56 protein-coding genes, 1 tRNA gene and 1 pseudogene (2 of these 58 cut by a window edge) are annotated in these 56,917 nt (G+C 74.6%); 21 read left to right on the forward strand and 37 right to left on the reverse strand.

Annotated features, from left to right (window positions below):
• The 5 genes from HL189_RS15030 to HL189_RS15050 form a co-directional block, all read right to left on the reverse strand.
• Positions 1-1,678, reverse strand: partial view of a methylmalonyl-CoA mutase gene (locus HL189_RS15030; RefSeq protein WP_369134512.1) — the 5' portion only. The gene continues 14 nt to the left of window position 1, outside the view; the window shows 1,678 of its 1,692 coding nt (coding positions 1-1,678); it begins with the start codon at positions 1,676-1,678; its stop codon lies off the left edge, out of view.
• A gap of 23 nt (positions 1,679-1,701) precedes the next feature.
• A complete protein-coding gene (locus tag HL189_RS15035) occupies positions 1,702-2,238 on the reverse strand; it encodes a MarR family winged helix-turn-helix transcriptional regulator (RefSeq protein ID WP_369134513.1) in 537 nt (178 codons plus the stop codon).
• A 78-nt stretch (positions 2,239-2,316) separates the two neighbouring features.
• Positions 2,317-3,783, reverse strand: a complete 1,467-nt coding sequence (locus HL189_RS15040) for a phytoene desaturase family protein (protein ID WP_369134514.1) — start codon at positions 3,781-3,783, stop codon at positions 2,317-2,319.
• Positions 3,780-4,820: a methylmalonyl Co-A mutase-associated GTPase MeaB gene (gene meaB / locus HL189_RS15045; RefSeq protein ID WP_369134515.1), complete on the reverse strand. Its 1,041-nt coding sequence runs from the start codon at positions 4,818-4,820 to the stop codon at positions 3,780-3,782. The genes HL189_RS15040 and meaB overlap by 4 nt, the downstream gene beginning before the upstream one ends.
• Positions 4,817-6,022: an acetyl-CoA C-acetyltransferase gene (locus HL189_RS15050; RefSeq protein ID WP_369134516.1), complete on the reverse strand. Its 1,206-nt coding sequence runs from the start codon at positions 6,020-6,022 to the stop codon at positions 4,817-4,819. Before HL189_RS15050 ends, meaB begins: the two co-directional genes overlap by 4 nt.
• 113 nt (positions 6,023-6,135) lie before the next feature.
• On the opposite strand from HL189_RS15050, the gene mce reads away from it, so the two are divergent.
• The 5 genes from mce to HL189_RS15075 all read left to right on the forward strand — a co-directional run bounded on the left by mce (position 6,136) and on the right by HL189_RS15075 (position 11,417).
• Positions 6,136-6,588, forward strand: a complete 453-nt coding sequence (gene mce / locus HL189_RS15055) for a methylmalonyl-CoA epimerase (RefSeq protein WP_369134517.1) — start codon at positions 6,136-6,138, stop codon at positions 6,586-6,588.
• Between the two features lie 75 nt (positions 6,589-6,663).
• Positions 6,664-7,962 (forward strand): hypothetical protein, encoded by a 1,299-nt coding sequence (locus HL189_RS15060; protein ID WP_369134518.1) that lies wholly within the window; start codon positions 6,664-6,666, stop codon positions 7,960-7,962.
• 103 nt (positions 7,963-8,065) lie between these two features.
• Positions 8,066-9,850 carry a hypothetical protein gene (locus tag HL189_RS15065; protein WP_369134519.1) on the forward strand — a complete coding sequence of 595 codons (1,785 nt, stop codon included), beginning with the start codon at positions 8,066-8,068 and terminating at the stop codon, positions 9,848-9,850.
• 65 nt (positions 9,851-9,915) lie between these two features.
• Complete coding sequence (locus tag HL189_RS15070) at positions 9,916-10,776, forward strand: DUF4397 domain-containing protein (RefSeq protein ID WP_369134520.1); 861 nt, start codon at positions 9,916-9,918, stop codon at positions 10,774-10,776.
• A gap of 35 nt (positions 10,777-10,811) precedes the next feature.
• Positions 10,812-11,417, forward strand: coding sequence for a class F sortase (locus tag HL189_RS15075; protein ID WP_369134521.1), 606 nt, complete (start codon positions 10,812-10,814; stop codon positions 11,415-11,417).
• 19 nt (positions 11,418-11,436) lie between these two features.
• On the opposite strand, the gene HL189_RS15080 is transcribed toward HL189_RS15075, so the two are convergent.
• Both HL189_RS15080 and nucS read right to left on the reverse strand, forming a co-directional pair.
• A complete protein-coding gene (locus tag HL189_RS15080; RefSeq protein WP_369134522.1) occupies positions 11,437-11,775 on the reverse strand; it encodes a hypothetical protein in 339 nt (112 codons plus the stop codon).
• A gap of 16 nt (positions 11,776-11,791) precedes the next feature.
• Positions 11,792-12,463, reverse strand: coding sequence for an endonuclease NucS (gene nucS, locus HL189_RS15085; RefSeq protein WP_369134523.1), 672 nt, complete (start codon positions 12,461-12,463; stop codon positions 11,792-11,794).
• A gap of 60 nt (positions 12,464-12,523) precedes the next feature.
• On the opposite strand from nucS, the gene HL189_RS15090 reads away from it, so the two are divergent.
• Positions 12,524-13,384: a hypothetical protein gene (locus HL189_RS15090; RefSeq protein ID WP_369134524.1), complete on the forward strand. Its 861-nt coding sequence runs from the start codon at positions 12,524-12,526 to the stop codon at positions 13,382-13,384.
• 3 nt (positions 13,385-13,387) lie between these two features.
• Here HL189_RS15090 and HL189_RS15095 read toward each other — a convergent pair whose 3' ends face one another.
• Positions 13,388-14,161: an enoyl-CoA hydratase-related protein gene (locus HL189_RS15095; protein ID WP_369134525.1), complete on the reverse strand. Its 774-nt coding sequence runs from the start codon at positions 14,159-14,161 to the stop codon at positions 13,388-13,390.
• 53 nt (positions 14,162-14,214) lie between these two features.
• Between HL189_RS15095 and HL189_RS15100 the strand changes: the two genes are divergently transcribed.
• From HL189_RS15100 to HL189_RS15110, 3 genes are all read left to right on the forward strand, one after another.
• Entirely contained in the window at positions 14,215-14,946 is a 732-nt protein-coding gene (locus HL189_RS15100; RefSeq protein WP_369134526.1) for a YqjF family protein, read from the forward strand.
• A gap of 47 nt (positions 14,947-14,993) precedes the next feature.
• Positions 14,994-16,019, forward strand: a complete 1,026-nt coding sequence (locus HL189_RS15105; protein WP_369134527.1) for a Gfo/Idh/MocA family oxidoreductase — start codon at positions 14,994-14,996, stop codon at positions 16,017-16,019.
• Positions 16,020-16,104: 85 nt separating this feature from the next.
• Positions 16,105-16,419, forward strand: coding sequence for a hypothetical protein (locus HL189_RS15110; RefSeq protein WP_369134528.1), 315 nt, complete (start codon positions 16,105-16,107; stop codon positions 16,417-16,419).
• 3 nt (positions 16,420-16,422) lie between these two features.
• On the opposite strand, the gene murA is transcribed toward HL189_RS15110, so the two are convergent.
• Positions 16,423-17,721 carry a UDP-N-acetylglucosamine 1-carboxyvinyltransferase gene (gene murA / locus HL189_RS15115; protein ID WP_369134529.1) on the reverse strand — a complete coding sequence of 433 codons (1,299 nt, stop codon included), beginning with the start codon at positions 17,719-17,721 and terminating at the stop codon, positions 16,423-16,425.
• A 120-nt stretch (positions 17,722-17,841) separates the two neighbouring features.
• On the opposite strand from murA, the gene HL189_RS15120 reads away from it, so the two are divergent.
• Positions 17,842-18,450: a cob(I)yrinic acid a,c-diamide adenosyltransferase gene (locus tag HL189_RS15120; RefSeq protein ID WP_369134530.1), complete on the forward strand. Its 609-nt coding sequence runs from the start codon at positions 17,842-17,844 to the stop codon at positions 18,448-18,450.
• 73 nt (positions 18,451-18,523) lie between these two features.
• On the opposite strand, the gene HL189_RS15125 is transcribed toward HL189_RS15120, so the two are convergent.
• From HL189_RS15125 to argS, 24 genes are all read right to left on the reverse strand, one after another.
• Positions 18,524-18,928, reverse strand: coding sequence for a DUF2550 domain-containing protein (locus HL189_RS15125; protein ID WP_369134531.1), 405 nt, complete (start codon positions 18,926-18,928; stop codon positions 18,524-18,526).
• Between the two features lie 65 nt (positions 18,929-18,993).
• Positions 18,994-19,383: a F0F1 ATP synthase subunit epsilon gene (locus HL189_RS15130; RefSeq protein ID WP_369134532.1), complete on the reverse strand. Its 390-nt coding sequence runs from the start codon at positions 19,381-19,383 to the stop codon at positions 18,994-18,996.
• A 209-nt stretch (positions 19,384-19,592) separates the two neighbouring features.
• The gene (locus tag HL189_RS15135; protein ID WP_369134533.1) at positions 19,593-19,829 is read right to left on the reverse strand and encodes a hypothetical protein; all 237 of its coding nucleotides are present in this window, start codon (positions 19,827-19,829) and stop codon (positions 19,593-19,595) included.
• A 268-nt stretch (positions 19,830-20,097) separates the two neighbouring features.
• Entirely contained in the window at positions 20,098-21,543 is a 1,446-nt protein-coding gene (gene atpD / locus HL189_RS15140) for a F0F1 ATP synthase subunit beta (protein WP_369134534.1), read from the reverse strand.
• A gap of 92 nt (positions 21,544-21,635) precedes the next feature.
• The gene (locus HL189_RS15145; RefSeq protein ID WP_369134535.1) at positions 21,636-22,589 is read right to left on the reverse strand and encodes a F0F1 ATP synthase subunit gamma; all 954 of its coding nucleotides are present in this window, start codon (positions 22,587-22,589) and stop codon (positions 21,636-21,638) included.
• Between the two features lie 2 nt (positions 22,590-22,591).
• A complete protein-coding gene (gene atpA / locus HL189_RS15150) occupies positions 22,592-24,229 on the reverse strand; it encodes a F0F1 ATP synthase subunit alpha (protein ID WP_369134536.1) in 1,638 nt (545 codons plus the stop codon).
• Positions 24,230-24,300: 71 nt separating this feature from the next.
• On the reverse strand, positions 24,301-25,131 hold the full coding sequence (locus HL189_RS15155; protein WP_369134537.1) for a F0F1 ATP synthase subunit delta: 831 nt from the start codon (positions 25,129-25,131) through the stop codon (positions 24,301-24,303).
• On the reverse strand, positions 25,131-25,727 hold the full coding sequence (locus tag HL189_RS15160; RefSeq protein WP_369134538.1) for a F0F1 ATP synthase subunit B: 597 nt from the start codon (positions 25,725-25,727) through the stop codon (positions 25,131-25,133). Before HL189_RS15160 ends, HL189_RS15155 begins: the two co-directional genes overlap by 1 nt.
• A gap of 43 nt (positions 25,728-25,770) precedes the next feature.
• Entirely contained in the window at positions 25,771-25,998 is a 228-nt protein-coding gene (atpE, locus tag HL189_RS15165; protein WP_014742489.1) for an ATP synthase F0 subunit C, read from the reverse strand.
• A gap of 91 nt (positions 25,999-26,089) precedes the next feature.
• Complete coding sequence (gene atpB, locus HL189_RS15170) at positions 26,090-26,917, reverse strand: F0F1 ATP synthase subunit A (RefSeq protein WP_369134539.1); 828 nt, start codon at positions 26,915-26,917, stop codon at positions 26,090-26,092.
• Positions 26,914-27,123 (reverse strand): hypothetical protein, encoded by a 210-nt coding sequence (locus HL189_RS15175; protein WP_369134540.1) that lies wholly within the window; start codon positions 27,121-27,123, stop codon positions 26,914-26,916. The genes atpB and HL189_RS15175 overlap by 4 nt, the downstream gene beginning before the upstream one ends.
• A gap of 134 nt (positions 27,124-27,257) precedes the next feature.
• Entirely contained in the window at positions 27,258-27,812 is a 555-nt protein-coding gene (locus HL189_RS15180; RefSeq protein ID WP_369134541.1) for a hypothetical protein, read from the reverse strand.
• Positions 27,809-29,131: a glycosyltransferase family 4 protein gene (locus HL189_RS15185; protein ID WP_369134542.1), complete on the reverse strand. Its 1,323-nt coding sequence runs from the start codon at positions 29,129-29,131 to the stop codon at positions 27,809-27,811. Before HL189_RS15185 ends, HL189_RS15180 begins: the two co-directional genes overlap by 4 nt.
• 3 nt (positions 29,132-29,134) lie before the next feature.
• Positions 29,135-30,424 carry a serine hydroxymethyltransferase gene (gene glyA, locus HL189_RS15190; protein ID WP_369134543.1) on the reverse strand — a complete coding sequence of 430 codons (1,290 nt, stop codon included), beginning with the start codon at positions 30,422-30,424 and terminating at the stop codon, positions 29,135-29,137.
• Positions 30,425-30,535: 111 nt separating this feature from the next.
• Complete coding sequence (locus HL189_RS15195; RefSeq protein ID WP_369134544.1) at positions 30,536-31,177, reverse strand: L-threonylcarbamoyladenylate synthase; 642 nt, start codon at positions 31,175-31,177, stop codon at positions 30,536-30,538.
• A 14-nt stretch (positions 31,178-31,191) separates the two neighbouring features.
• A complete protein-coding gene (gene prmC, locus HL189_RS15200) occupies positions 31,192-32,052 on the reverse strand; it encodes a peptide chain release factor N(5)-glutamine methyltransferase (RefSeq protein WP_369134605.1) in 861 nt (286 codons plus the stop codon).
• Complete coding sequence (prfA, locus tag HL189_RS15205; protein ID WP_369134545.1) at positions 32,049-33,125, reverse strand: peptide chain release factor 1; 1,077 nt, start codon at positions 33,123-33,125, stop codon at positions 32,049-32,051. The genes prmC and prfA overlap by 4 nt, the downstream gene beginning before the upstream one ends.
• A gap of 105 nt (positions 33,126-33,230) precedes the next feature.
• The gene (gene rpmE, locus HL189_RS15210; RefSeq protein ID WP_369134546.1) at positions 33,231-33,455 is read right to left on the reverse strand and encodes a 50S ribosomal protein L31; all 225 of its coding nucleotides are present in this window, start codon (positions 33,453-33,455) and stop codon (positions 33,231-33,233) included.
• 180 nt (positions 33,456-33,635) lie between these two features.
• On the reverse strand, positions 33,636-35,834 hold the full coding sequence (gene rho, locus HL189_RS15215) for a transcription termination factor Rho (RefSeq protein WP_369134547.1): 2,199 nt from the start codon (positions 35,832-35,834) through the stop codon (positions 33,636-33,638).
• A 283-nt stretch (positions 35,835-36,117) separates the two neighbouring features.
• Positions 36,118-37,011 (reverse strand): homoserine kinase, encoded by an 894-nt coding sequence (gene thrB, locus HL189_RS15220; RefSeq protein ID WP_369134548.1) that lies wholly within the window; start codon positions 37,009-37,011, stop codon positions 36,118-36,120.
• Between the two features lie 2 nt (positions 37,012-37,013).
• The gene (gene thrC / locus HL189_RS15225; RefSeq protein WP_369134549.1) at positions 37,014-38,105 is read right to left on the reverse strand and encodes a threonine synthase; all 1,092 of its coding nucleotides are present in this window, start codon (positions 38,103-38,105) and stop codon (positions 37,014-37,016) included.
• Entirely contained in the window at positions 38,102-39,397 is a 1,296-nt protein-coding gene (locus HL189_RS15230; RefSeq protein WP_369134550.1) for a homoserine dehydrogenase, read from the reverse strand. The genes thrC and HL189_RS15230 overlap by 4 nt, the downstream gene beginning before the upstream one ends.
• Entirely contained in the window at positions 39,394-40,887 is a 1,494-nt protein-coding gene (gene lysA / locus HL189_RS15235; protein WP_369134551.1) for a diaminopimelate decarboxylase, read from the reverse strand. The genes HL189_RS15230 and lysA overlap by 4 nt, the downstream gene beginning before the upstream one ends.
• A complete protein-coding gene (argS, locus tag HL189_RS15240) occupies positions 40,884-42,545 on the reverse strand; it encodes an arginine--tRNA ligase (protein ID WP_369134552.1) in 1,662 nt (553 codons plus the stop codon). The genes lysA and argS overlap by 4 nt, the downstream gene beginning before the upstream one ends.
• 197 nt (positions 42,546-42,742) lie before the next feature.
• Between argS and HL189_RS15245 the strand changes: the two genes are divergently transcribed.
• The 3 genes from HL189_RS15245 to HL189_RS15255 all read left to right on the forward strand — a co-directional run bounded on the left by HL189_RS15245 (position 42,743) and on the right by HL189_RS15255 (position 44,409).
• Positions 42,743-43,558: a DUF3105 domain-containing protein gene (locus HL189_RS15245; protein ID WP_369134553.1), complete on the forward strand. Its 816-nt coding sequence runs from the start codon at positions 42,743-42,745 to the stop codon at positions 43,556-43,558.
• Positions 43,559-43,575: 17 nt separating this feature from the next.
• A complete protein-coding gene (locus HL189_RS15250; protein ID WP_369134554.1) occupies positions 43,576-44,262 on the forward strand; it encodes a DUF305 domain-containing protein in 687 nt (228 codons plus the stop codon).
• 75 nt (positions 44,263-44,337) lie between these two features.
• A tRNA-Arg gene (locus tag HL189_RS15255) sits at positions 44,338-44,409 on the forward strand.
• A 159-nt stretch (positions 44,410-44,568) separates the two neighbouring features.
• Here HL189_RS15255 and HL189_RS15260 read toward each other — a convergent pair.
• The gene (locus HL189_RS15260; RefSeq protein ID WP_369134555.1) at positions 44,569-44,898 is read right to left on the reverse strand and encodes a hypothetical protein; all 330 of its coding nucleotides are present in this window, start codon (positions 44,896-44,898) and stop codon (positions 44,569-44,571) included.
• Between the two features lie 149 nt (positions 44,899-45,047).
• Here HL189_RS15260 and ygiD point away from each other — a divergent pair, with 149 nt between their 5' ends.
• Complete coding sequence (ygiD, locus tag HL189_RS15265; RefSeq protein WP_369134556.1) at positions 45,048-45,920, forward strand: 4,5-DOPA dioxygenase extradiol; 873 nt, start codon at positions 45,048-45,050, stop codon at positions 45,918-45,920.
• Between the two features lie 26 nt (positions 45,921-45,946).
• Here ygiD and HL189_RS15270 read toward each other — a convergent pair whose 3' ends face one another.
• Complete coding sequence (locus tag HL189_RS15270; RefSeq protein ID WP_369134557.1) at positions 45,947-46,441, reverse strand: MarR family winged helix-turn-helix transcriptional regulator; 495 nt, start codon at positions 46,439-46,441, stop codon at positions 45,947-45,949.
• Between the two features lie 83 nt (positions 46,442-46,524).
• On the opposite strand from HL189_RS15270, the gene HL189_RS15275 reads away from it, so the two are divergent.
• Together HL189_RS15275 and HL189_RS15280 are read left to right on the forward strand one after the other, a co-directional pair.
• Positions 46,525-47,100 carry an NADPH-dependent F420 reductase gene (locus HL189_RS15275; RefSeq protein ID WP_369134558.1) on the forward strand — a complete coding sequence of 192 codons (576 nt, stop codon included), beginning with the start codon at positions 46,525-46,527 and terminating at the stop codon, positions 47,098-47,100.
• Positions 47,101-47,203: 103 nt separating this feature from the next.
• Positions 47,204-48,118, forward strand: a complete 915-nt coding sequence (locus HL189_RS15280) for a dioxygenase (RefSeq protein WP_369134559.1) — start codon at positions 47,204-47,206, stop codon at positions 48,116-48,118.
• Between the two features lie 6 nt (positions 48,119-48,124).
• Here the strand turns inward: HL189_RS15280 and HL189_RS15285 are convergent, their stop codons facing one another.
• Both HL189_RS15285 and HL189_RS15290 read right to left on the reverse strand, forming a co-directional pair.
• The gene (locus HL189_RS15285; RefSeq protein WP_369134560.1) at positions 48,125-49,765 is read right to left on the reverse strand and encodes an ABC-F family ATP-binding cassette domain-containing protein; all 1,641 of its coding nucleotides are present in this window, start codon (positions 49,763-49,765) and stop codon (positions 48,125-48,127) included.
• A gap of 80 nt (positions 49,766-49,845) precedes the next feature.
• Positions 49,846-50,916, reverse strand: coding sequence for an adenylate/guanylate cyclase domain-containing protein (locus HL189_RS15290; RefSeq protein WP_369134606.1), 1,071 nt, complete (start codon positions 50,914-50,916; stop codon positions 49,846-49,848).
• A gap of 283 nt (positions 50,917-51,199) precedes the next feature.
• On the opposite strand from HL189_RS15290, the pseudogene HL189_RS15295 reads away from it, so the two are divergent.
• From HL189_RS15295 to HL189_RS15315, 5 genes and pseudogenes are all read left to right on the forward strand, one after another.
• Positions 51,200-51,619, forward strand: a pseudogene (locus tag HL189_RS15295) (ATP-binding cassette domain-containing protein); the annotation flags it as partial.
• Between the two features lie 161 nt (positions 51,620-51,780).
• Positions 51,781-52,050 (forward strand): hypothetical protein, encoded by a 270-nt coding sequence (locus HL189_RS15300; RefSeq protein ID WP_369134561.1) that lies wholly within the window; start codon positions 51,781-51,783, stop codon positions 52,048-52,050.
• Entirely contained in the window at positions 52,047-52,802 is a 756-nt protein-coding gene (locus HL189_RS15305) for an ABC transporter permease (protein ID WP_369134562.1), read from the forward strand. Before HL189_RS15300 ends, HL189_RS15305 begins: the two co-directional genes overlap by 4 nt.
• A gap of 42 nt (positions 52,803-52,844) precedes the next feature.
• Positions 52,845-53,666: an ankyrin repeat domain-containing protein gene (locus HL189_RS15310; RefSeq protein WP_369134563.1), complete on the forward strand. Its 822-nt coding sequence runs from the start codon at positions 52,845-52,847 to the stop codon at positions 53,664-53,666.
• Positions 53,667-53,850: 184 nt separating this feature from the next.
• Positions 53,851-56,917, forward strand: partial view of a multifunctional oxoglutarate decarboxylase/oxoglutarate dehydrogenase thiamine pyrophosphate-binding subunit/dihydrolipoyllysine-residue succinyltransferase subunit gene (locus HL189_RS15315; protein WP_369134564.1) — the 5' portion only. Its footprint extends 791 nt past the window's final position; only the first 3,067 of its 3,858 coding nucleotides appear in the window; the start codon lies at positions 53,851-53,853; its stop codon lies beyond the right edge, outside the window.

Raw genomic sequence — 56,917 nt, forward strand, 5'->3', positions numbered from 1 at the left:
GCTCCGTGTAGGTGCCCCACTCGGCGCGGAGTGCGTCGCAGATCTCGCCGAGCGTGGCCTCGGCGCGGGCGGCGTCGAGCATCGCGGGCACCAGGTTGTCCTCGGTCCGGGACACCTCGACCATCCGGGCGACCGCGGCCCGTGCGGCGGCGTCGTCCCGCTGCTCCCGCCGCCGGCCGAGCTCGGCCCGCTGGTCCAGCTCGACCTGGTGGCCGACCCGCAGGATCTCGAGGTGGTCGTCGGTGTCCACCGAGCCGGTCAGGGTGTTCACCCCGACGACCCGCTTCTCCCCCTTCTCCAGCGCCCGCTGGTAGGCGAACGCCGCCTCGGCGATCTCGCCGGTGAACCACCCGTCCTCGATGCCCCGCAGGATCCCGCTGGTCATCGAGCCGTCCGAGCCCATGTCCCGGATCCGGGCGAACACCTCCTCCGCCTGGCGCTCCAGCTCGTCGGTCAGCGCCTCGACGTACCAGGAGCCGCCCAGCGGGTCGGCCACGTTCATCACCCCGGTCTCCTCGGCGATCACCTGCTGCGTGCGCAACGCGATCTGCGCGGCCTTCGCGCTGGGGAGCGCGAGCACCTCGTCCAGGGCGTTGGTGTGCAGGGAGTTGGTGCCGCCCAGCACCGCGGCCAGCGCCTCGACCGCCGTCCGGACGACGTTGTTGTCCGGCTGCTGCGCGGTGAGGGAGACCCCGGCGGTCTGGGTGTGGAACCGCAGCTGCTGGGCCTTCTCCGTCCGCGCGCCGTACACGTCGCGCAGCCAGCGCGCCCAGATCCGCCGGGCGGCGCGGAACTTGGCGATCTCCTCGAAGAAGTCGATGTGCGCGTCGAAGAAGAACGACAGGCCGGGCGCGAAGACGTCGACGTCCAGGCCCCGGGACAGCCCGAGCTCCACGTAGGCGAACCCGTCGGCCAGCGTGTAGGCGAGCTCCTGCGCGGCGGTCGAGCCGGCCTCCCGGATGTGGTACCCGGACACCGAGATCGGCTTGTACGCCGGGATCCGCTCAGCGCAGTACTGCATGAGGTCGCCGATGAGGCGCAGGTGGGGCTCGGGGGCGAACAGCCACTCCTTCTGCGCGATGTACTCCTTGAAGATGTCGGTCTGCAGGGTGCCGTTGAGCTTCCCGACGTCAGCGCCCTGGCGCTCGGCCGCGACCAGGTACATGCAGAAGACCGGGACGGCCGGCCCGCTGATCGTCATCGACGTCGTCGTCCGCTCCAGCGGGATGCCCTCGAAGAGCACGTCCATGTCCGCCGCGGAGTCCACCGCCACCCCGCAGTGGCCCACCTCACCCAGCGCGCGGGGGTCGTCGGAGTCCCGGCCCATCAGGGTCGGCATGTCGAAGGCGACCGACAGCCCGCCGCCGCCGGCGTCGAGCAGCGACCGGAAGCGCTCGTTGGTCTGCCGGGCGTTGCCGAAGCCTGCGAACTGGCGGATCGTCCAGGCCCGGCCGCGGTAGCCGGTGGCGTACAGCCCGCGGGTGAAGGGGAACTCCCCCGGCCAGCCGATCCGCTCGAAGCCGGGGACGGCGCGCTCGTCGGCGGGGCCGTAGGCAGGTTCGACCGGGAGCCCGGACAGGGTGGTGAAGTCGGCGTCCCGCACCTTCCCGGCGGCCAGGGCCGCGTCGTAGCGCTGCTGCCAGCGGCGGCGGGCGTCGTTGCCCGGGACCTCGGTCATGCCCGAGATGCTAGGACGTCCTACTAGTTCTCACCAGCGCTCGCCGGCGAGTCGGCGTCGGCCACGTCGCCGGCCCCCAGCCGCACGCGGCGGAGCAGCTCGAACAGGGTGTCGAGATCGTCCTCGGGCAGGGTGCCCAGCCCGAAGTCCTGGCTGGTCAGCGCCTCGGTCGCCAGCTCGACGACGGCGCGGCCCCGGTCGGTGATCGCGGCCAGCACACCGCGGCCGTCCAGCGGGTTCGGCAGGCGCTCGACGTACCCGGCGGCCACCAGCCGCTCGATCGCGTTGGTGACGCTGGTGGGGTGCACCATCAGCCGGCTGCCGATGACCTTGAGCGGCAGCCGGCCGGTGCGCGAGAAGGTGAGCAGCACCAGCACCTCGTAGCGGGCGAAGGTGAGCTGGTGCGGTCGCAACGACTCGTCGAAGCGGGCCAGCAGGATCTGCTGCACCCGGAACACCGAGGTGGCCGCCCGCATCGACGCGGCGGGGCCGAACCGCTCCTCCCACGTCTGCGCGGCGCGCTCGATCGGGTCGAAGGGCAGCCCCAGCGGTCGCACCATGGCGCAGAGGCTAGTGGCCGGTCGGCGCGGCCCTGACCGCGCCGAGATGCGCCGCACCGAGGCGGCCGCGGCCCGGCCTCAGGGCGCGGGCGTGAGGCGCGGAGCCCGGCGGATGCCGAACACCTCCCGCAGCGCGACCTGCGCGGCGTTGTCCCCGCAGGCGCCGTGCACCGCCGGCCCCGGCGGGGTCGCGGCCCCGGCCAGGTAGGTGCCGCGGATCGGCGTCGAGTAGGTGTTCCACCGCGGCACCGGGCGGGCCAGCATCTGCCTCAGCGACGCCTCGCCGTTGGAGATGTCCCCGCCGACGTCGTTGGGGTTCCAGTGCTGCATCTCCCCGGCGTGCATGGTGTACCGGGCCAGCACGGTGTCCCGGAAGCCGGGGGCGAAGCGCTCGACCTGGTCCTCGATCGCCTCGGTCATGTCCACGGTCGATCCGTGCGGCACGTGCACGTACGCCCAGAACACGTGGCCGCCGGCGGGGGCGCGCGACGGGTCCACCACCGTCGGCTGGACGGCGAGCACGTACGGCGCCTCGGAGATCCGCCCGTGCGCCGGGGCCGACTCCCCCGCGATGGTCTCCTCCATCGTCCCGGCCAGGTGCACCGTGCCGGCCCGCCGGACGTCGGGGTTGGCCCACGGCACCGGCTCGGACAGCGCCCAGTCGATCTTGAAGACGCCGGGGCCGTGCTTGTACCGCCGCACCCAGCGCCGGTAGCCGTCGGGCAGCCGGTTGCCGGCCATGGCCACGAAGGCACCCGGCGAGGTGTTGAGCAGCACCGCGGGGACGCCGTCGAACTCGCGCAGGTCGGTCACCTCGTGGCCGGTGACGAGCTCGCCGCCCTGCTGCTCCAGCGCCGTCACCATCGCGTCGGCCACCGCCTGGGAGCCGCCCTCGACCAGCGGCCAGCCCTGGTGGTGGGACAGCATGCCGAGGAACATGCCCAGCGCCGCGGTGAGCGGGCGGGTCAGGTCGAGCATCCCGTGCGCCGCCGCCCCGGTGACCAGGGCCTTGGCCGCGTCATCGGTGAAGTACCGCTCGGCCAGGAACCTGATGTTAGGGAGCCCCTGCAGGCCGAAGCGGGTGATGGCCGGCGCACCGCGCAGGGGCACGCGGCGGAACGCGGAGGTCAGGAAGAAGTCGACGATCTCGTCCGCGGAGCGCAGCAGCGGACCGAACAGCCGGCGGTAGCTGTCCGCGTCCCGCCCCAGGCCGTCGGCGGTCCGGTCCAGGTCGGAGAAGGAGAGCGCGGCGCGGCCGCCGTCCAGCGGGTGGGCGAAGTTGATCTCCGGCTGCAGCAACCGGACGCCCCGGGAGGACAGGTCGAACTCCCGGAAGAACGGCGCGGTGGCAGCCATCGGGTGCACCGTGGAGCAGATGTCGTGCCGGTAGCCGGGCAGCGTCACCTCCTCGGTGCGCAGCCCACCCCCGGCCTGCTCGCCGCGCTCGACCACGCGCACCCTCAGGCCGGCGGCGGCCAGCCGCAGCGCTGCGGCCAGCCCGTTCGGGCCGGCTCCGACGACGACGGCGTCCGGGGTCCCGTTCACCCCGCCATCCTGCCCGTCGGGGACTGGAGCTGCGCGACCAGCTCGTCCGCCGCGCGGTACGGGTCGGTCTCCCCGGCGACCACCCGGCCCGCCAGCGCCTCCAGCGCCGCGGACCCGCCCAGCTCGCCCATCCGCTCGCGCAGGCCGGCGACCGCGATCGCCTCCACCTCCCGGGCGGCCCGCTCCAGCCGGCGCCGGTCCCCCTCGCCGGAGGACGCCAGCCAGTCGGCGTGCTCGTCGATCCGGGTGAGCACCTCGTCCACCCCGCTGTCGACGTCGCGCGAGGCGACGGTCCTGACGACGGGCGGGCGCCAGGCGCCGGGCCGGGTGTGCCGCCCGCCGAGGGAGAGCATCGACCGCAGGTCGCGCACGGTCTGGTCCGCGCCGTCCCGGTCGGCCTTGTTCACCACGAAGACGTCGGCGACCTCGAGGATCCCGGCCTTCGCCGCCTGGATCCCGTCGCCCATCCCCGGCGCGAGCAGCACCAGCGTGGTGTCGGCGAGCGAGGCCACCTCCAGCTCGGACTGCCCGACCCCCACCGTCTCGACCAGCACCACGTCGCAGCCGGCGGCGTCGAGGACCCGCAGCGCCTGCGGGGTCGCCCAGGCGAGCCCGCCGAGGTGCCCGCGGGAGGCCATCGAGCGGATGAAGACGCCCGGGTCGCCGGCGTGGTCCTGCATCCGCACCCGGTCGCCGAGCAGCGCACCGCCGGAGAAGGGGGACGACGGGTCGACGGCGAGCACTCCGACCCGCTGCCCGCGGGCCCGGACGGCGCGGACGAGGGCGGTCGTCGTCGTCGACTTCCCGACCCCCGGCGGCCCGGTGAGGCCGATGACCCGGGCCGAGCCGGTGTACGGCGCGAGCGCGGCGGCCACGTCGCGCAGCAACGGGCTGGCGTCCTCGACCAGCGAGATCAGCCGGGCCACCGAGCGCGCGTCGCCCGCGCGGGCGCGCTCGACCAGCGTGGGCAGGTCGGCCGCCCGCCGTCCCCGCCGTCCGGTGGCCGGGGACGTGGGCTGCTCGGCCCCGCCCGTCACACCCCGGCGGGCACGTGCAGGACCAGGGCGTCGCCCTGGCCCCCGCCACCGCAGAGCGCCGCCGCCCCGACCCCGCCGCCGCGGCGGCGCAGCTCCAGGACGAGGTCGAGCACGATGCGGGCGCCGCTCATGCCGACCGGGTGGCCCAGCGCGATCGCGCCACCGTTGGGGTTCACCTTCTCCGGGTCGATGCCGAGCTCGCGGGTGGAGACGATGGCGACCGCGGCGAAGGCCTCGTTGAGCTCGACGAGGTCCAGGTCGGCGGGGTCGATGCCCTCGCGGGCGCAGGCCTTCGCGATCGCCCGCGACGGCTGGGTCTGCAGCGTCGCGTCGGGTCCGGCGACGACCCCGTGCGCGCCGATCTCGGCGAGCACCGTGCAGCCGAGCTCAGCGGCCTTCGCCGCGGACATGACCACGACCGCGCAGGCGCCGTCGGAGATCTGGGAGGCGGTGCCGGCGGTGATCGTGCCGTCCGCCGCGAACGCCGGCTTGAGCCGGGCCAGGGTCTCGACCGTGGTGTCGGGGCGGATGCCCTCGTCCTCGCGGAACTCGATCGGGTCGCCCTTGCGCTGCGGGATGAGGACCGGGGTGATCTCCTCGTCGAAGACCCCGTCCTTGGCCGCGCGGGCCGCCTTCTGGTGGCTCTCCGCGGCGTACGCGTCCTGCTCCTCACGGGTCAGCCCGTACTGCCCGTTGGACCGCTCGGTGAGCTCGCCCATGGCGATCTGGTCGAAGCTGTCCGACAGCGCGTCGTGCGCCATGGAGTCGATCAGGGTCGCGTCGCCGTACTTGGTCCCGGTGCGCGAGGTGGCCAGCAGGTGGGGCGCCTGGGTCATCGACTCCATGCCGCCGGCGACGACGACGTCGAACTCCCCGGCGCGGATGAGCTGGTCGGCGAGCGCGATGGCGTCGATGCCGGACAGGCAGACCTTGTTCAGCGTGAAGGACGGCACCGACATGGGGATGCCGCCGGCGACCGCGGCGGGGCGGGCCGGGTTCTGGCCCGCACCGGCCTGGATGACCTGACCCATGATCACGTAGTCGACCTGGTCGCCGGAGACGCCGGCCCGCTCGAGGGCGGCCTTGATCGCCACGCCGCCGAGGTCGGCGGCGGAGAAGTCCTTGAGCGAGCCGAGCAGGCGGCCCATCGGCGTGCGGGCGCCTCCGACGATCACGGATCGGGGCTGGGTGGGCTGGCTCATCTGGTTCTCCACTTGTTCCGGTCGCCGAGGTCGGCGGCCGTTCGGCACGACGCCGCGTGGACACCGGGTGGCGGCACGGGCACGTCCAGGATAGGACGGGCAGGATCGGAGGGGTGACCGACGACGCCCGCGGAGCCCTGCCCGCCGACCTCTTCACCACCATCGACCACGTGGGCATCGCCGTGCCCGACCTGCGTGAGGCGATCGCCTTCTACGAGCTGGCCTTCGGGATCACCTCGGTGCACGAGGAGCTGAACGAGGAGCAGGGCGTGCACGAGGCGATGCTGGCCGTGGGGGACGGCGAGACCCGCGTGCAGCTGCTCGCCCCGCTCACCCCGGAGTCGACCATCGCCAAGTTCATCGGCCGCTCCGGCCCGGGGCTCCAGCAGCTCGCCTTCCGGGTGACCGACGTGGAGGCGGTCAGCCAGACCCTGCGCGACCGCGGGCTCCGGCTGCTCTACGACGTCCCGCGCCGCGGCACCGGCGGCAGCCGGGTCAACTTCGTGCACCCCAAGGACGTCGGCGGCGTGCTGGTGGAGATCGTCGAGCCGGCTCCCGACCACTGACCCGCCTCCGGGGGTCCGCGGGGGGACGCCGGGACCGGATGCCCCGGCTCCGTGCTCTCTGGGAGGATGAGGTACATGAGTGACCCCCGTGACGACCTGTTCCGCGACGGCGGCTCCTTCGACGTGGTGCGGAAGGGGTACGACCGGGAGCAGGTGCACGAGACGCTGGCCGGGCTGGACGCCGACCTGCGGGTCGCCCTGGCCGACCGGGACGCCGCCGTCGCCCGGTCCGCCGACCTCGCCCGGCAGCTGCAGGCCCTGCACGGGGAGGTGGAGCAGCTGCGCCGCCGGGCGGCCAGCGCCAGCGCCCCGACCTTCGAGAACATGGGCGAGCGGATCTCCAACATGCTGCGCCTCGCCGAGGAGGAGGCCGCGGAGATCCGCCGGGCCGCCGAGGAGCAGGCCGCCCAGCTGCAGGCGGCCGTGGCCGCCGAGGCCGAGGCGGTGCGGGAGCGGCTCGCCGGCGAGGAGCGGGCGCTCGGCGAGCGGGCCGCCGCCAGCCGGGCCGAGGCCGAGCGGCTGGTGGGCGAGGCCCGTCAGCACGCCGAGCAGGTCGCGGCCAAGGCGCAGGCGCGGGCCGACGAGCTGGTGACGAAGGCCCAGGAGCGGGTCACCCGGCTCGACGCGGACTCCGCGGCCCGGCGGACCAAGGCGGAGGAGGACTTCGAGATCGCCCAGCGGGTCCGCCGCACGGAGACCGCCCGGGTGGAGGAGGAGCGCGAGCGCGCGTCGGTCGCCGCGGCCCAGCAGCGCGTGGCCGCGGCCGACGAGCACGCCCGCCGGATGGTCGCCGAGGCCGAGGCGTCGGCGGCCGCGGTCCGCGCGGTCCGCGACGACCTCGCCCGCCGGCTGGGCGACGTCCGCACCCTCCTCGGGCGGCTGCCGGACCTGTCCGACGCCGGCCCGGACGGCGCGGCCCCGGCTCCGGCCCCGGCTCCGGCGCGGGCGCAGGGCCCCGCCCAGCCCGCCGAGCACCCCGCCACGCAGACCCAGGCGGTGCCCGCCCAGTCGGCCGCCCAGCCGCAGGCCGTCCGCCCCCAGCCCGGTCCCGCCCAGCCCGGTCCCGCCCAGCCCGGTCCCGCCCAGCCCGCTCCGGTGGGGGCGACCGCGGCGGGGGCCGCGCCGACCCAGCCGGCCGCTCCGCAGGCCCGGCCGGCGACCGCCCCCCAGGCCGCCGCCCCGCAGGCCGCCGTGCCGCAGCAGGCGAACGGGTCGGCGCCGCAGCCCGCCGGTCGCCCGGCACCGGTCGAGGGGCCGGCCACCTCCACCGAGAACCGGGCGATCAGCGTGCAGCCGACCAGCCGGCAGACCCCGCCGGTCCCCTCCCGCGGCCCCGCCACCGCGGTCGAGCAGGCCGGCCCCGAACGGGGCTGAGCGCCGGCCCCTCGACCCGCGCGCCCACCAGGGTCGAACCGCCGCCGCCGCGGTGGCCGTCCGGTAGCCGTCGCCGGCCGGACTGCCGGGAGGAGCACCGTCCGTGTCGGACCCGACCCCGGTGACCTCCCCCCGGCCAGCGGCGGCGGGTCCCGCCCGCGCGCCGCGGCACCGGGCGACCGCCCGGCTCCCGGTCGCCACCCTGCTGGCCCCCCTCGTGGCGCTGGTGCTCGTCGCGCTGGCCGGCGCCCGGGGGCTCGGCGGGTCCCGCCGGCCCGGCGACGGTGCGCTCACCGCCCCGGCGTACGCCCTGCTGCGCGGCGATCCCGCGCCCGGCGCCCTGTCCCCGGAGGGGCTCGGCGGCGTGCACACCGCGGTCGCCGCCTCGCTGACCCGGGCGTTCGTGCGGCACGAGACGCTCGCCGGTGCCCAGCGTGAGCTGCTGTGGGTCGTCCTGGTGGTCAGCGCGGTGCTGCTGTGGCGCACCGCCCGCCGGCTCGGCGTGCCCGACGGGGCGGCCGCGGTCGGCGTGCTCGTGCTCGGCGGGGTCTCGGTGGCGACCGGGCTCTCCACGAGCGGCACGCCGGCGGCGCTCGCCGTCCCGTGGCTGCTGGCCGCCGCCCTGCTCCTCGCCCGCGCCCGCATGCAGCGGGCGGCCACCGGGGGCGCGGTCCTCGCCGCCGTCCTGGCCGTGCTGCTCGCGCCGGACAGCCTGCTGCTGATCGGCGCGGCCGCCGCGGCGGCGCTGGTCGGTGACGACCGCGGCCGCCGGGCCGGGTGGGCGCGGACGGTGCTGCTCGTCGCCGTCCCGCTGCTCGCCGGGGTCCGTCTCCTCCTGCCGGCCTGGGCGCCGGAGCCGCCCGGACCGGACTGGTCGGGCGCGGCCCCCGTGCTGCTGTCCGTCACGTTCCTCGGGACCGCCGCCCTGGCCGGCTGGCTGCTGCCGGGGTTCCGGCCGGTCGCCGTCGCCCTCGCCGTGCTGACCCTGCTCTCCGTGGCGCCGCCGACCGGCCGGCTGGCCGGTGCCGTGCTCGGGCTCCCCGTCGCGGCGCTGCTGATCGCCGCGCTGGCGGCCGCGGCCGCCGAGCGGCTGGCGGCACGGGCCGGACCCCGCGGGCGGGTCGCGCCCGCCACCGGCACGGCCGCCCTGCTCCTGCTCGTGGTGCCGGCCGTCGCCGGGCTCGTGACCGCGCCCGGCGGCGACCTGGGCGCGCGTGCCGACGCCGGGCTGGTCGGCTGGGCCCGCGACCAGCTGCCGGCTGGGACGACGCTGCGCACGGACCGGCAGCTGGCCGCCGAGCTCCTGCACGCCGGCGGCGATCCCACCCGGCTGACCACCGGGGCCCGGCCGGTGCCGGGCGAGGGGGCGGGGACCGTGCTGGGCGTGGTCCGGGGCCCCGGGGACGGCTCCGTCGTCGCCCGGTTCCCCGGGGACGGCGACCCGGGGCTGAGCGTGACCGCCCCCCAGCCGGACCGGGTGAGCACCGCCCAGCGGCAGGCGCGGCAGGACCTGGCCGCCGCGTTGCGGGCCGGGGTGGCGTCGGTCCCCGAGGAGGCCGCCGACGTGCTGGCCGCCGGGGACGTCGACCCGCGGCTGCTCACCCTGCTCGCCGGCATCTCCTCCCGCTTCGGCCTCGGGCTGGCCGGCCTTCCCCCGGTCCCCGGCGAGGTGCCCGGCACGCTGGTCCGGCAGGCGGTCATCGCCTCCGTCGGCGGCAGCCCGGTGCCCGCCGACGGCGCGGCGACGGCGCGGCTGCAGTCCTGGCTGGACGCACAGCGCGAGCCGTTCGCCCCGGACCGGGTGGAGCGCGTCGACGGCGGCGTCCTGGTCGCCTACCGCCTGGTCGCGGACCCCGATGGCCTCGTCTCCCCGGCCGGGGGAGGATGACCTCGGCGGGTGCACACGGTCACCGACCGGTCCACGGGAGGGCACCCCGCCGCGGAGGAGAGCACATGTCGCGGCTGTTCCGAGCGTCGTTGCTCGCCCTGGTGTCCGCAGCGCTGTGCGTGCCGGCGCACTCGCCCGCGGCCGCCGCGGAGGAGACCGCGGAGACCGGGCTGCTGCGGATGATGCACCTCTCCCCCGACACCCCGGCCGTTGACGCCGCGATCGACTCGGTGTCCGACCCGGGGGTGGGGGTGGTCCTGCCCGCCGTCGGCTACGGCGACGTCTCGCCCTACCAGCTGCTCCCGCCGGGCACCTACACGGTGAGCGTCCGCGCGCCCGGCGCCGATCCGGCGACCCCGCCGGCGCTGGCCACCACCGTGACCGTCGCGGCGGGCGCCGCCACCACCATCGCCGGTGTGGGCTCCTTCGCGGAGCTGCAGTTCGCGGTGCTCCCCGACGACCTGACCCTGCCGCCGGCCGGCCAGTCCCGGGTCCGGGTGGTCAACGCGACGTCGGCCGGCTCGCCGCTGGACCTCGCCCTCGACGGCGGGCCCGCGCTGGCGACCGGCCTGGCGCCCGCCGGCCACACCGGGTACGTCGACGTGCCGGGCGGACCGGGCAGGCTCAGCGTCACCCCGGCGTCCGGGACCCCCACCGGCCTCCCGGTCGACCTCGCCGCCGGGTCGGTCCACACCGTCCTGGTGCTCGACCGCGAGGGCGGCGGGCTGGAGGTCACCACCTTGCTGGACGCCGCCAGCCCGGGCATGGTGCCGGTCGGCGGGGTCGAGGCCGGCGCCGGTGGCGCCGCCGCGAGCGGCCCGCCCCCCGGGCTGCTGGCGCTGTCCGTCCTCGCCCTCGCCGCCCTGGTCGTCCCGCTCCGCGCCCGGTTCGCTCCCCGGGCCGGCACGCGGTACGCGGCGCGCTGACCGGCCGCCCGCCGGTGGGGCGGCACCGCCGACCGGTGCGCCGGGTGCGCCCCCGGGTGCGCTGGGCGTTCGCCCTGCTCGCCGCGACGGGCGGCGCGGTCGCGTGGCTGTCCCCCGGCAGCGCCGCGCCGGCCGCGTCGACCGCGGCGCCCCCCGCGCCGACGGTCGTCGCGGCGGCGTCCGGGGCGGTGGCCGCGGTGGCGGCGCCGGTGCGGCTCACCGTCCCGGCGATCGGCGTGGACACCGCGCTGCCGGGGATCGGGGTGGACGACGCCGGCGCCCTGGTCCCCCCGGCCGATCCCGCGCTGGCCGGCTGGTTCACGGCCGGGCCGGCGCCGGGCGCCACCGGCCCGGCGGTGGTCGCCGGCCACGTCGACGACCGCACCGGCCCGGCGGTGTTCTTCCGGCTGGAGGAGCTGGTCCCCGGTGACCTGGTCACGGTGGCGCGCGCTGACGGGACGACGGTGCGGTTCACCGTGACCCGGGTGACCAGCTATCCGAAGCGCGCGTTCGGCACCGCGGAGGTCTACGGCCCCACGACCGGGCCGGAGCTGCGGCTGATCACCTGCGGGGGCGAGTTCGACCGCGACCGGCGCAGCTACGAGGACAACGTCGTGGTCTTCGCCCGCGTGGCCGGCTGAGCCGCCGGGGTCGGCGGCGTCACCGTCGGCGCCCCCGGGCCTGCCAGCAGGCCCGGTGCCAGTGGCGGCGCTGGCCGGTCGCCGACTCGGTGTCCCACGGGTCGAGGTCCGAGTCGCGGGCGTAGGCGGGCCAGGTGACCAGGTGCGGGGTGCCCGGCCGGATCTCCTGGTCGCAGCCCGGGCAGCGGTAGGTCTTGTCGTGGGCCGCGCCGGTCACCGGGCGCACCACCCAGTCGCCGTCCGCGGACTCCTCGACCGGTTGGGCCACCGGGAACGGGCGCCGTCCGGACGTCCGCCCGCGCCGGCCGGCCGGGATGGCCCCCGGCCGGTCGCCGCGGGAGCCGCCTCGCCGGGGCACGACTGTCGGTCCCGGCTCAGAACAGCCGGGCGGAGGGGTCGTCGGTGCCCTTGAGGACGGCGTAGTCGACGACCAGGCAGTCGATGCCCCGGTCACCGGCGAGCACCCGGGCCTGCGGCTTGATCTCCTGGGCGGCGAACACGCCCTTCACCGGTGCCAGCAGCGGGTCGCGGTTGAGCAGCTCCAGGTACCGGGTGAGCTGCTCGACGCCGTCGATCTCACCCCGGCGCTTGACCTCGACCGCCACCGTGGTGCCGTCGGCGTCCCGGCAGAGCAGGTCGACCGGCCCGATCGCGGTGGGGTACTCCCGGCGGACCAGCGACCAGCCGGCGCCGAAGGTCTCCACGTGCAGCGCGAGCAGCCGCTGGAGCTCGGCCTCGACGCCGTCCTTCTGCAGGCCCGGGTCGACGCCCAGCTCGTGCCGCGAGTCGTGCTCCACCGACTCGATCGTGATCACCAGCTGCTCGCCGGCCTTGTTGGTGACCGTCCAGGTGCCGGCGCCGTCCAGGAGCTCGTCCTTGAGGCTGCACGGCGGGGTCATCCAGTTCAGCGGCTTGTAGGCCCGGTCGTCGGCGTGGACGGACACCGAGCCGTCGGCCTTGACCAGCAGCAGCCGGGTGGCCGGCGGCAGGTGGGCGGTGAGCCGCCCGATGTAGTCGACGGAACAGCGGGCGATCACCAGGCGCACGGGGCCCGACGGTACCCGGACGCCCTGGAACCGGTGCCGCCAGCCGATCGTCGTAGGTCCGTGACGACCCGGGGGGCACGGACGGCGGCCGCGACGGCGCTGCTGCTCGTGCTGGCGGGCTGCGCCCGGCCCGGGGCGGACGGCGCGGACGGCGGGCCCTCCTCCGCCTCCCCGTACGGGCCGGACGACCTGGTGCTGCAGCTGTCCTGGACCGGCGGCTTCGTGACCCCGGAGATGCTGGCCGGGCGGCTGCCGCTGGTCAGCGTGTACGGCGACGGGCGGGTGATCAGCGAGGGCCCGGTGATCGCCATCCACCCCGCCCCCGCGCTGCCCAACCTGCAGGTACGGGAGATCGGCGGGTCCGCGGTCCAGGACCTCGTCGACCGGGCCCTGGAGGCCGGCGTCGGCGACACCACCGACCTGGGCACGCCGCCGGTGGCGGACCTGCCCTCCACCCGGTTCACCGTCTCCACCGGCCTCGAGACGATCCAGCGCGAGGTCTACGCGCTGACCGTGCCCGAGGACCAGCAGTCGGGCCTGACCGAGGAGCAGCTCGCCGCCCGCGCCGAGCTGCGGGCCTTCGCCGACGAGCTCACCGGGCTGTCCTACGAGACGACCCAGCCCTACGAGTTCACGACCCTGGCGGCGCTGGTCATGCCGTACACACCCCCCGAGGAGGAAGAGCTGGCCCAGCCGGACGTGCCCTGGCCCGGGCCGGCACTGCCCGGCGAGCCGTTCGAGCCGGCGCTCGGGCTGAGCTGCGTGGTCGCCGCCGGAGAGGACGCCTCGGCCGTGCGGACGGCGGCGCGCGCGGCCAACGCCCTCACGCCGTGGGTCGCACCGGACGGCGTCCGCTGGTCGCTGACGTTCCGCCCGATGCTGCCGCACGAGACCGGCTGCGCCGACCTCCGCACCGGCTGACCGCTAGTCCGTCCAGACCGGCGGGCGCTTCTCCAGGAACGACGCCATCCCCTCCCGGGCGCCGGGCAGCTGGCTGGCCGCGGCCATGACCTCGACCGCGATCCCGTAGGCGTCCCGCTCCGGACGGTCGAGCTGGGCGTACATCGTCTGCTTGCCCCATGCCTTGCTGGCCCGGGAGCCGCGGGTGGCCCGGCCCAGCAGGTCGCGGACCGCGGCGTCCAGCTCGTCGTCGGGCACGACCCGGTTGACCAGCCCCCAGTCCAGCGCCGTCCGGGCGTCGATGACGTCCCCGGTCAGCGCCAGCTCCATCGCCCGCTTGCGGCCCACGTTCCGGGCGATCGCCACCATCGGCGTGTGGCAGAACCAGCCGCCCTTGCCGCCGGGCGCGGCGAAGCCGGCCGACTCGGCGGCGACCGCGAGGTCGCAGGAGGCGACCAGCTGGCACCCGGCCGCCGTGGCCAGTGCGTGCACCCGGGCGAGCACCACCTGCGGCACCGACTGGATGGTCTCCATCAGCTCGGTGCACAGCGCCAGCAGGCTGCGCACCTCGGTCACCGGCCGGTCCCGGACGTCGCGGAAGTCGTGCCCGGCGCTGAACACGGGCCCCTCCCCCGCCAGCACGATCCCCGTCGCGTCGGTGCCGCCCGCCGCGGTGAACGCGGCGAGCAACTGCCGGAGGTGGTCGCGGGCGAGCGCGTTGCGCCGCGGGCCCCTGGTCATCGTGATGCAGATCGTGTCGCCGTCGCGGTCGACCCGCGGTGCGCCGTCCTCCTGCATCCCCCGAGCCCACCACGGCGGCGTCCCCGCGGCAACGGGTCCAGGCTCGAGGGGTGACCGTCCCCGAGCCCGTCAGCCCGACGCCCCCACGACCGGTGCGGCGCACCGTCTTCACCCAGGGCTGGCGGGACGTGACGTTCCTGCACTGGGCGGTCGACCCGGCCGTGGTGGCCCCGCTGCTGCCCGCCGGCACCCGGCCCGATGAGATCGGCGGCGCGACGTACGTCGGGCTCATCCCCTTCCGGATGCGCCGGATCGGCCTGCTGGGGGCACCGGGCATGCCCTGGGTCGGTTCGTTCGCCGAGACCAACGTGCGGCTGTACTCGGTCGACGAGCAGGGCCGGCGGGGCGTCGTCTTCCGGTCGCTGGAGGCGGAGCGGCTGCTGCCGGTGCTCGCGGCCCGGTGGGTCGCGCACCTGCCCTACCTGTGGTCCCGGATGCGGGTCGAGCGGGAGGGGGACCAGCTCACCTACCGGTCCGACCGGCGGTGGCCCGGCCCCCGGGGCACGGGAGGGACCGTCGTCGTCCGGGTCGGCGACCGGCTGCCCGAGCCCGGTCCGCTCGCCCGCTTCCTCACCAGCCGCTGGGGCCTGCACCAGAGGGCCGGAGGACGCCTCGCCTACTGGCCCAACGAGCACCCGGCCTGGCCGCTGCACGCAGCCGACCTGCTGGCCCTCGACGACGACCTGGTCGCGGCCGCCGGCCTCCCCGCCGTCGGCGGTGCTCCGGACAGCGTGCTGTTCTCCCCCGGCGTCGACGTCCGGTTCGGCCCCCGGGTGCGCTGACGGCAAGATCTCACCTGCACGCCCGACGACCCACGAGGAGCGCATCGATGGAGCCCGTCCGGTTCGGACTGGTGGGGTACGGCTTCGGCGGCCGGTACTTCCACGCACCCCTGCTGGCCGCCGCGCCCGAGTGCGCGCTGCTGGGCGTCGTGACGACGTCCCCGGAGCGCCGTGAGCTCATCGGCCGGGAGCACCCCGGTGCGGCGACCTTCGACTCGCTGGAGGCCCTCGCCGCGGCCGGCGCGGAGGCCGTGTCGATCTCCACGCCGGCGGGAACGCACACGGAGCTCACCGACCGGGCGCTGGACCTGGGGCTCGCGGTCGTGTGCGACAAGCCCTTCGCCCTCGACGCGGCCGCCGCCCGGGCCAGCGTCGAACGCGCCGAGCGGCTGGGCCTGCTGCTCGCGCCGTACCAGAACCGGCGGGTGGACTCGGACTTCCGCACCGTCCGGGCACTGGTCGAGGAGGGGCGGCTGGGCACGGTGACCCGCTTCGAGTCCCGGTTCGAGCGGTTCACCCCCGATCCGGGCCCGGTGCCCGCCGGCGGCGGCACCCTGCTGGACTTCGGCAGCCACCTGGTCGACCAGGCGCTGGTGCTGCTCGGCCCGGTCACCTCGGTCTACGCCGAGTGGCGGGTGCGCGAGAGCGGGCTGGACGACGACGTGTTCGTGGCGCTGACCCACGCGAGCGGCGCCCGCTCGCACCTGGCCGGCAGCTGGAGCGAGGGCGCGCCGGGGCTGCGCTTCCGGGTCACCGGGACCGCGGGCAGCTACGTGGTCGACGGCCCGATGGACGTCCAGGAGTCGATGCTGCTGGCCGGCGGGACCCCGGCGACGCTGGGCGAGGCCTGGGGGGCCGAGCCCGAGGAGCGCTGGGGCCGGCTGCGGCGCGGGGACGACGGCGAGGTCGTGCCCACGCTGCGCGGCCGGTGGGACACCTTCTACCCGGCGTTCGCCCGGGCCGTCCGCGGCGAGGGACCGCTGCCGGTCACCGCCCGGGACGCCGTCGTCACCGCCACGGTGCTGGACGCCGCCCGCCGCAGCGCGACCGAGGGCGTCGTCGTCCGGCTCTGAGCGCGAGCACCGCGCGGTCGGGTCCGGTGGGCGGTGGCACACTCGTGGCACGGGACTGCGCACCCGGCCACTCGAGGAGGTCACCGTGCCGATCAACGCCGGGAGCCTGCACTTCCTCGTGGGGCCGGCCATCGCGCTGGTGATGATCGGCCTGTGCTCGCTCTTCCTGCGCTGGGCCTTCTCCTCGGGGACACCGCCGTCCCGCGGGCCCGGCGAGGAGCTGCTCACCCCGGTGGCCACCCTCAGCCGTCGGGAGTCGGCGCTCGCGCTGCGGGCGGTGCTGTCCGACGCGGGGATCCGCTCCACGATCCGCGAGCCCGCCGCGCACCGCACCGACGTGCTGGTCTTCCCCGAGGACCTCGAACGGGCCCGGGTGCTCGCGCTCTCCTTCGGCGAGTGACGGTCAGTCCGGGCGCTCGGTCCGCTCGATCTGCACGCCCACGCCGCGCAGCTGCTCCAGGAAGGCCGGGTAGCCGCGGTCGACGTGCCGGACGTCCTGCACCTCGGTGACCCCATCGGTGAGCAGGCCGGCGAGGACCAGCCCCGCGCCGGCCCGGATGTCGGTGGCCAGCACCGGGGCGCTGGAGAGCCGCTCGCGGCCGCGGACCACCGCGTGGTGCCCGTCGATCCGGACGTCCGCACCCAGCCGGACCAGCTCGTTGACGAACATGAAGCGGCCCTCGAAGACGTTCTCGGTGATCAGCGCGGTGCCGCTGGACACGGCGGCCAGCGCCACCGCCATCGGCTGCAGGTCGGTCGGGAAGCCCGGGAAGGGCAGGGTCACGACGTCGACGCCCCGGGGCCGCTCGTCCATCGCGACCCGCACGCCGTCGGCCCGCGGCTCCACCGTGGCGCCGGCGTTCACCAGCTTCTCCAGCGGCACGGTCAGGTGCTCGGCGACCGCGCCCTCGACGACCAGGTCACCGCGGGTCATGACCGCGCCGATGGCCCAGGTCCCGGCCACGATCCGGTCGGGGACGGTCGTGTACGCGACCGGCTCCAGCCCCTCGACCCCCTCCACGGTGATCGTGGACGTGCCGGCGCCCTGGATCCGGGCGCCCATCGCGGTGAGCATCCGGCACAGGTCGACGATCTCCGGCTCGCGGGCGGCGTTGTCGACGATCGTCGTGCCCTCGGCGAGGACGGCGGCCATCACCAGGTTCTCGGTCGCGCCGACCGAGGGGAAGTCCAGCCAGATCGCGGTGCCGACGAGCTTGGGCGCGGTGGCGATGAGGAAGCCGTGCTCGTTGACCACGGTTGCGCCGAGCCGCTCCAGCCCGGCCACGTGCATGTCCAGCCCGCGCGAGCCGATCGCGTCACCACCGGGCAGCGCGACCTTGGCCGTGCCGAGCCGGGCGACCAGCGGGCCGAGCACGCTGATCGAGGCGCGCATCCGGCGGACCAGGTCGTAGTCGGTCTCGCTGGAGGGCTCCTCGGGGACGTCGATGAGCACCCGGCCGCCACCGCTCGGGCTGCCGTCGCCGGGTTCGACCGGGTAGCGCTCGAAGGTGACGCCGCAGCCGAGCCGGCGCAGCACCTCGCTCATGATGTGGACGTCGAGGATGTCGGGCACCTCCTCGAGCGTCGTCCGCCCGGTGGCCAGCAGCGCGGCGGCCATCAGCTTGAGGGCGCTGTTCTTGGCGCCGGTGACGCGGACGCGACCGCGCAGGGCAGCCCCGCCGGTCACCTCGAAGCACTCCACCGGGTCACCCTACGGGGGCGCGCTGCGGGGTCCCACCGCGCGCTCGGATGGCCCCGTCCGGAGGCTCGCCCCGAGCGTGCGAGGGGTGAGGGGGACGGGGTCTTTCTCTAGGCTCGGCCCATGACCGTCCGGCTGACCCGCATCTACACCCGTACCGGCGACGCCGGCCAGACGCACCTGGGCGACATGTCCCGGGTGACGAAGACCGACCCGCGACTGGTCGCGTACGCCGACGTCGACGAGACCAACAGCGTGCTCGGGGTCGCGCTCGCCCTCGGCGGCCCGCCGGCCGAGGTCGCCGAGCTGCTCAGCAGCCTGCAGAACGACCTGTTCGACGTCGGCGCCGACCTGTCGACGCCGGTGACGGCCGCGCCGGAGCACCCGCCCCTGCGCGTCACGGCGGCCTACACCGAGCGGCTGGAGGCCGCCTGCGACGCCCACAACGCGGCGCTGCCGGCGCTGACGTCCTTCGTGCTGCCCGGGGGCACCGCACTGGCCGCGCTGCTGCACCAGGCGCGCACCGTGGCCCGCCGGGCCGAGCGCAGTGTCTGGGCGCTGCTGGCGTCCGACGGCGAGCGGACCAACCCGGAGACCGCGCGCTACCTCAACCGGCTCTCGGACCTGCTGTTCATCCTCGCCCGGGCGGCGAACCCCGACGGCGACGTGCTCTGGGAGCCCGGCGCCCACAGCGGGGTCCACGCCCAGCGACAGGCGGGAGCACAGCACTAGTCCGGCTGGAACGGCCCCTTGCAGGGCCCCGACGCGAGCTCGCGAGCGTCGGGGGCAAGGGGGTCCTTCGACTTCAACGGTCGACGGGCGGGGCCGACTCGATCCAGGACAGGAAACCGGTCACCGTGGAGGGGTCCATCGCCAGCTCGTGGGGGCCGGCACCGGTACGGCAGGTGAGGACGACGCTGTCCGGCGGCAGCGACAGGTCCGCGCCGGTGGGCCGGCGACGTGCGTCGACCTGGAACTGGGTGCGGCACATCCGCCGGTTGGGGCGCACCGACAGCGACAGCGCCCGGTACCAGAGCAGCGTCTCGCCGGAGTACCAGGCGACGCCGACCGACCAGCGCGCGGCACCCGGCGGCCGCAGGTACATGGTGACCGCGCCGAGGCCGGAGAGCAGGAAGCGGCGGCGGAGCAGGAAGGCAGCGACGAACGCGACCAGCAGCAGCCCCACGACGATGAGCACGGCCGTGGTCATCGCTGCGGGTCCGGGGGGGGTGCGGGCGGGGTCGGTGCCGGAGCGAGCGGGGGTCCGGGAGCTGGTCAGGCGTCCTGGCCGGCGGCCCGGAGGCGGGACTGGGCGCGGCGCGCCGCGGCGACGGCCTCGGGGTCGTCGCCGGCCCCGTCCGCCCGGCGGAGCGCCTCGCGCGCCCGCTCGACGTCGATCTCGGTGGAGATCTCCGCGGTCTCGGCGAGGATCGAGACGCCCTTGCCGGTGACCGAGAGGAAACCGCCGTGGGCGGCCACGGTGAGGTCGTCACCGGACTCGGTGCGGATCACGACGATGCCGCCGGGGGCGAGCTCCCCGAGCAGCGGGGCGTGCCCGGGCAGCACACCGAGCTCACCCTCGGTCGTGCGGGCGATGACGGAGCGGGCCTCGCCGGACCAGATCATCCGCTCCACGGCCACCAGCTCGACCTGCAGAGTCGCCACGACACTCCTCGGGGTTCCACCGGGCCGGCACGCGGCCGACGGTGCGGAGCCGCCGGTCCGGACGGACACGGCGACGGGTCGATGACCACTCTAGCGGGGTGTGTCCGGCCGACCGCCCACCGGCCGGTCGCGGGCGAGGTGACGTGCTGGAACGGCCACCCTTCAGGGTCCCGGCGCGAGTTTGCGAGCGTCGGGGGGAGGGTGGGCCTTCAACAGGCGCTGCGCCGGTAGACCACGGTCCACCGGCCGAGGCGCACCGCGGGGTGCCAGACGACCGACGCGGGAGCCCATTCGTCGTCCTCGGGGAACGGCTCCCCCTCCACGGGGGCGTAGGGCGGCCAGCTCCACTCGAGAGCGTCCGTCGGCAGCGGCTGCGGCAGCACCGCGCCGTCCGGCTCGTCCGTGTCCGTCCTCCGCAGCACCCCTGCGAGGTCCCACCTGTGCACGTCTGCTCCTGTGCCGACGTCCGCCTCTCGGACGCGCTGCAGCACATGGTCGTCAGGTGGCACAGGTTCCTTGAGCGGCGATGTCACGATTTCATCCGATCGTGGCCCGCCACGCCTCGCGGCGTCACCCCGCGTCCCGAAGTCCTTGCGAACGGCAACGGCCGGGTCACCCCACAAGGGCGACCCGGCCGCGGCGACGTGCTGGAACGGCCACCCTTCAGGGGCCCGCGCCGAGCGTGCGAGGCGTGGGGGGAAGGATGGCCCCTCCTCAGCTCTTCTTGAGCTTGTCGTAGTTCCGCTCGAGGTCCTCGAGGCCACCGCACATGAAGAACGCCTGCTCCGGCACGTGGTCGTACTCGCCGCTGGCGAGCGCCTTGAAGGCCTGCAGGGTCTCCGACAGCGGGACGTAGGAGCCCGGCTGACCGGTGAAGGCCTCGGCCACGAACATGTTCTGCGAGAGGAACCGCTCGATCCGCCGCGCCCGGTTGACGGTGACCTTGTCCTCCTCGCCGAGCTCGTCGATGCCGAGGATGGCGATGATGTCCTGCAGCTCCTGGTAGCGCTGGAGGATCCGCTTCACCGTCTGCGCGGTGTCGTAGTGCTCCTGCCCGATGTACTGGGCGTCCAGGATGCGGCTGGTGGAGTCCAGCGGGTCGACGGCCGGGTAGATCCCCTTCTCGGAGATCGGCCGGCTGAGCACCGTGGTGGCGTCGAGGTGGGCGAACGTGGTGTGCGGCGCCGGGTCGGTGATGTCGTCGGCGGGCACGTAGATCGCCTGAAGCGAGGTGATCGAGCGGCCGCGGGTCGAGGTGATCCGCTCCTGCAGCTCGCCCATCTCGTCGGCCAGGGTCGGCTGGTAGCCCACGGCGGAGGGCATGCGGCCGAGCAGGGTGGAGACCTCGGAGCCGGCCTGGGTGAACCGGAAGATGTTGTCGATGAAGAGCAGCACGTCCTGGTCCTGCTCGTCGCGGAAGTACTCCGCCATCGTCAGGGCCGACAGCGCCACCCGCAGCCGGGTGCCCGGCGGCTCGTCCATCTGGCCGAAGACCAGCGCGGTCGAGTTGATGACGCCGGACTCGGTCATCTCGGTGATGAGGTCGTTGCCCTCACGGGTGCGCTCGCCGACGCCGGCGAACACCGACACGCCGCCGAACTCCTGGGCGACGCGGCGGATCATCTCCTGGATCAGCACGGTCTTGCCCACGCCGGCACCGCCGAACAGGCCGATCTTCCCGCCACGCACGTACGGGGTGAGCAGGTCGATGACCTTGATGCCGGTCTCGAGGAGCTCGGTGCGGCCCTCGAGCTGGTCGAACTTCGGTGCGTGCCGGTGGATCGTCCAGCGCTTGGCGTCGTCGCCGTAGCCGGGGGTGTCCAGGCACTCGCCGAGGGCGTTGAACACGTGCCCGGTCACGACGTCGCCGACCGGCACGGAGATGGCCGAGCCGGTGTCACGGACCGGGGCACCGCGGACGAGGCCGTCGGTGGGAGCCATCGAGATGGTGCGGACGACGTTGTCGCCGAGGTGCTGGGCGACCTCCAGCGTCAGCGTCTTGCCCAGGTCGGCCAGGGTGACCTCGACCTTGAGGGCGTTGAACAGGTCGGGCATCGCGTCGCGGGGGAACTCGACGTCGACGACCGGCCCGGTGACCCGGACGACGCGACCGGTGCCGGTCGTCTCCTGAGTGCTCGGACGGTCCTCGGTGACGGTCATCTGTGCTGCTCTCCTGCCCTCGGGCTCGGTGGTTCTCACGTTCTCGGTGTCCACGGCGGCGGCGGCTCGCGCCGCCACCGCCGTGGGTTGGGTCAGTCGTCGGCGCCGGCCGAGACGAGCGCGTCGGCGCCGCCGACGATCTCGCTGATCTCCTGGGTGATCTCCGCCTGGCGGGCCTGGTTGGCCTGCCGGGACAGGTTCTTGGCCAGCTCCTCGGCGTTGTCCGAGGCCGACTTCATCGCCCGCCGCCGGGACGCGGACTCGGAGGCGGCCGCCTCGAGCATCGCCGCGTAGATGCGGGTGGTGACGTACTTCGGCAGCAGCGCGTCCAGCAGCGCCTCGGCCGAGGGCTCGAACTCGTAGGAGGTCGGGACCTCGGTGCTCCGCTCGGGCTCCTCGTCGCTGAACTCGTCGACCTCCTCGATCACCAGCGGGGCCATCCGCTTGGCGACCGGGACCTGCGAGAGCAGCGACCGGAACTCGGTGTAGACGATGTGCAGCTCGTCCACGCCGAGGATGCCGTCCGCGCCCGCGCCGCCCTCCTCGTCGTCCTCACCGGCGGTGAAGGCGTCGATCAGGGTGTGGCCGACCTCCTGCGCGTCCACGTAGCCCGGCTGCTCGGAGAAGCCGGTCCACGAGTCCACGAAGTCCCGGTCCCGGAAACGGTAGTACGTCTCGCCCTTGCGGCCGACGACGTACAGCACCGGCTCCTTGCCCTCGTTGCGCAGCAGCCCGAGCAGCTCCTCGGTGCGGCGCAGCACGTTGACGTTGTAGGAGCCGGCGAACCCGCGGTCGGAGGTGATGACCAGGACCGCGGCCCGCCGCGCCTCGGCCCGCTCGGTGAGCAGCGGGTGGTCCAGGCTCGCCGAGCCGGCCAGCGCGGAGAGCACCCGGGTGATCTCCCGGGCGTAGGGCTTGGACGCCTCCACCCGGTTCTGGGCGCGCACGATGCGGGCACCGGCGATCAGCTCCTGGGCCGAGAAGATCTTCTTCGTCGACTGGGTGGAGCGGATCCGGCGCCGCAGCGCGCGGAGGGAGCCGGCCATGGTCAGCGACCCCGCTTGACCTGGACGGTCTCCTGGCCGCGCTGGCTGGCGTCCATGGCCTCGACCTCGGGCTCGTTGATCTGCAGCGACTCACCGGTCGAGGTGGTGAACTGCCCGTAGAAGGTCTCCACCGCCCGCTCGAGACTGCCGACGCTGTCCTCGGACAGCGTCCGGGAGTTGCGGATGTCGTCGTAGATCGTGTTGTCGCCACGGCTGATGAAGTCGAGGAACTCGGTCTCGAACCGGCGCACGTCGCTGACCGGGACACGGTCGAGCTTGCCGGTCGTGCCCAGCCACAGCGACACGACCTCGCGCTCGACCGGGTACGGCGAGTACTGGCCCTGCTTGAGCAGCTCGACCAGGCGCTGACCGCGGTCCAGGGTGGCCCGGCTGGAGGCGTCCAGGTCCGAGGAGAAGGAGGCGAAGGCCTCCAGCTCGCGGAACTGGGCGAGGTCCAGGCGCAGCCGGCCGGCGACGGACTTCATCGCCTTGATCTGCGCCGAGCCGCCGACCCGGGACACCGAGATGCCGACGTTGATCGCCGGGCGGACACCGGAGTTGAACAGACCGGTCTCCAGGAAGATCTGCCCGTCGGTGATCGAGATGACGTTGGTCGGGATGTACGCCGAGACGTCGTTGCCCTTGGTCTCGATGAGCGGCAGGCCGGTCATCGAGCCGGCGCCCAGCTCGTCGGAGAGCTTGGCGCAGCGCTCCAGCAGGCGGGAGTGCAAGTAGAAGACGTCGCCGGGGTAGGCCTCGCGGCCCGGCGGGCGGCGCAGCAGCAGGGACACCGCACGGTAGGCCTCGGCCTGCTTGGACAGGTCGTCGAAGACGATCAGGACGTGCTTGCCCTCGTACATCCAGTGCTGGCCGATGGCCGAGCCGGTGTAGGGGGCGATGTACTTGAAGCCGGCGGGTTCCGACGCCGGTGCGGCGACGATCGTCGTGTACTCCATCGCGCCCGCCTCCTCGAGGGCGGTGCGGGTGGCGGCGATCGTCGAGCCCTTCTGACCGACGGCGACGTAGATGCAGCGCACCTGCTGCTGCGGGTCGCCGGTGGCCCAGGCCTGCTTCTGGTTGATGATCGTGTCGAGCACGATGGCCGACTTGCCGGTCTGCCGGTCACCGATCACGAGCTGCCGCTGGCCGCGGCCGATCGGGGTCATGGCGTCGATCGCCTTGATGCCGGTCTGCAGCGGCTCGTGCACCGACTGCCGCTGCACCACGGTCGGCGCCTGCAGCTCCAGCGCGCGGCGGCCGGTGGTCTCGATCGGCCCGCCGCCGTCGATGGGGTTGCCCAGCGGGTCGACGACCCGGCCCAGGTAGCCGTCGCCGATCGGCACCGAGAGGACCTCGCCGGTGCGCCGCACCGTCTGGCCCTCCTCGATGCCGGCGAAGTCGCCGAGGATGACCACGCCGACCTCGCGGACGTCGAGGTTCAGCGCGAGGCCGCGCACCCCGCCCTCGAACTCCAGGAGCTCGTTGGTCATGACCGAGGGCAGCCCCTCGACCCGGGCGATGCCGTCGCCGGCCTCGGTGACGACCCCGACCTCCTCGCGGGAGACGTCCGGGCTGTAGTCGGAGACGTAGTTCTGGATGGCACTGCGGATCTCGTCCGCGGAGATCGTCAGCTCGGCCATGGCTCTCGCGTCCTCTTCTGCTGGGGTCTGGGGTGGTGCTGGTCGGGCGGCGGGGTGGAGGGCCGGCGGGTTCAGCCGGCCAGCCGCCGGCCGGCGGCCTCGAGTCGGTTGGCGACGCTGCCGTCGATGACCTCGTCGTCGACGCGGATGACCAGACCGCCGAGCAGGTCCGGGTCGACCTGCACCTGGAGGCCCATGGTGCGTCCGTACATCCGCTCCAGGGAAGCGGCCAGCCGCTGCTCCTGGACCGCGGTGAGCGGAACGGCGCTGGTCACGTGCGCCACCGACCGGCCGCGGCGGCGGGCCGCAGCGACGGAGAGCCGCTCCATCCCGTTCTCCGGGTTGTGCACGTGCGAGCTGGTCAGGTGGTTGCGCACCAGCCGCTCGGTGACCGGGCTGACCTTCCCGGCCAGCAGCCGGTCCAGCAGCGCGGCCTTGCCCTCGCGGGGCGCCGCCCGGTTCCCGAGGATCCGGAGCAGGTCGGCGTCCCCGGCGATGATCCGGCCGAACCGGAACAGCTCGTCCTCGACGCCGTCGAGCTCCCCGCGGGCGTCGGCGGCGTCGAGGGCCGCCTCCGTGGCGAGGGTCTCGGTGGCCTCGACGAGGTCCAGCGGCCGCGACCAGCGCTGCCGGGCGATGGTCTCGACGAGCTCGAGCGTGCTCGGCTGCACCTGGGCGCCGAGCAGCCGGCGGGCCAGCCCGGCCCGGTCCTCGGGTCGGACCGAGGCATCGGACAGCGCGCGGCGCAGGGTCGGCTGCCCGTCGAGCAGGTGCGCGACGGCGAACAGCTCGTCGGCCAGCGCCAGCAGTGCCTCGCCGCGGTTGCGGCTGCGGGCACCCCCCGTCTGCTCCTGGAGGCTGGCTCGGGCGGCCTCCATGGCCGCACGGCTGGCAGCGTCCATCAGCGCGCGTCCTGCGGGACGTAGACGCTCGCGCCACCCTGGCCCCGGCCGGCCTGGCCGTCGGGGGTGGTGGCGCTCATGCCGTCGAGCTGGTCCAGGAACCGGTCCACGGTGCCGCTGCGACGCGCGTCGTCGGCGAGCGACTCACCGACGACCCGGCCGGCCAGGTCGACCGCGAGCGCGCCGATCTGGCCACGCAGCTCGTTGATGACCTGCTGCCGGGAGGCGGTCAGCTGCTCCTCGCCGCGGGCGACGATGCGGGCCGACTCCTCCTGCGCCTGGGCGCGGAGCTGCTCGATGATCTGCTGCCCCTCGGCCCGGGCCGCGTCGCGGATCTGGGCTGCCTCGGTCCGCGCCTCGGCGAGCTGGGCACGGTACTGCTCCAGCGCCGCCTTGGCCTCGGCCTGCATGGCCTCGGCCCGCTCGATGCCGCCCTCGATCGCGTCCCGCCGGGCCACGAAGGCCCGCTCGAACTGCGGCGCGACGAACCGGAACATCACGAACAGCACGATCGCGAAGGCGATCAGCCCGATGATGATCTCGCCCAGGGGTGGGATGAGCGGGTTGTGCTGTTCCTCAGCCGCCCAGATCAGCATGGTGTCCACATCCTGTGTCGGAGTCCGTACTCGAAATGGCGGATCAGGTGCCGAAGACGAAGGGGACGACGAAGCCGATCAGCGCGAGCGCCTCGGAGAGGGCGAAGCCCAGGAAGGCGTACGTCCGGGTGAGCCCGGCCGACTCGGGCTGCCGGGCGGTGGCCTGGATGTAGGCCGCCCAGACGATGCCCACACCGATGCCGGGGCCGATGGCGGCGAGGCCGTAGCCGACCGAGCCGATGCTGCCGGTCAGCTCTGCGAGAACGTCCATTGCGAGGTGTTCCTCCTGTGTCGGTCGCCCGGGGAGGTCCGGGCGGCTGGCGGGGGTCGTGCGGTGGTGCGGTTCAGGGTGGAGCAGGAACTCAGTGCTCGGCCTCGATGGAGCCGTTGAGGTAGGTGCCCATCAGCACGGTGAAGACGTAGGCCTGCAGGAAGATGACCAGCAGCTCGAAGAACGTCATCACGATGGCCATCAGCGCTGAGATCGGCCCGAAGACCACCGAGTAGTTGCCGGTCTGCAGCAGGTAGACGGCGCCGAGGGAGAACACGACCAGCAGCATGTGACCGGCGAACATGTTGGCGAAGAGCCGGACCGCCAGGGTGAAGGGGCGGACGACGAAGTTCTGCAGGATCTCGATCGGCGTCACCAGGATGTACATGGGCTTGGGGACGCCCGGCAGGAACAGGATGTCCTTGAAGTACTTGGCGGCACCCTGTTCCCGGATCCCGATGTAGATGTAGAGCACCCAGCAGATCGCGGCGAGCACGAGCGGGAAGGCGAACTTGCTCATCGGCGAGATCTGCGCGAACGGGATGATCGCCATCAGGTTGTTCGCCAGGATGAAGAAGAACAGCGCAGCGAGGAACGGGGCGAACGGCAGCCCCCGCGGACCCACCACGTCACGGGCGACCCCGTCGCGGATCAGCGAGTAACCGCTCTCGCCGAAGAACTGCAGCTTGCTGGGGACGATCTTGGCATTGCGCGACGCGAGGTAGAGGAACGTGGCGATCGCCAGCGTCGCGATCCAGAGGATCAGCGTGATGCGGGTGATCTCGAAGTCCACGCCGAGCAGCGAGAAGTTGGCGATGGGCTCCGGGTAGAACTCCCCGAGCCCGGGGGCCTGGAAGCCCGAGTCACCGCCACTCTCAACCGCGAGCACGTTCCCGAGCGCGGGGGCGCTGGAGGTCACCGTTGTCCCTTCTGCGTCCGGGGCCGGCTCCGTCGTCCGCCCGGGCTCGTACCGGCACCCTTCCCGGGGACCGGGTCGAGCGCGCCGAACCTCTTGACCACCAGGTAGATGGCCACTGCCATGCCGAGGATGATCCCGACCGGGAAGAACACCACGATGTCCAACCACCGGTCGAGGAGCCACCCCGCCCCGCCCCACACAGCCATCCCCGAGATCATCGTCCCGGTGACAGCCCAGCCGGTGTCCGCCCCGTTCCCGCGGGGCGGACCTGCTGGACGTGCAGGTCGCGGCTGGGAGCCCCCAGGTGCGGGAGTGTCCTCGGCCATCGGGTCGGACCCTATCAGCCGCGTGTCGGGCGGGTTTCCGGGTCGTCCGACGGAGCTGCCGGTGGTCCCGGTGCGCGTCGTCCCGGCCCGCGCGGGTGGACGGCGGCCGGTGCCGCCGGCGTCGTGCTGGGCGGCTTCGGCGGAGGCACGTAGTAGATCTGCCGCGTCCACACCCAGCGCAGCTGCACACCACTCCACAGCAGCGCTCCGGCGACGACCGCGAACGCCAGGGACCGGCGGTCGAGCCACCCGTCCGCGGGGAGCGCATCGAGCACCGCGAACAGGACCACGGCCTTGACGAAGAAGGTGCCCAACGCGGCCGGCAGCGTGTACGCATCGTCGATCTTGCCGGCCCAGGCGACCACCAGGCCGGAGACCGTGAAGAAGGCGGTCACGATCACCGCGCCGACGAGTACCGCCAGGGCGTCGGCCCAGCCGGTGAGCAGACCGGTCACCGGGACGGCGACCGCGGTGACCGCCAGCGCCGCCAGTGCACCCACCCGGAGGAAGGACAGGTCCCAGGGTGCGTCACTGCGGGCGCCGGTGCGCTCGGGGAACAGGCCGCTCACCGGCGCACCCCCGCAGTCGGGGCCGGCGTCGGTGGGGTCGCCGTCGGGGAGGTCGCCGTCGGGGAGGCCGCCGTCGGGGAGGCCGCCGTCGGCCGGGCCGGCGCGTCACCACTGGCGGCCGGGGGCGCCTCCCGCGGGCGGGTGTTCCCGTTGGCCGGGTGCGCGGCCCTGCTGCGCTGCTTCATGGCCGCCAACTCTGACTGACGGGCGGCGATCGCCTCGCGGCGGGCCCGCGGGCTGAGCACGACCATGACGCCCACCACCAGCAGCGCCCCGATGACGACGAGGACCTCCACGGTCCCGCCGGTGATCGACAGCGCGACCGCGCCGAAGCTGAGCAGCGCGGCCCAGAAGTACATGATCAGCACGGCGCGGCGGTGCGAGTGGCCGATGGACAGCAACCGGTGGTGCAGGTGCATCTTGTCCGGCGCGAACGGCGACTGCCCGCGCAGGCTGCGGCGGACCACGGCCAGCAGCAGGTCGACGAACGGGATGAAGAGCACCGCGACCGGGACCAGCAGGGGCAGCGTGAGCGGCAGCAGGTTGGCCGCCGAGCCGAGCGTCTGCGAGTCGGTCTGCCCGGTCGCCGACACCGCGGCCGCGGACAGCATGAGGCCCACCAGCATTGACCCCGAGTCGCCCATGAAGATCCGGGCCGGGCTGAAGTTGTGCGGCAGGAACCCCAGGCAGGCGCCGGCGAGCACGGCGGTGATCAGCGCCGGAGCGCTGGCCACGTCGTCGTAGCCCACCAGGCCGAGGTGGTAGCTGTAGGCGAAGAAGGCGACCGCGGCGATCGCGGAGACGCCTGCGGCCAGCCCGTCGAGGCCGTCGATGAAGTTCAGCGCGTTCACCGTGAGCACGGTCAGCAGCACCGTCGCCGGCACCCCGACGTCCGGCCCCAGCGACAGCGTGCCGATGTCGGCGAAGGGCAGGAAGAGGAACGACAGCTGCACGCCGAAGAGCACCATCACGCCGGCCGCGGCGATCTGCCCGGTGAGCTTGGTCAGCGCGTCCAGGCCGAACCGGTCGTCGAGGACGCCGAGCAGGCAGATCAGGCCGCCGGCGACCAGGACGCCGACGGTCTGGGTGTTGAACTCGAAGCTGCGCTGCAGCGAGGGCAGCTGCGAGGCGACCAGCACCCCGGCCGCGACCCCGAGGTACATCGCCACTCCCCCGCCCCGCGGGGTGGGGATGACGTGCACGTCACGGTCGCGGACGGCGGCCATCACCCGGAAGCGGACCGCCGCCACCCGCACGACCGGCGTGGCCAGGAAGGTGACCAGCGCCGCGGCGAGGAGGACGACCGCGTACTCGCGCATGGCTCAGCGGGTGGGCGCCGGGTAGGCGGGGTGCGCGGCGACCAGGTCGCGGACGCCGGCGGCCACCTCGGCGGTGCGCGAGCCGTCGGGGTCCCGGATCGCCGTCCCGATCAGCGACGCGATCGTCTTCATGTCGGCCTCGACCATGCCCTGGGTGGTGACCGACGGGCTGCCCACCCGGATGCCGGAGGCCACCGAGGCCGGCTGCGGGTCGAACGGGATGGCGTTCTTGTTCAGCACGATCCCGGCGGCGTCGCAGCGCGCCTCCGCGATCTTGCCGGTGACCGGCGTCCCGGCGGTGTCGGTGACCTCGCGCAGGTCCAGCAGCGCCAGGTGGGTGTCCGTGCCGCCGGCGACCGGGCGCAGCCCCTCGGCGGCCAGGCCCTCGGTGAGCGCCTGGGCGTTGCTGATCACCTGCCGGGCGTAGGCCTGGTACCCGGGCTGCAGGCACTCCTTGAGGTTCACCGCCTTGGCGGCGATGGCGTGCATGAGCGGCCCGCCCTGCATCATCGGGAAGGCCGACTTGTCGATCGCCTTGGCGTGCTCGGCCTTGCAGACGATGGCGCCGCCGCGGGGGCCGCGCAGCACCTTGTGGGTGGTGAAGGTGACCACGTCGGCGTGGGGCACCGGCGAGGGGATCGCCTGGCCGGCGACCAGCCCGATGAAGTGCGCCGCGTCCACCATGAAGATCGCGCCGACCTCGTCGGCGATCTCCCGGAAGGCGGCGAAGTCGATCAGCCGCGGGATGGCCGAGCCGCCGGCGACGATGAGCTTCGGGCGGTGCTCGCGGGCGAGGGCGCGCACCTGGTCGTAGTCGATGTGCTCGGTCCGCTCGTCGACGCCGTACTGGACGGCGTTGAACCACTTCCCGGAGAAGCTGACCTTGGTGCCGTGGGTGAGGTGACCGCCGTGCGGCAGGGCCATGCCCAGCAGGGTGTCGCCCGGCTGCAGGAAGGCGCCGTAGGCGGCCAGGTTCGCGCTGGCGCCCGAGTGCGGCTGGAGGTTGGCGTGCTCGGCGCCGAAGAGCTCCTTCGCCCGGGCGATGCCGATCTCCTCGGCCCGGTCCACGACCTCGCAGCCGCCGTAGTACCGCCGTCCGGGATAGCCCTCGGCGTACTTGTTCGACAGCGTGCTGCCCAGCGCGGCCAGGACGGCGGGGCTGGTGAAGTTCTCGCTGGCGATCAGCTGGAGACCGCCGCGCAGCCGGTCCAGCTCGTCGAGGACCACGCCGGAGATCTCGGGGTCGAAGGCGGCCAGGGCATCGAAGTCCGGGCCCCAGTAGGGGGTGCTCATCGAGGCTGCACTCCAGAGGTCGGCGAGGGCGTCGGCGCGCGCGGACGGGCGCGGGCGGTCTGTCCACGGTATCGCCTGCAGCCGGTGCCGCCGATCCGAACAGGCTGTGCCTCAGTCGGTGAGCTCGGGCACGACCTCGCGCAGCCGGTCGACGTCGATCGCGCCGATCCGCAGCACCCGCGGGGTCGGCGCGGTGCAGTCGACGATCGTGCTCGGCCGGCTGTCGACCCGCGGGCCGCCGTCGAGCACCACCGCCGCGTGCTCCCCCAGCTGGTACTGCGCCTCGGCGGCCGTGGTGGCCGCCGGGCGGCCGGACCGGTTGGCGCTGGAGACGGCCAGCGGGCCGGTGCGGCGCAGCAGGTCGCGGGCGACGTCGTCGTCGGGCAGCCGGACGGCCACGGTGCCCTCCGCGTCACCGAGGTCCCAGGCCAACGTGCGCGCGTGCTCGACGACCAGGGTGAGGCCGCCGGGCCAGAACGCCTCGGCGAGCCGGTTCGCCACCGGCGGTACCGACGCCGTCAGCCCGGCCAGCGTCGACGCCTCCCCGATCAGCACGGGGACGGGCATGCTGCGCCCGCGGTTCTTCGCCGCGAGCAGCCGGGTCACCGCCGCGGGGGTGAACGCGTCGGCGGCGACCCCGTAGACGGTGTCCGTGGGGATCAGCGCGAGCTCGCCGCGGGACAGCGCCGCGGCGGCGGCGGCGAGCCCCTCCTCGCGCCGGGCGGGTTCACTGCAGTCGAAGACGTCGGCCACGGGACCGGAGTCTGTCACTGCCGGTCCAGCCGGGCGGTGGTGTACCGGGGGCGGCCGGCCAGGTCGGGGTGGTCGGCGACCTCGGCCCAGCCACCGGCGGACCGCACCAGCGCCGGCAGCGAGCCGCCCTGCTGGTCGGCGTGCTCGATGCCCAGCCAGCCGCCGGGACGCAGCAGCCGCGCCGCGGTCCGCACCAGCCCGCGCACGACGTCGAGCCCGTCCGGGCCGCCCCACAGGGCCAGCGGCGGGTCGTGGTCGGCGACCTCCCGCGGCAGCCGGGCGCCCTCGGGCACGTACGGGGGGTTGGAGACCACGACGTCGACCGTGCCGTCCAGCTCGGACAGCAGCCCCGGGTCGGTCATGTCCCCCGGCCGGACGTCGACCGGGGTGTCCCCCGCCGCCGCCCGGGCCGCCGCGTTGTGCCGGGTCCACTCGATCGCCCCGGCGTCCCGCTCGACCGCGACGACCCGGGCACCGGGGTGCTCGTGCGCCACCGAGAGGGCGATGGCGCCGGATCCGCTGCCCAGGTCGACGACGGTGGGGGCCTCGAGCCCGGCGATCCGGTCCAGCACCCAGCCGGCGATCAGCTCGGTCTCCGGGCGGGGCACGAACACCCCGGGGCCGACGGCCAGCTTGAGGTGGCGGAAGGGCGCCGTCCCGGTCAGGTGCTGCAGTGGCACCCGGGCGGCCCGCTGCTCCAGCAGACCGGCGAACCGGTGCGCGACGTCCGCGGGCACCTCGCCGGCGGTCAGCAGCCCGGCCCGGGACACCCCGAGGACGGCGGCGAGCAGCAGCTCGGCGTCCACCCGGGGTGACTCGACCCCGGCGTCGGCGAGCCGGCGGGCGGCGTCGGCCAGCAGCCGGCGGGCGCTCAGGAGCCCTCCGCCAGCAGCTCGGCGGTGTGCGCCGCGGTGAGCGCGTCGATCACCGGGTCGAGGTCGCCGTCCAGCACCTGGTCCAGGTTGTGCGCCTTGAAGCCCACCCGGTGGTCGGAGATCCGGTTCTCCGGGAAGTTGTACGTGCGCACCCGCTCGCTGCGGTCGACGGTGCGCACCTGGCTGCGCCGGGCGTCGCTGGCCGCGGCGGCGGCCTCGTCGCGGGCCGCGGCCAGCAGCCGGGAGCGGAGCACCCGCAGCGCCGACTCGCGGTTCTGCAGCTGGCTCTTCTCGTTCTGCGAGCTGACCACGATCCCGCTGGGGAGGTGGGTGATCCGGACGGCGGAGTCGGTGGTGTTCACGCTCTGCCCACCGGGCCCGGAGGAGCGGAAGACGTCGATCCGCAGGTCGTTGGGGTCGACGGTGACGTCGACCTCCTCCGCCTCCGGCAGCACCAGCACCCCCACGGCGGAGGTGTGGATCCGGCCCTGCGACTCGGTGACCGGCACGCGCTGCACGCGGTGCACGCCGCCCTCGAACTTCAGCCGCGACCAGATGCCCTCGTCGCCGCGTGCCTTCACCGCGATCGCGACGTCCTTGTAGCCGCCGAGCTCGGCGTCGACCGCGTCGAGCACCTCGGTCGCCCAGCCCCGCCGCTCGGCGTACCGCAGGTACATCCGCAGCAGGTCGCCGGCGAACAGCGCCGACTCGGCGCCGCCCTCCCCGGCCTTGATCTCGAGGATGACGTCCTTGTCGTCGTCGGGGTCCTTGGGCAGCAGCTGCTCGGTGAGCCGTCCGGTCAGCCCCTCGACCTGCTGCTCGAGCTGCTCGGCCTCCGCGGCGAAGGAGGCGTCCTCCCCGGCCAGCTCGCGGGCGGCGGCCAGGTCGTCGCGGGCGGCGTCGAGCGCCCGGGCGGTCTCCACCACCGGCGCGAGCTGGGCGTACCGCCGTCCCAGCCGGCGGGCCCGGCCGGTGTCGGTGTGCACCGCCGGGTCGGCGAGGGTGGCCTCCAGCTCGGCGTGCTCGGCGAGCAGGCCGGCGAGCCGGTCGCCCCCGGCGTCTGTGCTGCTCACGTGGAGATCCCCGCCTTCCCAGCGGTACTGGCGACCGATCCGTCGCCGGACATGACGACGGCGCCCGCACCACCCCGGAGGGCGGCGCGGGCGCCGTCGGACGAGCTACTTGGCGGCGCCGGCGTTGCGCTTGCCGAACCGCTTCTCGAAGCGGGCGACGCGGCCGCCGGTGTCCAGGATCCGCTGCTTGCCCGTGTAGAAGGGGTGGCAGGCGGAACAGGTCTCGACGGTCAGCTGACCGCTGGGCACCGTGCTGCGCGTGGTGAACGTGTTGCCGCAACCGCACGTCACGGTGGTGACGTCGTAGTGCGGGTGGATGTCGGCCTTCATGCCGGTCACCCTCTCTCTGGTCTGGTCGGTCCGCTGGTTCGAACGTCGCCACGGCCGGGGTATTCCCCGGCGGCGACGGGCACGGTCCGCCAGTCTCCCAGACGGGATACCGGCGGGCCGTGGTGGCCCCCTTGCAGGGTCCCGCCCCGAGCCTGCGGGGGGCGGGGGGCAAGGGGGTCCTTAATCCTTCTCGCCGACGCCGAGCGTCGTCTTCTGGATCTGCATGAGGAACTCGATGTTGTTGCGGGTCTTCCGCATGCGGTCGAGCAGCAGCTCCAGCGCCTGCTGGGGCTCCAGGGCGGAGAGCACCCGGCGCAGCTTGATCACGATCGCCAGCTCGTCGGGCGCGAGGAGGATCTCCTCCTTGCGGGTGCCCGAGGCGTTGACGTCGACCGCCGGGAAGACCCGCTTGTCGGCCAGCCGCCGGTCGAGCTTGATCTCCGCGTTACCGGTGCCCTTGAACTCCTCGAAGATGACCGTGTCCATCGTCGAGCCGGTCTCGACCAGCGCCGAGGCGAGGATGGTCAGCGAGCCGCCGTTCTCGATGTTGCGGGCGGCGCCGAGGAAGCGCTTGGGCGGGTACAGCGCCGTGGAGTCGACACCACCGGAGAGGATGCGCCCGCTGGCCGGGGCGGCCAGGTTGTAGGCGCGGCCCAGGCGGGTGATCGAGTCCAGCAGGACGACGACGTCGTGGCCCATCTCGACCAGGCGCTTGGCCCGCTCGATGGACAGCTCCGCGACCGTGGTGTGGTCCGACGGCGGCCGGTCGAAGGTCGAGGCGATGACCTCGCCCTTCACCGAGCGCTGCATGTCGGTGACCTCCTCGGGCCGCTCGTCGACGAGGACGACCATGAGGTGGCACTCGGGGTTGTTCGTGGTGATCGCGTTGGCGATCGCCTGGAGCACCATCGTCTTGCCGGCCTTGGGCGGCGAGACGATGAGGGCGCGCTGCCCCTTGCCGATCGGCATGACCAGGTCGATGACCCGGGTGGTCAGCTGGTGCGGCTCGGTCTCCAGCCGCAGGCGCTCCTGCGGGTAGAGCGGCGTCAGCTTGGTGAACTCGGGCCGGTTGCGGGCCTGCTCGGGGTCCAGGCCGTTGACCGAGTCGAGCCGGACGAGCGCGTTGTACTTGTCCTTGCGCTCGCCGTCGCGGGGCTGCCGGACGGCGCCGGTGATCGCGTCGCCGCGGCGCAGGCCGTAGCGGCGCACCTGGGACAGCGACACGTAGACGTCGTTCGGGCCGGTGAGGTACCCCGAGGTGCGGACGAACGCGTAGTTGTCCAGCACGTCCAGGATCCCGGCGACCGGCAGCAGGACGTCGTCCTCGGTGACCGTCGGCTCACCCTGGTCGAACCGGTCGCGCGCGGGACCGGTCTGGCCGCGGCGGTTGCGGTCCCGGTAGCGACGGCCGCGGCGGCGGCCGCTGCCCTCGAAGTCGTCGTCGTCCTCGTCGTTGCGGGGCTCGTTGCGGTCGGTGCGACCGCCGTCCCGCTGCTCGGTGCGGTCGTTGCGCTCGTTCCGGTTGCGACCGGTGCGGTCGCCCCGGTTGCCGTCGCCGCGGGCGCCGTTGTCGCGGTTCCCGTCGCCGTCGGTGCGGTCCCGGTTGTCGGTGCGGTCCCGGTTGTCGGTGCGGTCCCGGTTGTCCGTGCGGTCCCGGTTCTCGGTGCGGGTGCGGCCGCTGCGCTCGTCGCGGTCCTCCCGGGGGCCGCGGTCCTCGCGGGTGGACTCGCGCTCGCCGCCGTCCCGGTCGCCGCGGTTGCGGTCCCGGTTGCGGCTGCCGCGCTGCGGGCGGTCGGCCTCGGCGGGCGCGTCGGCCGGCGGGGCCTGGGGAGCAGCCTCGGCGGCCGGGGTCTCGGTGGTGTCCTCGACCGCGCTGCCGCGGGCCGCGGTCTGCGCGGGGCCGGCCTCGGCGGGAGCTGGCTCGGCGGGAGCGCCGGCCTCGGCGGTCGGCGCACCGGCGGGGCGGCTTGCCCCGCGGCGACGGCGCCCGGTGGAGGCCGCCTCGCCGGCGTCGGCGTCGGGGGTGGTGATCGGCCCGCCGTTGGCGCCGCCGCTGACCGGGGCCTCCAGCGGAGCAGCCGCGGTGACCGCGCCACCGGTGGGGGCGACGGAGTCGGCGCGGGGGGCGGGCACGGTGGCGGCCGGAGCGGATCCGCCCACCTGCCGCTCGGAGATGGCGGCGATCAGGTCGCTCTTGCGCATCTTGGTGGTACCGGGGATGCCCAGCTCACCGGCCAGGCGCTGCAGCTCGGGCAGCAGCATCCCGGACAGTCCGCTGCCACGGCGGCGGGTACGGGGGGCCGTCCCGGTGCCGGCAGCTGCCTCGTCGGACGGGGCGGCGGTGCGCTCGCCCTCGACGAGGTCGGTGGTCTCGCTCACGTACAGGTCCTTCCCTGCGGTGGCCTGCGCCCATCAGCGCAGGAGGTGACCCGGTCCCGGACGGGAGGAGCCCAGCGGCTCGTGTCGTCCATGACGGGACATCGGGTCTGTGGATGCGGGGCGAGGGTCAGGGAGACGATCATCGAAGGGGATCGTTCGTCTGCTACGTCCCGCGTGAGGCGCGCCCGAGGGCGGCTACGTCGTCAGCCTAGATGCAGGTCGACATCGGCCACAACACCGGCTGCCACCAGTGTGTTCCTGGACCTCACAACCGTACCGCACGTCACGCGGCTGTGACGACCGCGCCGTCGACGTCCACCGAGAGGGTGAGACGACGCCACCCCTCCGGGGTGTACGCGGCCGTCCCCGCGGGGTCGCCACCGGCCAGCACGAGCACGCACGGGCCCGCCCCCGAGACGACGGCGGCGTGGCCGTCGGCGCGCAGCCGGGCGAGCAACGCCGCGCTGTCGGGCATCGCGGGCGCCCGCTGGGCCTGGTGCAGCCGGTCCTCGGTGGCGTCCAGCAGCAGGGCGGGGTCGGCGGTCAGCGCGTGCACCAGCAGCGCGGCCCGGCCGGCGGCGTGCGCGGCGTCCGCGTGCGGGACGACGTCGGGCAGCAGGCCGCGCGCCACGGAGGTCGACAGGGTGGCCCCCGGCACGAACAGCACCGGGACCAGGCGCGGGTCGACGTCCAGCCGCACCGCGCGGGCACCGGCACCGGTGGTCCAGGACAGGGTCGCGCCACCCAGCAGGCACGGCGCCACGTTGTCCGGATGGCCCTCCAGCTCCGAGCACAGCCGCAGCACGGCCGCCCGGTCGACGGTCTCGACCTCGGGGCACAGCGCCCAGGCGGCGAGCACCCCCGCGGTCACCGCGGCGGCCGACGAGCCCATCCCCCGGCCCTGCGGGATGCCGTTGCGCGCGGAGAGCCGCAGCCCCGCGGGGTGCCACCCGAGCTCGTCGCAGGCGGCCCGGAACGCCTGCACGACGAGGTGCGACCCGTCGGTGGGCAGCGAGTCCGCCCCCTCGCCGGCGACCTCGACCGACAGCTCGTCGGCCACGGCGACCTCGAGCTCGTCCCAGCAGGTCAGCGCGAGGCCCGCCGAGTCGAACGCCGGCCCGAGGTTCGCGCTGGTCGCCGGGACGCGGATCCGCACTGCCCGGCCGGGGTCGCCCACCGTCAGAGACCGAGCTGGGCGGCGGCCGCGGCGGCGTCGACCGGGATCGTGACCGGGGCCGGGGCACCGGAGATGGCCCACTCGGGGTCCTTGAGGCCGTTGCCGGTGACCGTGCACACCACCCGCTGGCCCTGCTCGAGGCCACCGGCCTCGGCGACCTGCAGCAGCCCGGCGACCGACGCCGCCGACGCCGGCTCGACGAAGACGGCCTCGCTGCGGGCGAGCAGCCGGTAGGCGGCGAGGATCGCCCGGTCGGTCACCGCGTCGATGCGGCCGCCGGACTCGTCCCGGGCCGCGAGCGCCTTGGTCCAGGACGCGGGGTTGCCGATCCGGATGGCGGTGGCGATGGTGCTGGGCTGCTCGACGACCTTGCCGGTGACGATCGGCGCCGCGCCCGCGGCCTGGAAGCCCCACATCCGCGGGGTGCGGGTGGCCGGGCCGTCGGCGGCGTACTCGCGGTAGCCCTGCCAGTAGGCGGTGATGTTGCCGGCGTTGCCGACCGGCAGGCAGTGGACGTCGGGGGCGTCGCCGAGGACGTCGACGATCTCGAACGACGCCGTCTTCTGGCCCTCGATCCGGAACTGGTTGACGCTGTTCACCAGGCTCACCGGGTAGTCGATGGCGAGCTTGCTGGCCAGCGCGAGGCAGTCGTCGAAGTTGCCCTCGACCTGCAGCAGCTTGGCGCCGTGCACCAGCGCCTGGGCCAGCTTGCCGGTGGCGATCTTGCCCTGCGGCACCAGGACGGCGCAGACCAGCCCGGCGCGCGCAGCGTAGGCGGCGGCGCTGGCGCTGGTGTTGCCGGTGGAGGCGCAGATGACCGCCTGCGCGCCGTCCTCCAGCGCCTTGGTGATCGCCATGGTCATCCCGCGGTCCTTGAAGGACCCGGTCGGGTTGGCCCCCTCGACCTTCAGGTACACCTCGCAGCCGGTGCGCCGGGACAGCTCCGCGGCGGGCACCAGCGGGGTGGCGCCCTCCTGGAGGGTGACCACCGGGGTGGTGTCGGAGACCGGCAGCCGGTGCCGGTAGGCCTCGATGAGACCGGGCCAGTAGGGCGAGATCGCCCCGCGCAGTCCCGTGGGCGTTCCAGTGCTCACTCCGACAACCCCTCCACACGCAGCACGCTGGTCACACCCCGCACGGCGGGCATCTCCCGGAGCCGGTCGACGGTCGCCGCCAGCGCGACGTCGGGCGCGCGGTGGGTCACGATGACCAGCGTCGCCGCGTCGCCGTGCCCGTCCTGGCGGACGGTGGCGATGCTGACCCCCTGGGCGGCGAACTCGTGCGCGACCGTGGCAAGCACGCCCGGCTTGTCGGCGACGTCGAGGCTGACGTGGTACCGGGTCGGGGTCTCGGCCATCGGCCGGATCGGCAGCCCCGCGTACCCCGTCGTCCCCGGCCCGGCGACGCCGGCCAGCCGGTTGCGGGCCACCGCCACGAGGTCGCCGAGGACGGCGCTGGCGGTGGGCTCCCCCCCGGCGCCCTGTCCGTAGAACATCAGCTCGCCGGCCGCCTCCGCCTCGACGAAGACCGCGTTGAACGCCCCGCCCACCGCGGCGAGCGGGTGCGTCGTCGGGATCATCGCCGGGTGCACGCGGACCGCGACCGAGTCGCCGTCCCCGTTCGGCACGCGCTCGCAGATGGCCAGCAGCTTCACCGTGCAGCCGATCTCCGCGGCGCGGGCCACGTCGGTGGCCGAGACCGCCGAGATGCCCTCCCGGTACACGTCGGAGGAGCGCACCGGCGTGTGGAAGGCCAGCGACGCCAGGATCGCGGCCTTGGCGGCGGCGTCGAAACCGTCGACGTCGGCGGTGGGGTCGGCCTCGGCGTACCCGGCCTCGGTCGCCTCGGCGAGCGCCTCACCGAACCCGGCGCCGGTCTCGGCCATGCGGGACAGGATGTAGTTGGTCGTCCCGTTGACGATGCCTACGACCCGGCGCAGCTGGTCGCCGGCCAGCGACTCGCGCAGCGGGCGCAGCAGCGGGATCGCGCCGGCCACCGCGGCCTCGTAGTACAGGTCGACGCCGGCCTCGGTGGCGGCGGCGTGCAGCACGACGCCGTCCTCGGCGAGCAGGGCCTTGTTCGCGCTGACCACCGACTTCCCGGCGCCGATCGCCGCTAGCAGCAGCGCGCGGGCGGGCTCCAGGCCGCCGATCACCTCGACGACGAGGTCGACGTCGTCGCGGGTGACCAGGGCGTGCGCGTCGGTGGTGAGCAGGTCGGCGGGCACGTCGGGGTGGTGGTCGGGACGGCGGACGGCGACCCCGGCCACCTCCACCCGCCGGCCGATGCGGGCGGCCAGGTCGTCCGACTGCTCCGACAGCAGCCGCAGCACCGCGCTGCCGACCGTTCCGCAGCCCAGGAGGGCCACCTTCAGGGCGTCACTCATGACCGGGCTCCTGCAGCGTGTTCGGGCGCCGGCTGGTCGATCGCCGGGCTGGGGGCGGGCACGTCGGCGAGCACCGCGTCGAGGGCGAACACGTCGGCCAGGGTCTGCCGCCGCACGACCTCGATCGCCTCGCCGTCCCGGACGGCGACCACCGGCGGCTTGAGGAGGTAGTTGTAGTTGCTGGCCATCGACCAGCAGTAGGCGCCGGTGGCAGCCACCGCGAGCAGGTCGCCGGGCTGCACGTCCGAGGGCAGCCACAGGTCGCGGACCAGCACGTCCCCGCTCTCGCAGTGCTTGCCGACGACCCGGCACAGCGCCGGCGGGGCGTCGGAGGTCCGGTTGGCCAGCACGCAGGTGTAGGAGGCGTCGTACAGGGCGGTGCGGATGTTGTCGCTCATCCCGCCGTCCACCGAGACGTAGTTGCGCACCAGCGGGGCGCCCGGCGTGCCGCTGGAGCCCAGCCGCACCGGCTTGATCGTGCCGATCTCGTACAGGGTCACGGTGCCCGGTCCGGCGATGGCCCGGCCCGGCTCCACCGCGAGCCGGGGCACCGGCAGGCCCAGCTGGGCGCACTCGGCGGCCACCACGGCCCGCAGCCTCTCCGCGACGTCGTGCGGGCTCACCGGGTCGTCCTCGGAGAGGTAGGCGATCCCGAAGCCGCCGCCGAGGTTGAGCTCCTCGAGCAGCTCGCCGGTGGCCTGGGAGACCTGCCCGAGCAGGCCGACGACCCGGTGCGCGGCGGCCTCGAAGCCGGCGGTGTCGAAGATCTGCGAGCCGATGTGGCTGTGCAGCCCGGCCAGGTGCAGCGCCGGCTCGCGGATGACCCGGACGGCGGCGGTCAGCGCGTCGCCGGTGGCCAGCGAGAAGCCGAACTTCTGGTCCTCGTGCGCGGTGGCGATGAACTCGTGGGTGTGCGCCTCGATGCCGACGGTCGACCGGATGAGCACCGGCACCGGGCCGCCCCCGGCGGCGACCCGGGCGGCGGCCAGCGGGACCAGCCGGTCGATCTCGTCGAAGGAGTCCAGGACGACGTGGCCGATGCCCGCGTCGACGGCCAGCTGCAGCTCGACCAGCGACTTGTTGTTGCCGTGCAACGCGATCCGCTCGGCCGGGAAGCCGGCGGCCAGCGCGATGGCGAGCTCGTTGCCGCTGCAGGCGTCCAGGTGCAGCCCGTCCTCGGCGACCCACCGGGCGACCTGCCCGCAGAGGAACGCCTTGGAGGCGTAGTGCACGTCGGCGCCGGCGAAGGCGGTCGCGAACTCCGCGGACCGGCCGCGGAAGTCGGCCTCGTCGAGCACGAACAGCGGGGTGCCGTGCGCCCGGGCCAGCTCGGTCACCGGCCGGCCGCCCAGGTGCAGCTCGCCGCCGATCCGCTCCGCGGTGCGCGGCCAGACGTGCCGGTCCAGCCCGCCCAGGTCGGCCGGTGCGGCCCCGACGGCCGGCGGCGGCGCGATGCTGCCGTGCAGCGGCCCGGCCGGGTGGGCCCTCACATCCGCTCCGGAGCGTGCACGCCGAGCACACCGAGCCCGTTGCGCAGGACCGTGGCGGTCGCCGCGCACAGCCACAGCCGGGCGGTGTGCAGCGACGTCGTCTCCTCGTCGCCGCGGGGCAGCACCCGGCAGGAGTCGTAGAAGCGGTGGTAGGTGCCGGCCAGCTCCTCCAGGTACCGGGCCACCCGGTGCGGGGCCCGGAGCTCGGCCGCCGAGGTCAGCGCCCGCGGGAACTCGCCGAGCGCGCGCAGCAGGTCGCCCTCCCGGGGGTGCGCCAGGGTGCCGGTGTCGACCGCGGCCGGGTCGCCGAGCGGCAGGCCCAGCTCCGCGGCGTTGCGCAGGACGGAGGAGATCCGGGCGTGCGCGTACTGGACGTAGAAGACCGGGTTGTCGTTGGTCCGCCGGCTCCACAGGTCCAGGTCCAGGTCGATCTGCTGGTCGACCGAGGCCCGGGCCAGCGCGTAGCGGGCGGCGTCGGCGCCGATGGCCTCGACCAGGTCCTCGAGCAGGACGACGGTGCCCGCGCGCTTGCTCATCCGCACCGGCTCGCCGTTGCGCACCAGGTTGACCAGCTGGCCGATGAGTATCTCGAGGTGCACGTCGGGGTCGTCCCCGGCGGCGGCCACCAGCGCCTTGTACCGGCCGATGTAGCCGTGGTGGTCGGCGCCCAGCATGATCACGACCTTGTCGAAGCCGCGCTCCCGCTTGTCGAGGTAGTACGCGCAGTCCGCGGCGAAGTAGGTGTACTCGCCGTCGCTCTTGACCAGCACGCGGTCCTTGTCGTCGGCGAAGTCCGTCGTCCGCAGCCACACCGCGCCGTCCGCCTCGAACACGTGCCCCTGCTCGCGCAGCCGGGCGATCGCCTTCTCCAGCGCGCCGGTCTCGTGGAGCGTCCGCTCGCTGAAGTAGACGTCGAAGACGACGCCGAACTCGGCCAGCGACCGCTTGATCTCGGCGAACATGAGGTCGACGCCGCGGATCCGGAACCGCTCCTGCTGCTCGGCCGCCGGCAGCTCCCGCACGCCGGGCTCCGCGGCCACCACCTCGGCGGCGATGTCGTCGATGTAGGCCCCGGCGTAGCCGTCCTCGGGCACCGGCTGCCCCGCCGCGGCGGCCATCAGGCTGCGGGCGAACCGGTCGATCTGCGCGCCGGCGTCGTTGAAGTAGTACTCACGGGTGACCTCGGCCCCGCTGGCCGTCAGGAGCCGGCCGAGGGCGTCGCCGACCGCGGCCCACCGGGTGCCGCCGATGTGGACCGGGCCGGTCGGGTTGGCCGACACGAACTCCAGGTTGAGCCGCTGGCCGGCCAGGACGTCGGTGCGGCCGTAGGCGTCGCCGGCGGTGACCACGCGGACGGCGATCTGGCCCAGGGCGTCCTTGGCGAGGACGACGTTGAGGAAGCCGGGGCCGGCCACCTCGGCCGACGCGATCCCCTCGGCGGCGCGCAGCTCCGCGGCGAGCAGCTCGGCGACCTCGCGGGGCGGGCGGCCGGCGGCCTTGGCCAGCCGCAGGGCCACGTTGGTGGCGTAGTCGCCGTGCTCGGGGTTCTTGGGACGCTCGACGACGACGTCGTCGGGGACGTCGACCGCGAGCGCACCGCGCGCCACCGCCGCCGCCACAGCGGACCGGACGACGTCGCGCAACTGCTCGGGGGTCACCCGTCGAGCGTACTGAGCGGCGGGTGCGCCCCCGCGCCCCGTCCGCTCACCCCACCCGCCCCGGGAGCCCCGGCCGCCCGTCGCGAGATGCTCGCCGGCCGGGGTCGCACAGGTGCCGCACCTACACTCCCTGCCGCAGGACGGGACCAGCCCGGCACGTACCGAGGGCGCCACGCGCGCCGCAGCGAGGAGAGGCAGTGGCCAAGGACCCCAGGGCCGAGAAGGGTCGCGCACGGCGCGACGCTCCCCGCGGGGGGTCGGGCTCCAGCCGGTCCGCCGGGCAGGGCGGGAAGCGGGGCGGCACCCGCCCGCCGGCCAACGTCGTCTCCCCGCAGAGGCCGTGGGGCCTGATCGCCGCGGCCGTGGCGGTCGCCGTCTTCGCCGCCGCCATCCTCACCTACGCCGTCGTCCAGGTGAACCGGGCCAACGCCGACAAGGTCACCTCGGTCGACCAGATCGCCGACGTCCGGAGCTTCGAGTACGCCAACGGCCAGGAGCACGTGACGACGCCGGTCACCTACACCGAGAACCCGCCGGTGGGCGGCCCGCACGACCCCGAGTGGGCCGACTGCACCGGCACCGTCTACGACGTCGACATCCGGCACGAGAACGCCGTGCACAGCATGGAGCACGGCGCGACGTGGATCGCCTACGACCCCGACGCCGTCAGCGACGAGGACCTGTCGACCCTGGAGGAGCTGGTCGACGGCCGCTCCGGGCTGATGCTCGCCCCGTACGCCGGGCTCGGCTCGCCGATCAGCCTGCAGTCGTGGAACCACCAGCTGTCCGTGGACTCCGCGACCGACGAGCGGGTCGAGCAGTACGTCGACTTCATGACGTTCAACGCCGACTTCTACCCCGAGATCGGCGCCAGCTGCGAGAACCCGACCTTCATCAGCGACCCCCTGGTCGTCGGTGAGGCCAGCCGCGGCGCCGACGCGGCCGCGACCGACGCCCCGACCACGGAGACCCCGGCGGACACGACCACCGAGCCGGAGAGCACCACCCCCTGAGCACCAGCGAGGTGACCATGACCGCGACCGACAGCCCCGCCGGACCGGCTCCCGGCCGTCCGCACCGCCGGCTGACCGCGCTGCTGGTCGCGGTCATCGCCGTGGGGCTCCTCGCAGCGGGCGGTGGGCTGGCGGTCGCGCTGGGACTCGGGCGCACCGCGCCGCCCGCGGCCGACTCGGTCGACGCCGGCTTCGCCCGGGACATGTCCCGGCACCACCTGCAGGCGGTGGAGATGGCCAACCTGGCGCTGGACCGGAGCACGGACGCCGAGGTCCGGCAGCTGGCCTTCGACATCTCCTCGACGCAGACCAACCAGGTGGGCCGGATGCAGGGCTGGCTGGCGCTGTGGGGCCTCCCGCCGACCAGCGGCGAGGTCATGGCCTGGATGAGCGACGGCACGTCCGGTCACGACATGAGCCACATGGACGGCGCCGACGGGGCGGTGATGCCCGGCATGGCCACCGAGCAGGAGCTCGCGACGCTGCGCTCGCTGTCCGGGACGGCGTTCGACGTGATGTTTCTGCAGCTGGTGATCCGGCACCACCAGGGCGGGCTGGAGATGGCCGAGTACGGCGCCGAGCACGCCGAGCTGGCCGCCGTCCGGCAGCTGTCCCGCTCGATCGCGGAGACCCAGACCGCGGAGACGACCACCATGGAGTCGATGCTGCGGGCCCGCGGCGGCACCCCCCTGCCGGGGCCCTGACCCACCGGCCGCGGCGTGCCGGTCGGCTGGTAGCGTCTCTCCCCGGCACCTCGCGAGGGGCGCCGCGCGGAACGAGCCCCCGTAGCTCAGGGGATAGAGCACTGCCCTCCGGAGGCAGGGGCGCAGGTTCGAATCCTGCCGGGGGCACCCACACCCCAGCTCGGACCGCCCACCACCGCCCGCCCGGCCACTCGGCCCGGCGGGCGGTCGTGCGTCCGGGCCCCGGTCCCGGGCGTCACCTGTGAAGGCGCGCCACTCGACACCGTGCTCATCGACCCCGGTGCGGTCGCGCCGGTTGCCGCGAGGCTACTGCGACTCGATGGTGATCACCCAGCTCGCGAGAGCCACGGCCAGGTCCTCGTCCTCGTCGCCCCCCACGGGAGGCGGGACCGAGGCGTCGAGCAGCAGTCCGCGGACGCGGTCCACGGTGGCTGCGGGGCGGTAGACGACCTCGATGATCGACGGCCCTCCACTCGGCGCAGGTCGGATGTCCCTGACCTGCAGCTCGGAATGGCGAGCAGCGATGGCCGCGGAGTCGGCCAGGGCCGCGACGACTCGCTCGGCCCACCCGGGCGAGGAGGACTCCCTGATCCAACGTTCGTTGGGCTGGCCCGAGTCCGGGTCGACGGGGTTCACGGGACCCACCCCGGACACAGCCGGGTCGCGGGGACGGGCCGGTGAAGAGGCGGGCGCCCCACCCGCGCCACCACCCCTGGTGCACCGGGCGACAGCCGGACAGGATCTCGACCAGCTCGATCGGCTGACAGGCGGGAGTGGGCGGCAGCGTGGACAGCGCCGGCCGGCCGGGGCTGATGCCCGCGGCCTTCTTCGGACACGGCAACCCGATGAACGCGCTCGAGGTGAACCGCTACACGTCCGCGTGGCGCGCGTTCGGTGCGGCGGTGCCGCGCCCCCGCGCGATCCTGGTGGTCAGCGCGCACTGGTACATCAACGCGACCGCGGTCACGGTGATGCCGCGACCGCGCACGATCCACGACTTCTACGGCTTCCCGCAGGAGCTGTTCGACGTGCAGTACCCGGCGCCCGGTCTGCCGGAGCTCGCCGAGGAGGTCAGCGACGTCGTCCACCCGACGTGGGTGGGCGGGGACGTCGACAGCTGGGGCATCGACCACGGCACCTGGTCGGTGCTCGTGCACGCGTTCCCGGACGCCTCCATCCCGGTCGTGCAGCTCAGCATCAACGCCCACAAGAGCATGGAGTACCACCTCCAGCTCGGCGCGCGGCTCGCGCCGCTGCGCGAGCGCGGCGTGCTGGTCGTGGCCAGCGGCAACGTCGTGCACAACCTGCGCGGCATGAACTGGTCGCTGAAGGACGACGGCTTCGACTGGGCGCAGCGCTTCGACCGGGACGCCAAGGAGCGCATGCTCACCGCGCCGACCGAGTTCGCGACGCTGGACGCGCACGCGGACTACCGCACCGCCGTGCCCACGCCGGACCACTTCATCCCCGCGCTGTACCTCGCCGGGCTGGCGGGCGCGGCCGGCGACCAGTCGGCCGCCGTGCTGGTCGACGGGTACGCGTACGGCTCGCTGTCGATGACCGCCTACACGCTGGGCCTGGACTGCGGGCCGGTGGCCGAGACCGGCGGAGCCGCGGAGGCGCCGCCGGACGTGCCACCGGACGGCTCCAACATCTGACGGCCGGGCCCGGCGGGACGCCGCGGTCAGCCCTCGTCGTACCGGGTGTACGTCGCGGCCATCGTCCCCGACGGGTCCAGCCGGGCCAGCAGGGCGTCGCCGATGGCGGCGAGCTGGTCGATCTGCTCGTCGGTGAGCGGATCGACGACGTGCTGCCGCACGGTGGCCACGTGGCCCGGGGCGGCCTCCTGCACCTTCCCCCACCCCGGCCCGGTCAGCCGGGCGTTGGTGGCGCGCCGGTCCGCCGGGCAGGGGAAGCGCTCCACCAGGCCGCGGCCCTCCAGCCGGCTGACCACGTGCGAGAGGCGGGGCAGCGTGGCGTTGGTCTGCCGGGCCAGCTCGGTCATCCGCAGGGTCCGGCCGGGCGCCTCGGAGAGCATCGCCAGCACGTAGTAGTCGAAGTGCGTCAACCCGGTGTCCCGGCGCAGCTGCGCGTCCAGCACGCCCGGCAGCAGCTCCAGCACCGCGGCGAGGCGGATCCAGGCGCGCAGCTGTCGTCGGTCGAGCCAGGGTGTGTCCACGGTCACGTCCTCAAGGGAATAGTTGTAGCTACAAGTGTGCTGTGCGAGACGGAAGCCATCACCACAACGACAGGAGCACCGTCGTGGCGCACGTGAGCATCATCGGCACCGGCAACATGGGCCCGGCCATCGCCGGCGTCGTCACCAAGGGCGGCAACACCGTCGAGCTGCTCGGCCGCGGGGACGCCGACACGCCTGTCACCGGCGAGGTCGTCGTCCTGGCCGTCCCCCACCCCGCGGTCGCCGACGTCATCGCCCAGCGCGGCGACCAGCTGGCCGGCAAGGTCGTCGTCGACCTGACCAACCCGCTGGACTTCGAGACGTTCGACTCCCTGGTCGTCCCGGCCGACGGCTCGGCGGCCGCCGAGATCGCCGCTGCACTGCCCCGGTCGCGGGTCGTCAAGGCGTTCAACACCACCTTCGCCGCCACCCTGGTGTCCGGGACCGTCGGCGGGCAGCCGACCACCGTGCTGATCGCCGGCGACGACGCCGACGCCAAGTCGCTGCTGGCCGGCATCGTCACCGCCGGCGGACTGCGCGCGATCGACGCCGGCTCGCTGCGCCGGGCCCGCGAGCTCGAGGCGCTCGGCTTCCTGCAGATCACCCTGGCCGCCGGCGAGGAGATCGCCTGGACCGGCGGGTTCGCCGTCGCCGCCTGACGACCGCCGCCCCGCACGCCCAGCCGGCGCGGGGGCGGCGGAACCCGCCACCCCGCGACGCGACCCGCCACCCCGCGCCGCGATCACCGCCGAGGAGTCCCCCATGAGCACGCCCATCCGCAGCACCACGACCGCGGCCGCCGACGCCCGCATCCCGGGCACGCACCCCTTCGCCGCACACCTGCGGCGCACTGCCGCCCTCGAGGCCGCGCAGCCGCACCGGCCCTGGACGCCGGAGGACGGGCCGCTGCCCAGCCTCTACCTGTCCCACGGCGGCGGGCCGCTGCCCTTCGCCAGCCGCGAGTGGCTGGACCCGCTCCACGGCTGGGCCCGGGCCCTGCCGAAGCCGAAGTCCGTGCTGGTCGTCTCCGCGCACTGGGAGTCCGCGCCGCTGTCGGTCAGCGCCGACCGGCCCGACGAGCTGGTCTACGACTTCGGCGGGTTCGACCCGCTCTACCACTCGTTCCGCTACGACACCCCCGACGCCGGCGGGCTGGCGCGCCAGGTGGTCGGGCTCATGCCGGACGCCGAGCAGGTGCACCAGCACAACCGCCGCGGGCTGGACCACGGCGCCTGGGTGCCGCTGAAGATCATGTACCCGGCGGCCGACGTCCCGGTCCTGCAGCTGAGCCTGCCCACCGAGGACCCGGACCGGCTGCTCGCCCTCGGGGAGCGGTTGCGGCCGCTGCGCGAGCAGGGGGTGCTGGTGGTCGGCTCGGGCCACATGACCCACGGCCTGCCCTTCCTCACCCGGGAGATGTTCACCGAGAACCGGGTGCCCGGCTGGTCGGCCGACTTCGACGCCTGGGCCGCCGACGCGCTGGCCCGCGGCGACGTCGCCGAGCTCGCCCGCTACCGCACCGCCGCTCCGGGCATGCCCTACGCACACCCCACGGTGGAGCACTTCACGCCGCTGTTCGTGACCCTCGGGGCGGCGACCGATCCCACCGCGCCGGTGGTCACGACGCTCGACGGCTACGGCGTCGGCCTGTCCCGGCGTTCGTTCCAGGCGGCCTGACGACGGTCAGGCCTCGGTCACCGCTCCCCCGGCCACCTCGAACCGACGGGTGGTGTGCACCGCCTCGAGCATCCGGCGGTCGTGGGTGACCAGCAGCAGCGTGCCCGGGTAGTCGGCCAGCGCCTGCTCCAGCTGCTCGATCGCCGCCAGGTCCAGGTGGTTGGTCGGCTCGTCGAGGACCAGCACGTTGACCCCGCGGGCCTGCAGCAGGGCGAGCGCCGCCCGGGTCCGCTCGCCGGGCGAGAGGGTGTCCGCGGGGCGCAGCACGTGGTCGGCGCGCAGGCCGAACTTGGCGAGCAGCGTCCGGACGTCGGCGTCCGGCCGGTCCGGCACCTCCCGGCCGAACGCGCGCGCCAGCGGCTCCTCCCCCAGGAACACCTGACGCGCCTGGTCCACCTCGCCGAGGTGGACGCCGGACCCGAGCGACGCGGCCCCCTCGTCGAGCGGGAGCCGGCCCAGCAGCGCCGCGAGCAGCGTGCTCTTGCCCGCGCCGTTCGCCCCGGTGATCGCGACCCGGTCGCCCCAGTCGACCTGCAGGTCCACCGGGCCGAGCTGGAAACCACCGCGACGGACGACGGCGCCGCGCAGCGTGGCCACGACGTTCCCGGACCGGGGGGCCGCGGCGATCTCCATCCGCAGCTCCCACTCCTTGCGGGGCTCCTCGACGACGTCCAGCCGCTCGATCCGCCGCTCGGTCTGCCGGGCCTTGGCCGCCTGCTTCTCCGACGTCGCCCGCATGTGCGCCCGGATGTTCTTGTCCGGCTCGCTCCGCTGGCTGCGCACCGCGTTGCGGATGCCCTTGGCCATCCAGTTGCGCTGCATCCGGGCCCGGGCCTCCAGCTCACCCCGGGTGCCGGCGTACTCCTCGTACTCCTCGCGCGCGTGCCGGCGGGCGACCTCGCGCTCGGCCAGGTACGCGTCGTAGCCGCCGTCGTGCACCCGGACCAGCTGCTGGGCGAGGTCCAGCTCCACGACCCGGGTGACCGTGCGGGCGAGGAACTCGCGGTCGTGGCTGACCACCACCACGCCGGCCCGGAGGCCGGCGACGAAGCGCTCCAGCCGGTCCAGCCCGGCGAGGTCCAGGTCGTTGGTGGGCTCGTCGAGCAGCAGCACGTCGTAGCGGGACAGCAGCAGCGAGGCCAACCCGACCCGGGCCGCCTGGCCGCCGGACAGGCCGGTGGTCGGCGCCTCGAGCGGCACGCCGGGCGCGACGTCGGCGAGCGCCTCCGCCGCCCGCTCGGTCAGGTCCGCCCCGCCCAGGCCCAGCCAGCGCTCGAGCGCGTCGGCGTAGGCGTCGTCGGCAACGGGGGCGCCGGCGGTGAGCGCCTCGGTGGCCGCGTCGAGGGCGGCGTGCGCCACGGCCACGCCGGTCCGCCGGGCCAGCAGGTCCAGGACCGTCTCCCCCGGCTGCCGGTCCGCCTCCTGCGGCAGGTAGCCGACCGTCGCGGTCGGCGGCGAGAGCACGACCTCCCCGGACTCGGCGGGCAGCAGGCCGGCCAGGGTGCGGAGCAGGGTCGACTTGCCGGCGCCGTTGACCCCGACCAGGCCGACGACGTCCCCGGGGGCGACCACGAGGTCGAGGTCGGCGAACAGGACGCGGGCGCCGTGGCCGGCGGCCAGACCACGGGCGAGCAGGGTGGCGGACACCCGCCCATGGTGCCGACCGGCTCCCCGGGCGGTCGAACGGGCTCGAGGACAGCGGGTTCGAGGACAGCGGGTTCGAGGACTCAGCCGGACCCGGGAGGATCCCGCGGCCGCAGCACGTCGTCGGCGATCTCGTCGAGCAGGCCCTCCAGGGCCGCCAGGGCGTCGGCGCCCCCGCCGGTGCGCCGGCGGACCAGCCACGGCTGGAGGTTGTCGTAGCCGCGGACGGAGACCCGGCTGAGCGGGCGCACCCGGTAGGCGTCCACCCCCCGCAGCTGCCGGGCGAGCTCCTCGTCGACCAGGACGGTGCCCGGCCGGGCGATCGCGGTCAGCCGGCTGGCCAGGTTCACCACCGGCGCGTAGACGTCGCCGAGCCGGGTGAGCACCGCCCCGAACGCCATCCCCACGCGCAGCGGCGGCCGGTCGTCGGCGGCGGCCCACTCGACCGGCAGCCGCAGGGCGATCTCGACCGCGTCGACCGGGTCCCCGGCGGTGAACAGCACCCCGTCGCCGACGGCCTTGACCACCCGGCCGCGGTGCCGGGCGACGAGGTCGGCGGACAGCCCCTCGAAGTCCTCCACCATCGCGCCGAGCGCGCGCCCGCCCATGCCCAGGGAACGCGTCGTGTAGCCGACCAGGTCGGCGAAGCCGACGGCCAGCTGGCGGCGGTCGACCGCGCCGGCGGGCGCGGCCCTCAGCCGCCCGGCGTTCGCGGCGAGGTGGCGGCGCCAGACGTAGTCCTGCAGCTCGCTCATCAGCGGCAGCAGCACCTCGGCGTGCCGGACGACGTCGGCCACCGCCTCGGCGCTCCGGTCGGCGAGCAGGGCGGCGAACATGTCGGTCTGCCAGTCGGCCAGCCGGGACAGCGACTGGCCCATCGCGCGGACGATCGACGCCTCGGTGTCGGGGTCGATGAAGCCGGTGGCGATGAGCGCCGACAGCCGGGCCAGCGCGGCGACGTCGGCGTCGGTGAAGGCCCGGTCCTCGTCGGGGACGTCGGCGAAGCCCAGCGCACGCCACAGCCGCCGGGTGCGCTCCGGTGGCATCCCCGCCAGCTCGGTCACCTCACGGCGCGTGTAGCGACGGGGCCCGTCGAGCAGCAGGCGCTCGAGGGCTTCGCTGGGATCGGTGTCGCCGGGTCCCGGTCCCGCCAGGGCTCAGTCCGCCCGTGCTCCGTCGGTGGCGGCGACCACCGGCCGGTAGGTGCTCACGTCGGCCGAAGCTACCGAACCGCTGTGCCGCGGGTCACGGCGCGGGTTCCCGGCAGTCGCCGGCCGGTGCGCTTGGATCGCCGCGGACCCCGACGGAGGAGAACGTCATCAGCAGCGGCCCCGGGCACGCGGTCGACCCGGTGCGGGTCGAGGTGCGCGGCCTCACGAGGCCTTCGGCCACGTGCGGGCGGTGGACGACCTGACCTTCACCGTCGAGCCCGGGCAGGTGACCGGGTTCCTCGGCCCCAACGGTGCGGGGAAGACGACCACGCTGCGCACGGCGCTGGGCCTGGTCATCCCCGACACCGGGACGACGACGTTCGACGGCACGCCCTACGCACGGCTCGCCGACCCGCTGCGCCGGGTCGGCGCCGTGCTGGAGACGGCGTTCCACCCGGCCCGCACCGGGCGCAACCACCTGCGGGTCTACTGCCGCGCCGCCGGGCTGCCGGTCTCCCGCGCCGACGTGGTGCTCGACCAGGTGGGGCTCACCCCGGCCGCCGACCGCAAGGCCGGTGGCCACTCCCTGGGCATGCGCCAGCGGCTGGGCCTGGCCACCGCGCTGCTCGGCGACCCCGCCGTCCTCGTGCTCGACGAGCCGGCGAACGGCCTGGACCCCGAGGGCATCCAGTGGCTGCGCGGCTTCCTGCGCCACCTGGCCCACGAGCAGGGCCGCACGGTCCTGGTCTCCAGCCACCTGCTGTCCGAGGTCGAGCAGACCGTCGACCGGGTGGTCATCGTCGGCGCCGGCCGGCTGGTCCAGCAGGGCTCGGTGGCCGAGCTGCGCGCGGCGCGGACGTCGGGACGGTGTTCGTCCGCAGCCCGCGGGCCGCGCAGCTCGCCGAGGTCCTGCGCGCCGGCGGGACGACCGCCGAGGCCACCGGCACGGACGCCCTCACCGTCACCGGGCTGTCCACGGACGCGGTGGGCCGGCGGGCGTTCGCGGCCGGCATCGGGCTGCACGAGCTGCGGTCCCGCACCAGCGGGCTCGAGGAGGTCTACTTCCAGCTCACCGCGGGCCAGGAGCAGTTCGCCGCCGCCGAGGCCGGCGCGGGCGAGCAGGGGGCGACCCGGTGATCCGGCTGGTCCGGTCCGAGTGGACGAAGCTGCTGACCACCCGGGTGTGGCTCGGGCTCCTGGTGGCCGCGTGCGCGCTGGCCGCCGGGTCCACCGCGCTGCTCACCGCCTTCGCCGGCGACCCGCAGAGCGGCCTGCCCCCGGTCGACAGCAGCCGGTACGAGCAGCTGGCCCTGGCCACCGGAGCCGACGTCGTCGGGCTGTCGCTCATCCTGGGCATCATCGGGACGACCCAGGAGTACCGGCACCGGACGGCGACGCCCACCTTCCTGGCCTCCCCGCGGCGGGGCCGGGTGGTGGTGGCCAAGCTCGCCGCGTACGCCGTCGCCGCCGTCCCCTTCGCCCTCGCGGTGGTGGCCGTCACGCTGCTGGTCGTCGTCCTCCACGGCGGCGCCCGCGGCGGCGAGCTGTCCTGGACCGCCGGCAACATGGAGGTCCTGCTCCGCTCCGGGCTGGCGATCGTCGTCTACGCGATCATCGGCGTGGGGGTCGGCGCGCTGCTGCGCAACCAGGTCGGCGCGATCGTCGGCGCGCCGGTGTACCTCTTCGTCGTCGAGCCGGTGATCCGCTCGATCCCGGCGACGGCCCCGGCGTACAAGTGGATGCCGGGCGGCGCGCTGGAGGCGATGACGGCCACCTCGCAGGGGCCCGACCTGCTCCAGGCGTGGCAGGGGGCCCTCGTGCTGCTCGGCTACGGGTTGCTCGCCGCCGTCCTGGGCACTGCCTTCGCCGTACGCCGGGACGTCGTCTGACGCTCCCGGAGCCCCCCGCCACCGACCTCCCGAGGAGCGCCGATGACCGCTGATCCGTCGACCCCCCGGATGACCGCGACGAGGCTGGCCCGTCTCGTCGCGGACGGGGACGCCGAGGCGGTGCGCGCGGCGGTCACCGCGCAGCCACGGCTGCTCGCCGAGGTGGTGGAGCGCGACGGGGACGGCGGCTGGACGCCGCTGCACCAGGCGGTCCTCGCGCGCTCCGACGCGCTCGTCCGGCTGCTGGTCGAGGCCGGCGCCGACCCCGCCGCCCGCACCGACGGCGGACGCAGCCCGCTGCACCTGGCCCTCGAGCACGCCCCCGAGCTGGTCGCCGTGCTGCGCGAGCTCGGCGCCCCCGTCGACGCGGCGAGCGCGGCGTTCCTGGACGACGCGGAGCAGCTGGCCACGGCCCTGGACGGCGGGGCGCCGCTGACCGACCCGTCGACCGACGTCGACCTGCTCAGCTGGGCCGCCTGCGGCGGGGCGACCGAGGCGGTGGACCTGCTGCTCACCCGGGGCGCGCACCCCGGCGCGGCGCTGCACGTCGCGGCCGCGGCCGGCTCGGCCCCGGTGGTCCACCGGCTGCTCGGGGCGGGTGCGGCGGTCGACGTCCGGGACCCCGCCACCGGGCGGACCCCGCTGCACTCCGCGGTCGCCTCCGCCCCCGACGAGCAGGTGCTCGCGATGGTGCGGCTGCTGCTGGGCGCCGGCGCGGACGTGGACGCGGTGACCCAGGACGGCGCGAGCGCGCTGGACATCGCCCGGGTCGCCGGTGCCCGCCGCCGGGCGGCGTCCCCCGGCCGGGACCCGGTGTCCGAGACCCTGGTCGAGGTGCTGGTCGCCGCGGGGGCCAGCGGCTGAGCGGGCCGGCCGGCGCCGGAGGGCCCGGTGAGCCGGGACACGTGCCCCGCCGTCCGTCGGACCGGCCAGCGCAGAGGGCTGCGGCGTAGAGTCGGCACCCGGTCCAACGACGTCCCCCGACGAAGAAGGCACTCACCCCGTGGCAAGCGCGAGCTCATCCCAGCCCTCCAACGGAAGCAGCCCCGTGGCCGGATTCGGCACGAACGAGTGGCTCGTCGAGGAGATGTACCAGCAGTACCTCGCCGATCCGCAGAGCGTCGACCAGGCCTGGCACGAGTTCTTCGCCGACTACCGGCCGGGCAGCCCGGTCGCCGACGGGCAGGACCGCGCCGGCCAGGCCACCGCGTCGTCCTCCGCCACCGCCGATGACGACGACGACGAGCCGGCCGCGGCGGCAGAGCCGGCGACGGCCGCCGCGCGGCCGGCGGCCCAGCCCGCCGCCTCCGCGGCGAGCCGGACGACCAACCCCGCGCCCGCGGACGCCGCCGCGTCGGCCGCCCGGCCGGCCAGCCCCGCGGTCCCGCCCGGCACCCAGGAGCAGCCCTCCCGGGCCACCCCCGTCGACCCCCGGTCCGAGGGCACCGTCATCGACCGCGCAGCCGAGCGGGCCTCCCAGCAGGTGAAGGCCGCACCGGCCAAGCCCGCCCCCAAGCCGGGCAACGGCACGCCGGCCGGCAGCGACGGTGGCGGCCCGAAGCGGACCCCGCTCCGCGGTGCCGCGGCCAGCGTCGTCAAGAACATGAACGCCTCGCTGACGGTCCCCACGGCCACCAGCGTCCGGGCCGTGCCGGCCAAGCTGCTGGTCGACAACCGGATCGTCATCAACAACCACCTCGCCCGCGCGCGCGGCGGGAAGGTCTCCTTCACCCACCTGATCGGCTACGCGCTGGTCCGGGCGCTGGACGACTTCCCGAACATGAACAGCGCCTTCGCCGAGGTCGACGGCAAGCCGACCCTGGTGCAGCCGGAGCACGTGAACTTCGGCCTGGCCATCGACCTGCCCAAGGCCGACGGCTCCCGCTCGCTCGTCGTCGCCTCGATCAAGGGCGCCGAGGAGATGGACTTCGCCGAGTTCTGGGGTGCCTACGAGGACATCATCCGGCGGGCCCGGGGCGGCAAGCTCACCATGGACGACTTCTCCGGGACGACGATCAGCCTCACCAACCCGGGCACGATCGGCACCAACCACTCGGTGCCGCGGCTGACCACCAACCAGGGCACGATCGTCGGCGTCGGGGCCATGGACTACCCGGCCGAGTTCCAGGGGATGAGCCCCGAGGCGCTGGCCGAGATGGCCGTCTCGAAGATCATCACGCTGACGTCGACCTACGACCACCGGGTCATCCAGGGCGCGGAGTCCGGCGACTTCCTGCGCCGCATGCACCAGCTGCTGCTGGGCGAGGACGGTTTCTACGACGAGGTCTTCCGCTCGCTGCGGGTGCCCTACGAGCCGGTGCGCTGGGTGCCGGACAAGCGGGTCAGCCACGAGGGCCAGATCGACAAGAACGCCCGGGTCATCGAGGTCATCGAGGCCTACCGGCGCAACGGCCACCTGATGGCGGACACCGACCCGCTGGAGTTCCGGGCACGCACCCACCCGGACCTGGACATCGTCCAGCACGGGCTGACCCTGTGGGACCTCGACCGGGAGTTCCCGGTCGGCGGGTTCGCCGGCGAGCGGGTCATGAAGCTGCGCGACATCCTCGGCGTGCTCCGCCAGTCGTACTGCCGCACGGTCGGCATCGAGTACATGCACATCACCGACCCCGAGGAGCGGCAGTGGCTCCAGGAGCGCATCGAGGTCAAGCACGACCAGCCCACCCGTGAGCAGCAGAAGCGGGTCCTGGCCCGGCTGAACGCCGCCGAGGCGTTCGAGACGTTCCTGCAGACCAAGTACGTGGGGCAGAAGCGGTTCAGCCTCGAGGGCGGCGAGTCCGTCATCCCGCTGCTCGACGAGGTGCTCACGGCCTCCGTCGACCACGACCTCGACGAGGTCGCGATCGGGATGGCGCACCGCGGCCGGCTCAACGTGCTGGCCAACGTGCTCGGCAAGAGCTACTCGAAGATCTTCGGCGAGTTCGAGGGCAACATCGACCCGGGCACCGTGCAGGGCTCCGGCGACGTGAAGTACCACCTCGGGGCCCAGGGCACCTTCGAGCACGAGGGCCGGTCGATCGAGGTCTCGCTGGCCAGCAACCCCAGCCACCTCGAGACGGTCAACCCGGTGCTCGAGGGCATCGTCCGGGCCAAGCAGGACATGATCGACAAGGGCGAGGGCGGCTTCACCGTGCTGCCCGTCCTGCTGCACGGCGACTCCGCGTTCGCCGGTCAGGGCGTGGTGCAGGAGACGCTGAACCTCTCCCAGCTGCGCGGCTACCGCACCGGCGGCACCGTGCACGTGGTCATCAACAACCAGGTCGGCTTCACCACCAGCCCGGCGGCGGCCCGCTCGAGCCTCTACTCGACCGACGTCGCGCGGATGATCGGCGCGCCGGTCTTCCACGTGAACGGCGACGACCCCGAGGCCTGCGTGCGGGTGGCCCGGCTGGCGATCGACTACCGGCAGACGTTCAAGAAGGACGTCGTCATCGACATGGTCTGCTACCGCCGGCGCGGCCACAACGAGGGCGACGACCCGTCGATGACCCAGCCGCTGATGTACGACATCATCGACCGCAAGCGCTCGGTCCGGAAGCTGTACACCGAGGCGCTGGTCGGCCGCGGCGACATCACGCTGCAGGAGGCCGAGGAGGCGCTGAAGGACTACCGCGGCCAGCTGGAGCGGGCGTTCGCCGAGACGCACGACGCGCAGGACTCCTCCGAGGCCCGGCCGGTCATGGACCCGCGCACCCCGCAGCAGTCGGAGGTGCAGACGGCGATCCCGCTCGAGGTGCTCAAGGCGATCGGCGACGCGCACGTCTCCCTGCCCACGGACTTCACCGTCCACCCGAAGCTGCAGCGGCTGCTGGAGCGGCGGGCGGCGATGGCCAGCGAGGGCGGCATCGACTGGGCGATGGGCGAGCTCACCGCGTTCGGGTCGCTGCTCATGCAGGGCGTCCCGGTGCGGCTGGCCGGCCAGGACTCCCGCCGGGGCACGTTCGTCCAGCGGCACTCGGTGCTCATCGACCGGGAGACCGGCCGGGAGCACACGCCGCTCGCGCACCTGTCCGAGGACCAGGGGAAGTTCTTCGTCTACGACTCGCTGCTGTCGGAGTACGCGGCGCTGGGCTTCGAGTACGGCTACTCGGTGG

Origin of the sequence: Modestobacter sp. I12A-02662, assembly GCF_041028325.1 — a bacterium.
Lineage (GTDB): Bacteria > Actinomycetota > Actinomycetes > Mycobacteriales > Geodermatophilaceae > Modestobacter.

What these genes read in the sequence shown, in the direction of transcription:
- HL189_RS15035 (WP_369134513.1), bottom strand. Translation starts at nt 2,238, where the DNA reads ATGGTGCGACCGCTGGGGCTGCCCTTCGACCCGATCGAGCGCGCCGCG.
- HL189_RS15050 (WP_369134516.1), bottom strand. Translation starts at nt 6,022, where the DNA reads ATGAGCCAGCCCACCCAGCCCCGATCCGTGATCGTCGGAGGCGCCCGC.
- HL189_RS15060 (WP_369134518.1), top strand. Translation starts at nt 6,664, where the DNA reads ATGAGTGACCCCCGTGACGACCTGTTCCGCGACGGCGGCTCCTTCGAC.
- HL189_RS15070 (WP_369134520.1), top strand. Translation starts at nt 9,916, where the DNA reads ATGTCGCGGCTGTTCCGAGCGTCGTTGCTCGCCCTGGTGTCCGCAGCG.
- HL189_RS15095 (WP_369134525.1), bottom strand. Translation starts at nt 14,161, where the DNA reads ATGCAGGAGGACGGCGCACCGCGGGTCGACCGCGACGGCGACACGATC.
- HL189_RS15105 (WP_369134527.1), top strand. Translation starts at nt 14,994, where the DNA reads ATGGAGCCCGTCCGGTTCGGACTGGTGGGGTACGGCTTCGGCGGCCGG.
- HL189_RS15120 (WP_369134530.1), top strand. Translation starts at nt 17,842, where the DNA reads ATGACCGTCCGGCTGACCCGCATCTACACCCGTACCGGCGACGCCGGC.
- HL189_RS15125 (WP_369134531.1), bottom strand. Translation starts at nt 18,928, where the DNA reads ATGACCACGGCCGTGCTCATCGTCGTGGGGCTGCTGCTGGTCGCGTTC.
- atpD (WP_369134534.1), bottom strand. Translation starts at nt 21,543, where the DNA reads ATGACCGTCACCGAGGACCGTCCGAGCACTCAGGAGACGACCGGCACC.
- HL189_RS15145 (WP_369134535.1), bottom strand. Translation starts at nt 22,589, where the DNA reads ATGGCCGGCTCCCTCCGCGCGCTGCGGCGCCGGATCCGCTCCACCCAG.
- atpA (WP_369134536.1), bottom strand. Translation starts at nt 24,229, where the DNA reads ATGGCCGAGCTGACGATCTCCGCGGACGAGATCCGCAGTGCCATCCAG.
- HL189_RS15155 (WP_369134537.1), bottom strand. Translation starts at nt 25,131, where the DNA reads ATGGACGCTGCCAGCCGTGCGGCCATGGAGGCCGCCCGAGCCAGCCTC.
- HL189_RS15160 (WP_369134538.1), bottom strand. Translation starts at nt 25,727, where the DNA reads ATGCTGATCTGGGCGGCTGAGGAACAGCACAACCCGCTCATCCCACCC.
- atpE (WP_014742489.1), bottom strand. Translation starts at nt 25,998, where the DNA reads ATGGACGTTCTCGCAGAGCTGACCGGCAGCATCGGCTCGGTCGGCTAC.
- HL189_RS15175 (WP_369134540.1), bottom strand. Translation starts at nt 27,123, where the DNA reads ATGGCTGTGTGGGGCGGGGCGGGGTGGCTCCTCGACCGGTGGTTGGAC.
- HL189_RS15185 (WP_369134542.1), bottom strand. Translation starts at nt 29,131, where the DNA reads ATGCGCGAGTACGCGGTCGTCCTCCTCGCCGCGGCGCTGGTCACCTTC.
- glyA (WP_369134543.1), bottom strand. Translation starts at nt 30,424, where the DNA reads ATGAGCACCCCCTACTGGGGCCCGGACTTCGATGCCCTGGCCGCCTTC.
- rpmE (WP_369134546.1), bottom strand. Translation starts at nt 33,455, where the DNA reads ATGAAGGCCGACATCCACCCGCACTACGACGTCACCACCGTGACGTGC.
- HL189_RS15230 (WP_369134550.1), bottom strand. Translation starts at nt 39,397, where the DNA reads ATGAGTGACGCCCTGAAGGTGGCCCTCCTGGGCTGCGGAACGGTCGGC.
- HL189_RS15250 (WP_369134554.1), top strand. Translation starts at nt 43,576, where the DNA reads ATGACCGCGACCGACAGCCCCGCCGGACCGGCTCCCGGCCGTCCGCAC.
- HL189_RS15280 (WP_369134559.1), top strand. Translation starts at nt 47,204, where the DNA reads ATGAGCACGCCCATCCGCAGCACCACGACCGCGGCCGCCGACGCCCGC.
- HL189_RS15310 (WP_369134563.1), top strand. Translation starts at nt 52,845, where the DNA reads ATGACCGCTGATCCGTCGACCCCCCGGATGACCGCGACGAGGCTGGCC.